At 40.4% G+C, this 48,183-nt stretch carries 43 protein-coding genes and 1 pseudogene; 34 read left to right on the forward strand and 10 right to left on the reverse strand.

Going from position 1 to position 48,183, the window contains the following annotated elements:
• The first annotated feature begins 500 nt into the window (after window positions 1-500).
• Window positions 501-1,190, forward strand: a complete 690-nt coding sequence (locus BP549_RS05225) for a hypothetical protein (RefSeq protein WP_292378712.1) — start codon at window positions 501-503, stop codon at window positions 1,188-1,190.
• Between the two features lie 371 nt (window positions 1,191-1,561).
• Here the strand turns inward: BP549_RS05225 and BP549_RS05230 are convergent, their stop codons facing one another.
• Both BP549_RS05230 and BP549_RS05235 read right to left on the reverse strand, forming a co-directional pair.
• Window positions 1,562-4,300, reverse strand: coding sequence for a DEAD/DEAH box helicase (locus BP549_RS05230; protein WP_292378714.1), 2,739 nt, complete (start codon window positions 4,298-4,300; stop codon window positions 1,562-1,564).
• Window positions 4,301-4,387: 87 nt separating this feature from the next.
• Window positions 4,388-6,178 carry a DUF2207 domain-containing protein gene (locus BP549_RS05235; RefSeq protein ID WP_292378716.1) on the reverse strand — a complete coding sequence of 597 codons (1,791 nt, stop codon included), beginning with the start codon at window positions 6,176-6,178 and terminating at the stop codon, window positions 4,388-4,390.
• Window positions 6,179-6,716: 538 nt separating this feature from the next.
• Here BP549_RS05235 and BP549_RS05240 point away from each other — a divergent pair.
• The 15 genes from BP549_RS05240 (at window position 6,717) to BP549_RS05310 (ending at window position 19,261) form a co-directional block, all read left to right on the forward strand.
• Window positions 6,717-7,208, forward strand: coding sequence for an NADH-quinone oxidoreductase subunit B family protein (locus tag BP549_RS05240; RefSeq protein WP_292378718.1), 492 nt, complete (start codon window positions 6,717-6,719; stop codon window positions 7,206-7,208).
• 1,369 nt (window positions 7,209-8,577) lie between these two features.
• The gene (locus tag BP549_RS15850) at window positions 8,578-9,618 is read left to right on the forward strand and encodes a hypothetical protein (protein ID WP_394339063.1); all 1,041 of its coding nucleotides are present in this window, start codon (window positions 8,578-8,580) and stop codon (window positions 9,616-9,618) included.
• 477 nt (window positions 9,619-10,095) lie between these two features.
• The gene (locus tag BP549_RS05250) at window positions 10,096-10,686 is read left to right on the forward strand and encodes a 50S ribosomal protein L15e (RefSeq protein ID WP_292371356.1); all 591 of its coding nucleotides are present in this window, start codon (window positions 10,096-10,098) and stop codon (window positions 10,684-10,686) included.
• Window positions 10,683-11,126, forward strand: coding sequence for an RNA-binding protein (locus BP549_RS05255; protein ID WP_292371357.1), 444 nt, complete (start codon window positions 10,683-10,685; stop codon window positions 11,124-11,126). Before BP549_RS05250 ends, BP549_RS05255 begins: the two co-directional genes overlap by 4 nt.
• The gene (gene rnp3 / locus BP549_RS05260) at window positions 11,119-11,838 is read left to right on the forward strand and encodes a ribonuclease P protein component 3 (RefSeq protein WP_292378725.1); all 720 of its coding nucleotides are present in this window, start codon (window positions 11,119-11,121) and stop codon (window positions 11,836-11,838) included. The genes BP549_RS05255 and rnp3 overlap by 8 nt, the downstream gene beginning before the upstream one ends.
• The gene (locus BP549_RS05265) at window positions 11,835-12,218 is read left to right on the forward strand and encodes an Rpp14/Pop5 family protein (protein ID WP_292371460.1); all 384 of its coding nucleotides are present in this window, start codon (window positions 11,835-11,837) and stop codon (window positions 12,216-12,218) included. Before rnp3 ends, BP549_RS05265 begins: the two co-directional genes overlap by 4 nt.
• Window positions 12,219-13,072: 854 nt before the next feature.
• Window positions 13,073-13,822, forward strand: a complete 750-nt coding sequence (gene psmA / locus BP549_RS05270; protein WP_292371361.1) for an archaeal proteasome endopeptidase complex subunit alpha — start codon at window positions 13,073-13,075, stop codon at window positions 13,820-13,822.
• An 81-nt stretch (window positions 13,823-13,903) separates the two neighbouring features.
• Entirely contained in the window at window positions 13,904-14,596 is a 693-nt protein-coding gene (locus BP549_RS05275; protein WP_292378846.1) for a ribosome assembly factor SBDS, read from the forward strand.
• An 11-nt stretch (window positions 14,597-14,607) separates the two neighbouring features.
• Window positions 14,608-15,390, forward strand: a complete 783-nt coding sequence (rrp4, locus tag BP549_RS05280; protein ID WP_292378728.1) for an exosome complex RNA-binding protein Rrp4 — start codon at window positions 14,608-14,610, stop codon at window positions 15,388-15,390.
• A gap of 73 nt (window positions 15,391-15,463) precedes the next feature.
• Window positions 15,464-16,990, forward strand: a complete 1,527-nt coding sequence (rrp41, locus tag BP549_RS05285) for an exosome complex exonuclease Rrp41 (RefSeq protein WP_292378731.1) — start codon at window positions 15,464-15,466, stop codon at window positions 16,988-16,990.
• A complete protein-coding gene (rrp42, locus tag BP549_RS05290; RefSeq protein WP_292378734.1) occupies window positions 16,974-17,774 on the forward strand; it encodes an exosome complex protein Rrp42 in 801 nt (266 codons plus the stop codon). Before rrp41 ends, rrp42 begins: the two co-directional genes overlap by 17 nt.
• Window positions 17,775-17,948: 174 nt before the next feature.
• Window positions 17,949-18,233 (forward strand): 50S ribosomal protein L37ae, encoded by a 285-nt coding sequence (locus BP549_RS05295; RefSeq protein WP_292371369.1) that lies wholly within the window; start codon window positions 17,949-17,951, stop codon window positions 18,231-18,233.
• A gap of 20 nt (window positions 18,234-18,253) precedes the next feature.
• Window positions 18,254-18,391: a DNA-directed RNA polymerase subunit P gene (locus tag BP549_RS05300; protein WP_011021777.1), complete on the forward strand. Its 138-nt coding sequence runs from the start codon at window positions 18,254-18,256 to the stop codon at window positions 18,389-18,391.
• A 5-nt stretch (window positions 18,392-18,396) separates the two neighbouring features.
• Window positions 18,397-18,870 carry an rRNA maturation protein gene (locus BP549_RS05305; RefSeq protein WP_292378736.1) on the forward strand — a complete coding sequence of 158 codons (474 nt, stop codon included), beginning with the start codon at window positions 18,397-18,399 and terminating at the stop codon, window positions 18,868-18,870.
• 139 nt (window positions 18,871-19,009) lie between these two features.
• Window positions 19,010-19,261: a KEOPS complex subunit Pcc1 gene (locus BP549_RS05310; RefSeq protein ID WP_292371387.1), complete on the forward strand. Its 252-nt coding sequence runs from the start codon at window positions 19,010-19,012 to the stop codon at window positions 19,259-19,261.
• Window positions 19,262-19,451: 190 nt separating this feature from the next.
• Here BP549_RS05310 and BP549_RS05315 read toward each other — a convergent pair whose 3' ends face one another.
• Window positions 19,452-20,339, reverse strand: coding sequence for a hypothetical protein (locus BP549_RS05315; protein WP_292371389.1), 888 nt, complete (start codon window positions 20,337-20,339; stop codon window positions 19,452-19,454).
• Between the two features lie 114 nt (window positions 20,340-20,453).
• Here BP549_RS05315 and BP549_RS05320 point away from each other — a divergent pair, with 114 nt between their 5' ends.
• On the forward strand, window positions 20,454-20,609 hold the full coding sequence (locus BP549_RS05320; protein WP_292378739.1) for a hypothetical protein: 156 nt from the start codon (window positions 20,454-20,456) through the stop codon (window positions 20,607-20,609).
• A gap of 60 nt (window positions 20,610-20,669) precedes the next feature.
• Here BP549_RS05320 and BP549_RS05325 read toward each other — a convergent pair whose 3' ends face one another.
• Window positions 20,670-20,843: a hypothetical protein gene (locus BP549_RS05325; RefSeq protein WP_292378742.1), complete on the reverse strand. Its 174-nt coding sequence runs from the start codon at window positions 20,841-20,843 to the stop codon at window positions 20,670-20,672.
• A gap of 587 nt (window positions 20,844-21,430) precedes the next feature.
• Complete coding sequence (locus BP549_RS05330) at window positions 21,431-21,826, reverse strand: Mov34/MPN/PAD-1 family protein (protein ID WP_292371391.1); 396 nt, start codon at window positions 21,824-21,826, stop codon at window positions 21,431-21,433.
• Between the two features lie 407 nt (window positions 21,827-22,233).
• Between BP549_RS05330 and BP549_RS05335 the strand changes: the two genes are divergently transcribed.
• The 5 genes from BP549_RS05335 to BP549_RS05355 all read left to right on the forward strand — a co-directional run bounded on the left by BP549_RS05335 (window position 22,234) and on the right by BP549_RS05355 (window position 26,292).
• A complete protein-coding gene (locus tag BP549_RS05335; RefSeq protein WP_349680980.1) occupies window positions 22,234-23,469 on the forward strand; it encodes an NADP-dependent malic enzyme in 1,236 nt (411 codons plus the stop codon).
• Window positions 23,470-23,638: 169 nt separating this feature from the next.
• Window positions 23,639-23,794 (forward strand): hypothetical protein, encoded by a 156-nt coding sequence (locus BP549_RS05340; RefSeq protein ID WP_292371394.1) that lies wholly within the window; start codon window positions 23,639-23,641, stop codon window positions 23,792-23,794.
• Between the two features lie 367 nt (window positions 23,795-24,161).
• On the forward strand, window positions 24,162-24,839 hold the full coding sequence (locus tag BP549_RS05345; RefSeq protein WP_292371396.1) for a class I SAM-dependent methyltransferase: 678 nt from the start codon (window positions 24,162-24,164) through the stop codon (window positions 24,837-24,839).
• A gap of 237 nt (window positions 24,840-25,076) precedes the next feature.
• Complete coding sequence (locus BP549_RS05350; RefSeq protein WP_292371398.1) at window positions 25,077-25,496, forward strand: pyridoxamine 5'-phosphate oxidase family protein; 420 nt, start codon at window positions 25,077-25,079, stop codon at window positions 25,494-25,496.
• Between the two features lie 574 nt (window positions 25,497-26,070).
• Entirely contained in the window at window positions 26,071-26,292 is a 222-nt protein-coding gene (locus tag BP549_RS05355) for a hypothetical protein (protein WP_292371400.1), read from the forward strand.
• Between the two features lie 124 nt (window positions 26,293-26,416).
• On the opposite strand, the gene BP549_RS05360 is transcribed toward BP549_RS05355, so the two are convergent.
• The gene (locus tag BP549_RS05360) at window positions 26,417-26,659 is read right to left on the reverse strand and encodes a hypothetical protein (protein WP_292371401.1); all 243 of its coding nucleotides are present in this window, start codon (window positions 26,657-26,659) and stop codon (window positions 26,417-26,419) included.
• Between the two features lie 1,592 nt (window positions 26,660-28,251).
• On the opposite strand from BP549_RS05360, the gene BP549_RS05365 reads away from it, so the two are divergent.
• The 4 genes from BP549_RS05365 to BP549_RS05380 all read left to right on the forward strand — a co-directional run bounded on the left by BP549_RS05365 (window position 28,252) and on the right by BP549_RS05380 (window position 33,014).
• Window positions 28,252-28,827: a DUF4013 domain-containing protein gene (locus BP549_RS05365; protein ID WP_292371403.1), complete on the forward strand. Its 576-nt coding sequence runs from the start codon at window positions 28,252-28,254 to the stop codon at window positions 28,825-28,827.
• A 579-nt stretch (window positions 28,828-29,406) separates the two neighbouring features.
• Window positions 29,407-30,120, forward strand: coding sequence for an ABC transporter ATP-binding protein (locus BP549_RS05370; protein ID WP_292371405.1), 714 nt, complete (start codon window positions 29,407-29,409; stop codon window positions 30,118-30,120).
• 21 nt (window positions 30,121-30,141) lie between these two features.
• Window positions 30,142-31,566 (forward strand): COG1361 S-layer family protein, encoded by a 1,425-nt coding sequence (locus BP549_RS05375; RefSeq protein ID WP_292378745.1) that lies wholly within the window; start codon window positions 30,142-30,144, stop codon window positions 31,564-31,566.
• Window positions 31,567-31,670: 104 nt separating this feature from the next.
• On the forward strand, window positions 31,671-33,014 hold the full coding sequence (locus BP549_RS05380) for an ABC transporter permease (protein WP_292378748.1): 1,344 nt from the start codon (window positions 31,671-31,673) through the stop codon (window positions 33,012-33,014).
• A 188-nt stretch (window positions 33,015-33,202) separates the two neighbouring features.
• On the opposite strand, the pseudogene BP549_RS05385 reads toward BP549_RS05380, so the two are convergent.
• Window positions 33,203-33,496: pseudogene (locus BP549_RS05385) on the reverse strand (IS4 family transposase); the annotation flags it as partial.
• Window positions 33,497-33,940: 444 nt separating this feature from the next.
• Here BP549_RS05385 and iorA point away from each other — a divergent pair.
• From iorA to BP549_RS05400, 3 genes are read left to right on the forward strand one after another with little or no spacing between them, the layout of a single operon-like run.
• A complete protein-coding gene (gene iorA / locus BP549_RS05390) occupies window positions 33,941-35,821 on the forward strand; it encodes an indolepyruvate ferredoxin oxidoreductase subunit alpha (RefSeq protein ID WP_292378749.1) in 1,881 nt (626 codons plus the stop codon).
• A complete protein-coding gene (locus BP549_RS05395; protein ID WP_292378751.1) occupies window positions 35,818-36,417 on the forward strand; it encodes an indolepyruvate oxidoreductase subunit beta in 600 nt (199 codons plus the stop codon). Before iorA ends, BP549_RS05395 begins: the two co-directional genes overlap by 4 nt.
• 25 nt (window positions 36,418-36,442) lie before the next feature.
• The gene (locus BP549_RS05400; RefSeq protein WP_292371414.1) at window positions 36,443-37,750 is read left to right on the forward strand and encodes a phenylacetate--CoA ligase family protein; all 1,308 of its coding nucleotides are present in this window, start codon (window positions 36,443-36,445) and stop codon (window positions 37,748-37,750) included.
• Between the two features lie 132 nt (window positions 37,751-37,882).
• On the opposite strand, the gene BP549_RS05405 is transcribed toward BP549_RS05400, so the two are convergent.
• Together BP549_RS05405 and BP549_RS05410 are read right to left on the reverse strand one after the other, a co-directional pair.
• Entirely contained in the window at window positions 37,883-38,956 is a 1,074-nt protein-coding gene (locus tag BP549_RS05405) for a mechanosensitive ion channel family protein (protein WP_292378847.1), read from the reverse strand.
• Window positions 38,957-39,183: 227 nt separating this feature from the next.
• Window positions 39,184-40,107 carry a mechanosensitive ion channel family protein gene (locus BP549_RS05410; protein WP_292378754.1) on the reverse strand — a complete coding sequence of 308 codons (924 nt, stop codon included), beginning with the start codon at window positions 40,105-40,107 and terminating at the stop codon, window positions 39,184-39,186.
• Between the two features lie 300 nt (window positions 40,108-40,407).
• Here BP549_RS05410 and corA point away from each other — a divergent pair, with 300 nt between their 5' ends.
• From corA to BP549_RS05435, 5 genes are all read left to right on the forward strand, one after another.
• Entirely contained in the window at window positions 40,408-41,472 is a 1,065-nt protein-coding gene (gene corA, locus BP549_RS05415; RefSeq protein ID WP_292378757.1) for a magnesium/cobalt transporter CorA, read from the forward strand.
• Window positions 41,473-41,720: 248 nt separating this feature from the next.
• Window positions 41,721-42,464 (forward strand): DUF432 domain-containing protein, encoded by a 744-nt coding sequence (locus BP549_RS05420; protein WP_292371419.1) that lies wholly within the window; start codon window positions 41,721-41,723, stop codon window positions 42,462-42,464.
• On the forward strand, window positions 42,452-43,357 hold the full coding sequence (locus tag BP549_RS05425) for a mechanosensitive ion channel family protein (protein WP_292378778.1): 906 nt from the start codon (window positions 42,452-42,454) through the stop codon (window positions 43,355-43,357). Before BP549_RS05420 ends, BP549_RS05425 begins: the two co-directional genes overlap by 13 nt.
• Window positions 43,358-43,749: 392 nt before the next feature.
• Complete coding sequence (locus BP549_RS05430) at window positions 43,750-45,729, forward strand: M3 family oligoendopeptidase (protein WP_292378780.1); 1,980 nt, start codon at window positions 43,750-43,752, stop codon at window positions 45,727-45,729.
• A gap of 46 nt (window positions 45,730-45,775) precedes the next feature.
• On the forward strand, window positions 45,776-46,027 hold the full coding sequence (locus tag BP549_RS05435; RefSeq protein WP_292378782.1) for a hypothetical protein: 252 nt from the start codon (window positions 45,776-45,778) through the stop codon (window positions 46,025-46,027).
• On the opposite strand, the gene BP549_RS05440 is transcribed toward BP549_RS05435, so the two are convergent.
• Window positions 46,001-47,329, reverse strand: coding sequence for a M6 family metalloprotease domain-containing protein (locus BP549_RS05440; protein ID WP_292378785.1), 1,329 nt, complete (start codon window positions 47,327-47,329; stop codon window positions 46,001-46,003). The genes BP549_RS05435 and BP549_RS05440 overlap by 27 nt on opposite strands.
• Window positions 47,330-48,183 lie beyond the last annotated feature (854 nt).

The following is a 48,183-nucleotide window of genomic DNA, read 5'->3' on the forward strand; positions in this document are numbered from 1 at the left end:
AAAAAGAATGAATATCTTCAAAAGAGAATGATTATTTTTATACTGGAATAACTGCTGAAATAACTGCTGGAATAATTGAAAAACACCAGAAATTGAAGGCGAAATGGTAATCGAGAGATATTAATTAAATTTTGCAATTAGATTAAGTAATGACTTTGATTACTTTGTAAGTTCAAAGGTTATTATTTATAAATATCTATGAATATGAGTCGGGGCATTATATTCTATAATTATTCTACATATTTTTTCTGTATAAATACTCGAACAATCAAAGATTAGTGAGTTATCTCAGATTCAAAATAATAAAAGTAGCATAATTTCATACTTTGTCCCAAAGATTTATAACAAACTAATTATAAGTAGTTTATGGGGTTCAAAAGTAATTTCCGAGATACCCCGAACTCCATAAAACATGCCCTAAGAGACACGATTAAGTTAGCTTTGCGCATATTTAAGCTTACCTGATTCTGTCTCCTGGGTGCTAAATAGGAGTATAAAATATGAAGTGTAATAAAAGTGGAACAGGCATATTTTTATTAGTAATGCTATTGGCTAGTATTGCATTGATACCAGCTGCAAGTGCACAAGAAAATGCGACTAAAAAGGATCTTTCCTTTGGTCCAGAAACTCTTAATGAACTGAAAAAGGATACGAATTTTATTGCTGCATATGGAAGTATACCAGCTTTCGAAACTTCGGAAGAGAGAGACCAATGGATTGATACTCTTGGCAAAATAATGGAAGAAATAAATGCAAATTTTGACCATGAAATGTCAAAGTATTCCTATCCAAATGGTCCAGTAACAGGATGTGGTGTAACCATTGATGGTGTTCTAAAGGTAGGGATCAACAAGAGTGAGAAAGTTGAAAAGCCTTTTATGGACGAAATATATAAGATCTTTGACTCAAAAGCAAGCCAGATGGGGCTTAAGGAAGTCCCTGTGGTATTCGTATATGAAGATAATCCTGTGCCAGTTGCTACTGAAACGCTAAATTTGTCTATATCTAGAGAAAAAAATACTGGAAGACTTAGTAATTCTAATGATGATTCTGAATATAACAATGGAAATATTTCAAACATAAATAGCTCAAGTGAAAACGATTCGAGCAAAAATAACTCTACTCCAGGCTTTAGTTTATTGGGAGGTTTGACCTGCCTATATGGAGGGTGGAAGTTCAGCAAGAAGTAACACAGGGCTTGGATTGCCAGACCGCTAAATGATAATCTGTTACCTACTATGTCTGGAACGCGAAGTAAAGATAACCTGATGTATCGAAACTCCGCACATGTTCTAAGGTACTAAAACACTTTATTTTTTTAGGCGATGGATTTTGAGCAAAATCAATGAGGAAGTCACTATTTTGTTGTACTAGGACTTACACGGTTGAACTGATAAATCGATATGTTTTTAACCTTCAACATTTTAAACTTGATAAAACAAACCCTCTCAACAAACTTTTTCGCCTTATTTAAGTAAATTCGGCAGGCAGTGCTGTTTTTTTCTTTTCTCAACTTATTTTCCTTATAGCCAGTTCTGTTTCCTTTTTTCAGTTCACTTTTTCAGTTCACTTTCCTGATAATCAGTTTCTTCACAAACTTTTTGTTATTTTTTTCTTCATTGGCTTCGCATCCTTCTTTTTCTGAAACTTCAATCCAAAGTCTGAAGTTATAATCATTGCCTGCTCCAAGGTCTCGAATGCAGATTCCAAGAGGCTTCTCCCTTGTAGGTTCTTTTTTTCCTCGTAGTTTCTGGTGAAAAGTTTTTGCGGCAGCCTTTTCGGGAACAGGAGCAGAGATTACTCCGATCATTCCGCCATTTTCGTCCGTGGCAATAAAGGTTCTTTCCTTTTTCTCCTGCGATACTGAGACTTCCTGTTTTATGGCTTCCCGCCTGAGCTGGCGTCTGACCCTGCTCAGCGCGTCTTCGGTATTTCTCTTTTCGGGAGCAGGTCTGGAAACCCGGACTTCGGAAAGGTGTTTTTCTTTTCTCTCAGGCGGAACATAAGGAGCTTTTCCAAGGAGTTCGTGCAGGAGCATGATTGCAGCATGCTTATCCAGGGGTTCGTTATTGTTTCCGCATTTTGGCGACTGAATACAACTTGGGCAGCCGTTTTCACATGGGCAGCTTTCAATTGCTTTTAAGGTGCCGTCAAGCACCTGTTCAATCAGATCATAACCTTTTTCAGCGTATCCGACTCCTCCCCTGTGCCCGTCATAAATGAAGATTCCGCTTTTGCCTCCGAGGTCAGGATGAGACGGAGTGGAAACTCCGCCTACGTCGCTCCTGTCCACAAGCAGGTGAAGAGGGTACATTGAAATCATCGCATGCTCGATTGCATGGATCCCGCCTGCAAAATCAAGTTTATGCTCTCCTACAAGTTCCTGAAGTTTATCCGGAAGCTTGAGCCACAGAGCCATTGTCTGAAGGCTGACAGGGGGCATCTCAAGGTTGTGAGCGCTCATTATATCATTGCTCTGAGTCTGGATTTTCCTGTAGCCTATAACCCTGTCCGTTACCTCAACTTCTCCAAGCCCAACTTCTACCTCCGGCGCGTGTAAAAGCGGCTTTATCGCATAGGTCTCCTGCACAAACACAGAAGAGTCGATCATAGGTTTCGTATAATAGGTATCATGCGTCTTTACAGCATGGATTTCCTTCTTTTCATGGTCGATCCTGTTTATGTAATAGGATTCTCCCCTGTGCATATAAACCGCACCAGGATGGCATTCCCTGAAGGCAAGCATTTCCTCAATGTCTTTTTCTATGGGGAAGCGTTTTTCCCCTTCAAAAGTAAGGAGCGAGTAAGTGTTATTATCGATTCCCCGAAGCGAAACGTGTTTGTAAGGAAACGGGTCAGTCGAATACTTCAGGTCTTTACCTGCAAGCAGGCCTTCAGCTTCCAGAAGTTCCACAACTCTTGGATACCCATTTCCGAAATATTTCTCATCGGACTCCCGCAGAGGAATCTCTTTTGCGGCACAGAGCAGGTGCCCTGCAAGGATATATGGATTTTTGGGGTTAAGCACCGCATTTTCACTGCTTCGTGTAAAAAAGTCTGCAGGGTTTCTCATGTAATATTGATCAAGGGCGTTTGTACCTGCAACAAGGACAACAAGGCTTTCATTTCCACTCCTGCCTGCCCTGCCTGCCTGTTGCCTGGCACTCATTACTGTACCTGGGTAGCCGTCCAGAATACAGGCATCAAGTCCTCCTATATCTATCCCGAGTTCAAGCGCATTTGTGGAAATAACCCCTCGAAGTTCTCCTGAATTCATTTTCTTTTCGATTTCTTCCCTTTCCCTGTCAAAATAGCCGCTCCTGTACGAACAGATGGCAGGGGAGAGGTTTCTACTCCTCAAAAGCTCCCTGCAGCTTTTATACATCCTCTCAACTCCCTGCCTGGACCGAGTAAAGGCCAGGGTCTGAAGTCCTGCCTGAACAGACTTTGCAAAAAGCGAAGAAGCCTCAGAAAAGCTGCTTCTCCGGAGTGTACATCCCTTATTATTCAGATAAAGTGGAGGATTCCAGAAAACGAATTGCTGGCTGCTCTGAAAAGAGCCATTATGCTCAATTATTGAGGCTTTTCGTCCGATAAGAGTTTCCGTATGGTCTTCCGGATTTCCTATGGTTGCAGAACAGCAGATAAATTGTGGAGACGCCCCGTAATACTCAGCCACACGTAAAAGCCGCCTGAGCAGGTTTGCCATATTGCTGCCTATAACTCCTCGATAATAATGGCTCTCATCAACAATTATGAACTTAAGGTTTGAGAAAAAGCGCCTCCATAGATGATGCCAGGCAAGAAAACTCATGTGAATCATTTCAGGGTTTGTCAAAACAACATTGGTTTGCCCTTCTCTGACCCTCCTCTTCTCTGCCTCTGAAAGAGCGCCTGTATAACGGGCTATGCCTGCACCTGATTCCAGCGCCTTTTCAAATTCCAGAAAGGATTTTAACTGGTCATTTACAAGTGCGTTTAAAGGAGAAATGTAAAGGGCAGTTGCTTTAGGTTCATTAAGAATAGTTTCAAAAACAGGAATCATATAAGTAAGGGACTTTCCGCTTGCAGTGGTCGTGCAGAGTACAATGTCTTTTCCTTCCCGGATATTTTCTATGGCCTCTACCTGATGAACGTAAAGATCTTCGATTCCGATGCCTGAAAGGGCTACTTTTACTTGAGGTTTAAGCTCCAAAGGAGAATACTGAGCTTCTCTTGCAGGAATTTTCTCATTATGAACGATCTGATTTTCATAGCGGCTGGAAGTTTTTATCTGATCTAGAAAGCGGGATATGTCCATTTTTTTTCGGCACCGTTTTATTTTATCCGGGGAATGTTATTTTTATAGTATTTTGCTTTTTTGTTCCTATTTTTGGTTATCTCTATCTTATTTTGAAGCGTCTCCACCTCCAGAGCTGCCATTAACGTTGTTCTCTCTATTTAGATCTCCAGAACGATTTATATTATCTTCTAGATTTATATCTACAGAATAGGATGAAGACGAGACGTTCCCACAACTGTAGCTAGAAGAATCATAGCCAGATCTATTAGATCTATTATAATTGTAACTTATGGGATAGAAGTGACTTTCTTCTAGCTGGTCAGATGGGACAACCAGAGCCATATTTTGAAGATTTTCCTTTGCGACTCCCAGAGAGGCTGCATACACTACATAAGAATCCCAGATCTTTATTGACTCAGGAGAATATTCTTTGAGAGCAGAAAGATCTGTAAGATATTTTTTAAAATTGTCCCATTGTTTATAGTAAAGGTTTCCTTCAGGGGTCCAGCGCCCAAATATCGTTATGAATGTGCCTGAGCACCTTATCATGACAAAACCGAAAATCCCGATTAAACTGGTCAGTACATTTATCTTTGAGGCCAGAGGAAACACGTTTGAAGGGAAAATTCCCGAAATTAGAATATAATAAACAATTGCGGCTAATAGAATTGATCGGGAAAAGAAATTCATATATTTGTTTCCTGTTGATTGGAATAATTTATCAAACTCAATGTGTGCTTCAACTTTTCTATTCCACGCATTTATAAATCGATAAAAATCCGTTCCGTTTTCAAGATCTTTTTTAAATTTTTCCCAAGAAACATTTCTTTCAAAAGCATGGGCTTTTAATAAATAAAGCACATCTTTTTCAAAATCTTCAAGCTCAACTAAGTTTTCATTAGGTTCCGAATATATCTCGTCGTTGACAAGTTCGATCATAAAGTTTTTGGATTCGGGCTCTGGAGTGCTTAATGAATCTGTGTCTTCGGGTTTTAAATTTCGCAAAGAGATGTAATTGCGGTTAGCAAGATCCATAAATGTAGCAGTAAATCCTTCTATTTTAGAAATTCCCATTCTTCCACTGATAATAGCATTAACGATTGCGGGTTTGGCATCTGAAGGAGGTTTTCTTTCATACGTCTCTTTGTAATCTATTTTCTCTTCTCTTCCATATCTAAGGTATATAAGAAAAGGAAATGCCAGGACAAAAAATGCAAATAAAACGGTCTTCCTATAAAGGTCGTCTAAGATCAAGGTTTTCTGTTGATATACTTTTTCAACAGCTAATGTTTCTTTGAGTCCCTTGGTATTGTCTATCTGGACAAAATTGGGATTGGGGGATTCAATTCTTGAGAAAATCGCTTTGATTTCATACCATTGGGTGGAAGGGATCGTGCCTGTCCTTAAACTAATTACATTATCTTCTATATGCACTTCTTGAGTATAAGCAGCCGGATGAATCCAGTATTTGAGTTCACTTTCGTTTTTCATCGGAAGCTTAACATTTCCTTTAAAGCTCTTCAGAGGTTTCTCCCATTTTCCTCCCCACAGCTTATAACTAAATTCAGAGACATCCCTGTAAACTTTTACTACACCATAACAATCGTATGAAACAAAAAGAGTAACCTTTTCTGGAGTAGGATCTGGAAGCTTGCCTATTACTATATATCCTTCTGGAATTCTTTCGACTTTGAGTGTACACGCTTTATCTGAACATTGTGCCTCAACATTCCGAATAGATTCTCCAGGTAACGCCTTGAGTTCTCTATGAATATCAATGTAATGTCCATCAAATGCATATGAAACCGATTCTTCAACATGGGCTATACCCTTTGCATTAACAGTTATATTTGTCTCAGCTTCTTCAAGTGAGTATTTTGCACTTGCTAAGGACACTAGGCAAAGACAAAGCAGCAAAAGAATTATTGATTTAAATAACAACGAATTAATATTTGCCTCTCTGGCAGCTTTACAAGAGCCATTCGAAAGCCCCAATCAAGTTTCCCCCAACCCTATATTATTTCCCAGATTATTATATTATCCAGAATCTTTTTAATACTTAGGTTCAAACTGGTTCGCAGATTCCTGTTTTTTGTAAAGTTTAGGTTGGGCAAATATTCTTTTCAAGTATATGAAACATATAATCATACAATCTTCTCAAGTAGATTGTTATATATTATTTTGTATTTATAATAATTATATATAAAACGTTTTTATCATGGCTCTGTAGAAAACTTATCTAAATCAGCTACAATAGGCTGAAAATAAAGGAGTGAAAACAGGTCAAGCTATTCAGTTCAAATTAATGAAAATTCTTTATTTCAGAGGATTTCTACAGAGCCTGGAATCTCACTTTTCATAATCAAATTTATATATATAAACTCAGTATAAAATTAATAGCACTAAATTTTATTGCGTTCCAAGAGAAATGTTTATGTCATTATCAAAATCTCCATGGATTATACACGTAAATTGTAACAGTTGTAATGGCTGTGATATTGAAGTAATAGCTTGTCTTACTCCTATATATGATGCTGAAAGATTTGGTGTTTTAAACATCGGTACTCCCAAGCAAGCAGATATTATGGTAGTTACAGGCGCGGTGAATTACAAAAATGTGAACGTTCTTAAAAACATCTATAATCAGATTCCAGATCCAAAAGTTGTTTTGGCAGTCGGTTCCTGTGCATCCACAGGTGGAATTTTCCACGGCTGCTATAACGTAATAGGCGGAGTGGATCAGGTTATACCCGTAGACGTATATGTCCCCGGATGTTGCCCAAGACCTGAAGCCATACTTGATGGAATCGCGGCAGCTCTTCCGATTCTAGAAGATAAGAAGAAAAGGAATATCAAAGGAGAAGAGGTAAAACTTAAAGGAAATGAGATGCCAGCATCCAGTGATTCCTTAGGCACGCCACGCTGAAGTAAAAGTGGTGTAGTCTTTTTCTTAGTAATATAAAAGCCGTTTATTTGTGTTTTTTTCTTTTTGTTCGGTCTCTCTCATTTTATGATTTTCTGTATCTTTTTTGCTTCATCTGTTAGTGTTTTTAGTTTTTTCTGTTCCTTCCTGTTTCCTTTTATTCCGTCTTATTTTGTAAAATCAAACTTGTTGATTATGCGTATAAAGCAGTCCGAAGTACTAATCATCGCATGCATTTATTCGCCAGTAGACTATAATTAGGGAATATATTATTCTAAATTCCATATGGATTAACTGAAATATGAGCTTAATATACTGCAGATTTGTGCTAGTCCTTTTTATATATTCAAGTTTTTATATATTAAAATTTGAGTTAAGACAGTTTGCTTATATATATATACTTTCTAGCAAGATCATCAAACAATCAAACCCAGGGAAATAATTGAGAATTCAAAATAAGTGTGAAAATCACATAATTTGAAAATTTCCACAGAAAATTTATAAGGAATCAACAGAGAGGAGTTTATGGAGTTCAAAAGTACTTTACAGGACAACCCAAATTTCGCAGAATACCCTACGTGGCATTATGCATGTTAGCTTTGTGTATATATTTTAAGCCTACCTGATTCTGCCTCCTAGGGAAAAACAACTACAACTGGGAGTCAGACTAATGATTAAAGAACAATTTGGAATGGGAACACTAATTTTAGCAATACTGCTGGTTGTTGTGGGATTGGTACCAGCTGTTAGCGCAGAGGAAGAGGATAATTATTCTGTAACTGCGGAGAAAGCCTTTGAACACGCAAATGCGCACATAATAGATTTCATGTCATCCGATGCTCCCGGTTTTGAAAACTGGACAGGGGCATCTATTGATCCTGAACCACTTGAGCTTTATGATATAAACGGTCAAAAATTATTTTATGAATTTTCAGCATATAAAAATAATAAATTAGTAGGTAAAATTTACATTAGTGCCAATAAAACACTAGGACCCTCAGTCCAGGTTATCGAACTAACTCCAAATTTGTATAATACAACTGAAGCCTTGAACAAATCAATTGAAGTTGCCAAAAACGAATATCCGGGTGGGGAAATAAAATCAACTAAGGTGGTTGAATATAGCTATCCCCGTATTGGTGCAATGACCGTAATAAAAGACAAGACTTCAGGAGATGAACATCGAATATTTGTAGATGTATACAGTCTTGAGGTGGTACCAGATAAACCTGCAACTGAAACACAACTTGGCGTCTGGTCAATGTACGAACACAAAGTGAAGAATAGAGTAGGTGGAAATTTAATAGAGTGGAATAAAAGTGAGAAATATACTGAATCTATAGAAAAAGACTTGGTTAATAAGGGAATTTGTATTAGTGTGCCAGTCACATTAGACAATTATTCAAATTATGAAATCAGCAATGTATACTATGGGTATTATCACTACTTTTTTGGTCTTAATTCATATGGAAATACTGTAATTGCCAGGTATGGAAAACTTCCTGTGCTAAAAACTGATGAACAAAAAGAAAACTGGAACTCTACTCTTGAAGAGCTTGGCAATAATATAAAAGATACAGTTACCTCCAAATACATGTATCCTCATGGAGAAGTAGTAACATGTGGAACTAATTCCAAAGGGTATTTTGTGATTTTATTCAAGTACGGTAATGTAAGTGAATCGCTTATAAACGATATCTACTCTCTAGTTGATAATTCTGCAAAGCAGATGGGTATACAGGATATTCCGGTAGAATTCGGGTATGGTATATATAGAGAAGAAATCCCACTGGATTCGGAACGGGGCATTTATCATTGGTTTGGGGAAAGTACAGAGAATCTGTCCGAATCAGACATACATGTTATTGAAGAATATATGAAGAGAAAGCCTGAGCAGCTTACAAATGGGAGTATTGCTACTTATGGAAAAATTCCTCTATTGAGAGACAAGATAGAGTTTGACTCATGGATGAATAAGCGGATGTTGATTGTAAACAGTATCCGTGAAAAAATGGCTCCGTATATGAAAAAAGAACAGGTAATATCATATGGGGTCGGGTTCACCAGGATAGAAGTCGGAATTTATGAAAACTTATCCTCTGAAGAAAAGACCGCTCTCGCTAAAGAAATTTATCAAATTATTGATGAAGAAGCAAGAAAACAAAATATTACTAACGTCCCAGTTGCTTTTAACTATTCTGGAAAAGTGGGGTTAGACGAAGGAGTTGAAGAAACTAATTTATCTGCGTCTGAAGAAAGTAGCCGGGAGCCTAATAATTCAAAAAACACTGGTTTTGACAATAATAATAACTCAAGTGGGGATAAACCGAGTAAAAATAACTCTACTCCAGGTTTCAGTTTATTGGGAAGCTTGACCTGTCTATATGGAGGATGGAAGCTCAGGAAAAAGTAATGCGGGACTTGGACTAATCTGATCGCTGGAGATTTTTTATGATCCATTATATACCTGGTGTAGAACACGAATAGAACATGATTTTTGAAGCTCTCTATATTTTAAGAGCTAAAATTTTCCTTCTCTTTGCGGTGGTTGGTATGAGCAAAATCAATAAGGAACTCGCTATTTTGATTGTTTTTCTAATTCTCATAGTATTTGCGGGAACATTTATGAAAACACCAGTTGATACGAAAACGTCAGTAAAGAGCTAAAGGTAGCTGGCTTCTTTATTGGGTTTGAAGATGGTGTTTCCGAATCGGAAGTTCAAACCTCTTTTTGCGTAGATTTTTCACTTAATTGAGTTGTGCACAGGCAAAGATTTAAATCAGATGGTTCAGTTTATCGCATGTTTCATTTTCGGGATTAGGTCCCGTTGGAATGTAGTCCTGCAGGCAGGGCTGAACCGTGAAACAAAAGTGAAACTTGGTGTTTAAATTGGTAAAATCTTTTTATACATACGTACGTGATGCATGGAAAACCCCTGGTGAGACTTACGTGAACGAGCTACGCTGGGAGCGCATGCAGGTCTGGAGAAAGCAGGGATCCGTGACCAGAATCGAAAGACCCACAAGAATCGACAAGGCACGCTCCCTTGGATACAAAGCCAAGCAGGGTATTGTCGTTGCCAGGGTAAAGGTACGCCGCGGAGGACTTGGTAAAACAAGGTTCAACCGTGGAAGAAGGACCCAGAAAATGGGAGTAAACAAGATCACAGGCGGCATGAGCATTCAGAGAATTGCTGAAGCACGTGCAGACCGCAAATACCCGAACCTCGAAGTCCTGAACTCCTATTGGGTAGGGGAGGACGGAAAGAACAAGTGGTATGAAGTCATTCTTGTAGACCCCCACCACCCTGTAATAAAGAGCGACAAGAACCTGAACTGGGTATGCGACCCGTCTATCAGGGACAGAGCCGCAAGGGGTAAGACCAGTGCCGGCCGGAAGGGCAGAGGCATGTCTACACGCGGAAAAGGTACTGAAAAGACCAGACCGAGTATCCGTGCACATCAGAGTCGAGGCAAGTGATTCATCACATAATACTGCGTGTGATCGCCCACGCAACCGAAGACGTATCCAGAGTCCGTGCGGCTCTGGACTTTTTTTTATCCGGTGCCGGCGTCCGGGAAGGAAGCAAACTGATTGAAGAGATCCAGGCTGAAGGGCACCATGGAAATCCCATTACCATCTTGAGCGTGCAGCTTAAAAAAAAGGCAGACTGTCTGAGTTTTGCCCATTTTGTTCGGGAAAGATTTTCTGAAAAAGACGTAGTAAGGCTCAGGGAAGAAATGCCTGAAAGGCTGGACGACAACCAGGTCTTCCATCTCCGCTTTGACAAGCAGGCTGCATACCTGCAGCAGGTAAAGCTGACTAATTCTTCGGATGCGATCACTGCAAAAGTCAAAATCGAGACCTATCCGAAGAACCGGGAAAAAGCCGGAGCTATTGTGGAGGAATTGTTTGGGTAAACCGAAATTCTACGATTTTTGCGTTCATGCAGTGCCTGATGGGGAGAACACGATTGAGCAACTTTCTACCCTTGCCAGACATTTAGGGTACAGCGGGATTGCGCTTGCAAATCATTCTGATAAACTTCCTCAATCACAGCCTGTATTACCCACCACTAATGAATTTGAGGTTTTTAGGGGTATCGAACTTGTGGAGGAAAACCCTTCGAAACTTCATGGGCTTATAGGAAAATTCCGGAAATCCGTGGATGTCTTAATAGTGCACGGAGGTTCCGAAACTATCAACAGGGCTGCACTGGAAAATCCGAGGGTAGATATCCTGAACCATCCAGCTTTTGATAAGAGTAACGGATTAAACCAAGTGCTTGCAAAGGCTGCGGCTGAAAATGATGTTGCAATCGGCCTGACCCTGAGACCACTCCTTCATTCAAGAGGCCCAAGACGAGTTCGTCTGTTGTCGGATCTAAGAGCAAACCTTGACCTTGCCAGAAAGTACGATGTTTCCCTTCTTCTTTCGAGCGATGCAATGTCCTGTTTTGATCTTCGCTCTCCTATGGAGACTCTTGCTCTGGCTGAGATTTGCGGGCTTGAAGAAGACGAAGCCCTTGAAGCCATCACTACTGTGCCCGAAAAAATTATTTCAAGAAGCCGCCCTGATCCAGGCTATATTAGAGAAGGTATTGAAGTGCTTGAGGAGGGAGATTGCTTTTGAAACGCCTGCTTCCTTCGCTTCGTGCGAAAAAGCGTTATTTGGCCTTTGAGTTGATTTCCGAGGCACCAGTCAGCAGGAGTGATCTGATCAAAGAGGTCATGTACACGGCTTCTTCCTTGCTTGGAGATATCACTACCAGTGAATGTGATATCAAAGTGCTTGGGTTCGAAGACTCAAAAGGTATTATCCAGTGTTCTCATACAAAAGTAAAAGAAACGAGAGCTTCTCTGGCAACTCTCACAAGGATCAACGGAAAAAGGGCAACTTTGCATATACTTGGAATTTCAGGCACTGTTAAAAGGGCAACCGAGAAATTTCTTCAAAATCGTACTACCTTTGAGTCCGAAATCAATATAAAATCCAAAACGGCTGAAGAATAACAAGCTGAGCAGGATTCAGGAAAGTTAAATTCTGAGTTTGGGATAATTATATAGTTTTTCTGGTTACTGGCTTTTGTGCCAGGGTTGAAAATTTTCAACTTTTAGGCTGTCAGAAAACCATTTAGTAAACTGTCAGGACGCTGTCTAATATATACTATGATGAATGAGTATATTAATGAGTATATTAGTGTAACAAGCATAATATTTATTGGCAAAGGATTATTGACAGAAATATAGCTGGTCCAGAAATTAAATCAGGACTATTGCAGGTCTGAATAAAAAGCAGATCGAACCCTGGTAGGGTGAATCGGTGTAAACTAAAATCTTTCTATAAAGATCTCAAAATCTGGCTTTAAGTACCGGAAAATTCCGGGTCTCACAAGCGTTATAACTGAGTAAATACACTTTATTAACGACTTAGTTAACATTGGAACTAAACCTTAAGAACATTAAAAGGGTTCTCGTGTACGAGAATCCAGATCCTTGAAAAGTACTTTACAGGGTAGAAATGCCTTTGAATTCCCTGTAATGAAGTATTTTCAGCAGGTTTCGTTCGAAAAAATCTCTCAGGATTGAAAGCTCCGAATAAAAGGTTAAAAACTCTAATAAGGAAGAAATACGTTATAAGAAATCAAAAGTCGGTTTCCTTGCCTGAGTGCTGGGTCGGGGACTTTAAGCTCCTGAATCTTCGGGATAGACGCGCATCAGTTCATATTTACTGACCAAAGCCTTTTTGGGTAAGGCAGTGATTTAGCTGACGAGCCTGCGGATAGAGATCCTTAAAGGAAGAAAGACCGGTTTCTTGCCGGGAAAATGAAAACAAAATAAGATAGAAATTAAGGGAGATACGGAATATGCAGATGGCACCACAGATGGGCTATGATAGGGCAATTACGGTTTTCAGCCCTGATGGAAGACTTTTTCAGGTAGAATATGCCCGCGAAGCGGTCAAGAGGGGAACAACAGCCGTAGGAATTAAGGCAGCTGATGGGGTAGTGCTGCTCGTTGACAAGCGAATAACCAGCAGGCTTGTAGAAGCCGAATCAATCGAAAAAATTTTCCAGATTGACGACCACATAGGAGCTGCAACTTCAGGGCTTGTGGCAGATGCCCGCTCTCTTGTTGACAGAGCCCGTGTAGAAGCGCAAGTCAATAGAGTTTCTTATGATGAACCCATAGGTGTGGAGGTTATCTCCAAGAAAATCTGCGACCACAAGCAAACTTACACTCAGTACGGCGGAGTTCGGCCATACGGGACTGCACTTCTGATTGCAGGCGTGGACGACAATCTTCCCAGGCTCTTTGAGACTGACCCGAGCGGTGCTCTTCTGGAATACAAGGCAACAGCCATAGGCGCAGGCAGAAGCGCGGTCGTTGAGGTCTTTGAAGCTGAATACAAGGAAGATATGAATATTGATGCAGCTATCCTTCTAGGTATGGACGCACTCTATAGAGCTGCCGAAGGCAAGTTCGATGCCTCTACTCTTGAGGTGGGTGTTGTGTCGCTTCAGGATAAGAAATTCAGGAAATTAGTTCCTGAAGAAGTTGAAAATTATGTTCAGAAGATCCTTGAGAAACACAGGGAACCTGAACACAAAGAATAAAATCTATATATATTTGAAAGTGAGTACTCAGAGAATCTTTGGATTCTCAAAATTATTATATTTTGGAGAAGGTATTTGAAAATGGTGTCCCTGGACGAGGCAGTGACTGCTCGGCTTAAAAGAGGCAGCAAACACTTCGAAGTCCTGGTCGAGCCCGAAGGAGCTCTGGCCTACAAGCGAGGAGAAGACGTAAGCCTTGAAGATATTCTGGCGGTTGAAACTATCTTCGAAGACGCAAACCGAGGGGACCGAGCAGCAGAATCCGATATTCTCAACACTTTTGAGACAACGGATCCCTTCAAGATTGCTGCCGTGATCCTGAAAAGCGGGGAGCTTCAGCTCACTGCTGAACAGAGAAAACGCATGCTTGAGGAAAAAAAGAAAAAAGTTATCTATACCATTTCCAGGAATGCAATAAACCCCCAGACAAAAGCACCTCATCCTCCCGCAAGGATAGAAAAGGCGATGGAAGAGGCAAAGGTGCATATAGACCCCTTAAAAAGCGTGGATCAGCTGGTCAATATCACAATGAAAGCCATTCGCCCGCTTATACCTATACGCTTTGAAGAGATCAGTATTGCTGTGAAAATCCCTCCCGAATATGCTCCCAAAGCATACGGAGATATTTCCAAGATAGGAAGCATTACAAAAGAAGAATGGCAGCGTGATGGCTCCTGGATTGCAGTTGTCAGAATTCCGGCAGGAGTCCAGACTGATTTTTACGCTCTTATAAATCATCTTACGAAGGGAGAGGCTCAAACTAAACTTTTATAAGAGGATGTTGGATGGATAAAAAAATAGTGATCCCTGGTGACCTGCTATCCGAGAATTCGAAAAAAGCCGGATACGGGACTTATGTCAAGAACGACAAGATCTATTCTTTATTTTGTGGTATTGAAAATCTCAAAGAAGACAAAGTTGGAGTGATCCCTCTTGCGGGAGCTTATATCCCTTCCGCAAATGATGTGGTGATCGGGATCGTTATTGTGGTTACGCCATCCAACTGGATAATGGATATTGCTTCTCCTTATGAAGGCCTTTTCCATGTATCCGAGTATCCTAAAAGAATAGAGTCCCGGGAGATGCGTGAAGTTCTGGACGTAGGCGACTCTATAATCCTTAGAGTAAAAGATGTAGATCATTCCATGAAAGTCGAGCTTGCCCTCAGAGATTCGAGCTTCCACAAGCTGAAAACAGGCCAGATTGTCGAAGTTGAGCCTGTGAAAGTCCCACGTGTGATAGGACACGGCGGTTCCATGATCTCAATGCTAAAGAAAGAAACAAACTGCAGCATTTTCGTTGGTCAGAACGGCAGAATATGGATCGATGGAAAAGACGACGATGTGGAGCTTTTAAGTAAGGCTCTCCGGAAGATTGAAGCCGAAGCCCAGCGTTCCGGATTGACAGATAGGATCTATAACTTTTTGAAACGTGAGCGGAGCAAGCAGAAAGAGCCAAAGCCCGCCAAGTTTTTTAAAAGCGGTAAGAAAGAGATAAAGTTACCAAAAGAAGATCATTCTGAAGAAATTTACAGGAAGATCGATGTGTTGCTGGACCCGGATAACTAAATTCCGGATAGTTCTAAGGGACTTTAGGGAAGCTCTGTAAAGTAGTTGTTAGGAGTTTTTTGGAGATTAAAGTATGAGTGATAAACCTGATAAATTAATCGCTGACGATGGGCTGCGCCTTGACGGGAGGCATGCGGATGAAATCAGGCCCATGAAAATTGAGATCGGCGTACTTTCGCGAGCCGACGGTTCATGTTATCTTGAATGGGGACGGAACAAAATCCTCGTAGGCGTATTTGGCCCGAGAGAAGCTCATCCCCGCCGTTCACAGCGTGCAGATACTGCAGTTATTCGTTACAGATATAATATGGCTTCTTTTTCAGTGGAAGACCGTGCCAGGCCCGGACCCAGCAGGCGGAGTATTGAAATTTCAAAAGTTTCCAGGGAAGCTTTTGAGCCGGTGATTATGGCAGAGCTCTACCCGAAAACTGCAATTGACATTTTTGTGGAAGTTCTTCAGGCCGATGCAGGAACAAGGACAGCAGCAATTAATGCCTCAAGTATAGCGCTTGCCGATGCAGGTATTCCTATGAAAGGCCTTGTTACTGCATGTGCTTTTGGAAAAGTCGATGGCCAGATAGTGCTTGACCTCAATAAGGAAGAGGATAATTATGGTGAGGCTGATTTTCCAGTTGCAATGACCCAGGACGGAGAAATTACCCTGCTCCAGATGGACGGAAATCTTACTCCGGAAGAAATACGAAAAGGCTTCGAGCTTATAAAGAAAGGCTGCAAAGAGATCCTTGAAATTCAGCAGGAAGTCCTGAGAAAGAAGTTTGAAACGCCTGTTGAAGAACCTGAAACCGAGACTGCGGAAGAGACTGTAGAGAGTGAGCTTGAAGTTGTAGAAACTGAACCTTCTCTTGAATATGCTCCCGAAGCAGCGGTTGTAGAGGAGACTATTGAGGAAGCTGAAGAGCTTGAGGAAGAAGGGCTCTCCGAAGAAACCGCTGAGGCCTGTGCTGTTAATGAAGAGGCTCCTGAGTGCGAGGAGCTTGAAGAGATCATTAGAGATGCTAAGGCTGAAGTAGTAGAAGGAGAAGCTATAGAAGAAGTAATTGAAGCCGAAATCGAAGAAGAGGCTGAAGAAGAAGCATTTGAAGACGAAGCTGATTTTGAATCTGCTTTCGAGGCTTCTTTTGGGGAAGTTTCCGAATCTGAGGAGATTGAAGAATCTGAACTTGAAGAAACGGTCTCCGAAGAAGAAGCAGAACTCGAGCCTGAAACCGAGAAATGTGCGGAAGAAGTCCAGCCTGAAGCAGAAACTCAGCTTGAAGAAGAGGCAGGTGTTGAAGAAGAGCCTCAGCTTGAACAGGAAGAGGCCCAGCTTGAAGAAGAACCTAAACTTGAAGAGGAAGTGCAGCCTGAAGAAGAAGCCGGGATTGAAGAAACTGCCTCAGAAGAAACTTTTGAATCCGAGGTAGAGATTGAGTCTGAAGCTGAGTCCAGGAAAGAGACTCCTGCTGAACAAACAGTAGAAGTTGAAGAAGAGCCTGAAGAAGAGCCTGAAGAAGAGCTTGAAGAAGAAGCATCCAAAGGGCCCTGGAAGGTAGTAAAAGACCCCTCTGAATCCGGAAACAGAGGTGAAAACAATGAGTGAAGTTATTGCAACGCTTAAGAAGGATTATATTTACAACCTTATGATTAAGGGAAAGCGCCAGGATGGCCGCGGCTTTAAAGATTTCAGGGATATAAAGCTCGAAACAAATGTTATCTCGAAAGCCGAAGGTTCGGCAAAGGTAACTCTGGGAGATACCCAGGTTCTTGTAGGAGTCAAGCTTCAGACAGGAACTCCTTTTCCGGATTCTCAGGACGAAGGCGTAATTATTACCAACCTGGAACTCAATCCTATTGCTTCCCCGGAGTTTGAGCCAGGTCCACCCAGAGAAGAAGCAATCGAAATGGCAAGAGTTGTGGACAGGGGAATCCGGGAATCGGGCGCAATTGATATAAAGAAGCTCTGCATAACCGTTGGAGAATCTGTCTGGATCGTCTTCATAGATGTCCATGTCCTCAATGATGATGGAAATGTCATTGATGCATCCTGTCTCGCTGCTATTGCGGCCCTTATGACTACAACTGTTCCGAACGAGCAGCAGGGAATCGGTGCGAATGTACCCCTTGCGATGAAAGAAATACCTGTTGGCGTGACTCTTGCCAAGATCGGATCAAAGCTTATGGTGGATCCTTCACTGGATGAGGAAGCCGTTTGTGAGACAAAATTAACTGTGGTCTCAAGTTCGGACGGATCTATTGCTGGCATGCAGAAAATGGGCTCTGCTTCTTTCACCGAGGCCGAGGTGTTGGAAGCAATAGATATGGCACGTGAAAAGGCAGCTGAACTCAGGGAACTTTACCTGGAAGAACTGGTAAAGCAGGAATAAACCAGGCAGGACTAATTAAATATAAATATTAAATGCCAGTATTTACGGTCTAGTATACATGCAATTGGTAATTATAGAACCTGAAAATCTGGGTCTCAGGGACCTGACTCGTGAGCCAGCAGGTTCTGAGTTCAATCACTTAGATTAGTATTTACATTTTAAGGAGTTTTAACGATGGCAAAAAAGTTCACTAAGAAAGGAAGGATTTCCAGATCAGCAGGCAGATTTGGTCCCAGATATGGAAGAAAGGACAGAAAGCTTGTTGCAGACCTGGAAGAACGCATGCGGGCTCCACACGTATGTACAAAATGTGCCAGGCCTACCGTGAAAAGAATTGGAACTGGTATCTGGAAATGCAGCAAATGTGGACATACCTTCGCTGGCGGAACTTATATTCCCTTTACCAGTGTTGGGCAGACTCTGTTGCGTACGATAAAGAATGCTACTGAGGCAAAGTAAAATCTTTAGGTTGTGGTTGTATGGGTTATAAGTGCACTCGATGTAAACAGAAAGTGGAAATCGATTACGAGTACACAGGTATAAGGTGTCCGTACTGCGGACACAGAATCCTGGTAAAAGAGCGTCCTACAACCATTAAACGCATTAAGGCCGAGTAAGGAGTATGCTGGTTACTTCTTCTCGTAAACCTTCTGCAAGGACCAGGGCACTTTGCAAGTTGCTTTCGCGGTTTATAGCCAGCAAGTGCATAACACGCGGAAAAATGAGCATGCAGGAACTCCTTGAGTTTGCAGAGGGTGGGCCTCTCATAGTCGTAGGAGAGTACCACGGAAATCCCGGGGAACTCAGCTTTTATGATGAAGTCGGAAAGCTCCTTTTCTCGCTCAGGTTTACGGACTGGTATTCTAAGGAACTTGATTCCTACTGGTTTTCCGAAATAGAGCCAGTGCTCGCAGGCCAGGGAGAGATTGCGAGCGCCTTTGAGGCTTTCTTCCATTTTCAAAGGGTTGAAAGTGATAAAATTGATCAACTTCCTTCCAGTTCCACCTTAATAGTGATTGAGGAAAAGGATATTGATTTTATGGGTGGTGGAAAGTCCCTTTTTAAACTTAATATCCGAGGTTTTAAAAAATACTGACCTCCAAAACCCTTATATTTAAAGTCGAATTTTATAAGTCGATTTCATAGATTAGCAGCTTAATAATGTTTTCCAAAAAATGAGAACTCAATTTTTTTCTTATCCGCTTCAAAAACAGGTTTTTTTCAGGAGGAATTCCTTGAAACTTTTCGCAGAGTTCATTTTTGAAACCGAAACTGCAGAAACGACATACAGGGCTCTCCTGCCCGAACTCGATGATAGCTTCTCACAAAGATCTGCAATAGACCTGTCCCTTGAGAATGCAAACAAGCTGGTACTGGGTGTAAAAGCTGAAGATGCGGTTTCCCTGCGTTCAGCCTTAAATACCTGGTTCAGACTTATCCAGATTGCCCAGGAAGTTCTTGAGGTTACAACGGAAGCTCGTTGTTAATCGCCCGACTTTTGCTTCAGGAGTACATGGTTCTTATAGCTACTCAGGTTCTTTTTTCTGCGCTCAAGAGGACTAATTTAGGGACAAGAAAGTCTACTTTCTCAACTTGCTCAGGAGGGCTAATTTAAAAATCGGGGGACAGATATTGGGACAGATATTTTCGTGTTTTCTGTGGGGTTATAATACCTAGTCATATTTTCTTCGCTTCATTAATCATATAAATGCAAAACTTTTTAGTTTCTAATGCCAATCCAAGGCTAAAGACTTCTGGGTTCAATATCAAATCATTTTTAACGTTAATTATTTTATTAAAAACCGATAGCCAAGGAACATCATCTCTAATTGTTGGAGCTTTCGTGTGTAAATTATGGATATGGCATCCTTTTATAGATTCGTCAGGTATCATTTCAATGTTATTGATAAAATGACTATTTATATTATTAGAATAACCTTTGGATACTTGTGTGTACATAGTCCTAAAGTCTATAACAAAGCCAATATACTTCTGATATAAAGGATAATTCTGAATTAAAAACTCCCAGAATTCTTTCATCTGTGTACCGTTTGATATTACATGTCCGGTTCTATTTTCAATAAGAATTGTTGGCTTTACTTTAAATTCGTCTTTAAAGTTATTAAATAATTTAATAGCAGATTCAGCAATGAATTGGTTTGTATTAGGCTTTTTTCCGGGATGGATTTCTATCACGGAAGGAGGTAATCCCATATGTCTAGCAATATCGATGTTCATCTCTATAAACCGATTTACCCATGGTTCACTATACCATTTTAAATAGCATTTAGGGGCTAAAGCAGGTTCTGTGTGAAAGATGTATCTAATGTCTCTTGGAAGTTTATCATCTTTCAAATACAATTTATTTATAGCTTCTTTAGTTAAAAATTCACCCACACTTAATCCTAAAAATTCAGTTTCGGTTTTTCTGACAAAATTAGCAGGGAACTCTACAAAATTAAAGCTATATTGCTTTGCTTTTTCCCATCGATTAAGTAATCCCCCTCTACAATTTTTAGAATTAACTCCACCCACATTAGGAAATACAAACCATGTTTCACCCATACACATCAAGGTAATTTATACTGTTTAAAGGCTTTTAAATTTTTGCTGCCTTTAGGGTTCATCGTGATTATTAAAATAATTACAAAAGTATACCTATTTTTCATAGGTGGTGAGATGGAAAATGAGAGTAAAACCAGATCTAAAATAAAAAAATTAATTAGATTTCTTTTAAGCTCGTTTGATTCCGGCAAGCAAAAAGAAAAGTTATTCAAGCATTGCGGAATTTTTGTCAGGGCTGGAGGTTTGCTTCAATTCATTTTAACACTTTAAACCTCTTTTTTGAGCTCTTTCGTCATTCTGAGCTTTTTTTGCCTTTTGTTTTTCACATTTTTAATAACTATTCGCTCCGGATTTTTTAGATTTGGAACCTTTGTTTGGCCTGAAAGCCCGTTCCGGGCACTTCTTGGAATCGGTTTTCCCGCGCACTTCAAAACCCAGGCTGAAACATTCGCCTTTTAGCTCATCAATAGCCGTATAAAATCTACAATCTTGGCATGTAGGCATTCGAATTACTACCTCCATATATGAAGGCCATCTGGTCTTAGTCCCAGAATGTTTGCCCGGATACAATCTCTGAAGCAAAAGATTGTTTTCTTCAGACATCTTAAGTACAGGAATGTATCCTCTAAATAATATGTATCTGTAAATAAAACATTTTTGGTATACTACCAGAATGAAGGTAGGGATTTTGTATCTGGTCAACAGCTGAAAAATTACAATAACTACTTAAAGTTATTTATACAAATGTCCAGAAAGCTTTTGCCGGTCATTTGTTGTTTGCTTGCTGACTATGAGGTTATTTAATGGTTACGCCGATTATTTCAGTGGAATACCCATAGCTTGCTGTGGGATGCGCCAGCGCAACTTTGATAGCATTTTATTGGTTATTTGATGACTATCTATTAATATTTGCCAGCTATTTGTCGATTACTTTATGCTGCTTCTCGGATCTTCGATACTGCGGTTTTTGCTAACTGCATGATTATTTTTTGTTAATAGGATTTGCAGAAAACTGTTCTGGATGGATTAACTTTTTCCGGCAGCGATGAACTCTTTCTGGGCAAATGAATTTTTCAGAGCTGTTTCTTAAGTCATATTTCTTCATAGTCCTCAAATTCAACATCAAGCACGGAGAGTTCGATTATTTTTCCTTCCCTATTATAGCATGTCCAGCTTTGACTATCATAGGGGCGGCCAACTATGATATGGTAGTTTCCTGTTTTTGAAAAGAGGCGCAGGTCAGCCTTTGAAGGACTGCGATTTGGGCCCGGATGGCTGTGGACTGAGCCTGCGGCTTTAATGTTCGGCATCATAGAAAGTCTGAGAACCGCATTTGAATCACTGGATTCTGTTCCAGGCAATATGAGAACTTCAGTGATGATACCATCTTTTTCCTGCAAAAGTCCGGCAAATTCCTGAGGAGCCATGGATTTGCTCGCCTCCAGGATGAAATTAAGGGTATCACGGGCTATTCCTTTAACTTGCATAGAAGATTATTCTCCTGATAAGGTATATCTTTTCTGGGTAATGGATGAGAATGGATTGATTCGCACAGTGGGGTTTTCTGCAGTTATAACACTAATCGGGTTCTAGGGACTGTAAATTTTATTATTAATCATAGAATCAAGGTAGTTAGTTCAGATCAGTTGGTTTAGGTCGTTAATAGTTTGGGTTGACCAGTTTCAGAATTATAGCCAGTGAGTTTATCTACGGTTTGAACAGACTATTACACAGGAAATTTTATTTCTTTGAAATTAATCGGTTTAAGGTTTTATTCTCAAACTAAGTATTGTAAGGGGGTATTGGGATCAAAAATAAGCACTCAGTTTCAGGGTTGGCTACGAATTTGAAAACGGATTCAGGAAAAAACTTGAAAAAAGATTCTGTAGAGGATCTGAAAAAATACCAGGAAAAAAACAGTGATCCACACACATCCTTATATCAGGAATCACTTGCCGTGCACAGAAGACTTGGAGGCGTACTCGAGGTTGCGAGTAAAGTCCGCCTTCAAACGATACATGACCTCAGCATTGCCTATACGCCAGGAGTGGCCGAGCCGTGCAGGAAAATAATCGAGGATCCAGAGCTTGTCTATCTCTATACCTTGAAGAGAAATACTATTGCTGTTGTCACTGACGGGTCGGCAGTGCTGGGGCTGGGAAATATAGGACCTTATGCCGCACTGCCTGTGATGGAGGGAAAAGCAATAATTTTCAAAGAATTTGCAGGCATTGACGCCTTTCCGGTCTGCCTGGACACGCAGGAAACCGAAGAAGTAATTAAAACGGTAAAGCATCTGGCTCCTGCTTTTGGGGGCATTAATCTTGAAGACATCAGTGCACCGCGTTGCTTTGAAATCGAAGACAGATTACGTGAAGAACTCGATCTGCCAGTTATGCATGACGACCAGCACGGGACAGCCATCGTAGTTTTTGCCGGGCTTCTCAATGCCCTTAAAATTGTGAATAAAAAGTTAAATGAGCTCCAGATAGTGATTTCAGGCCTTGGAGCTGCAGGAGTTGCAATTTTTCGGTTTTTGATTCGGGCAGGGGCAGATCCAGCAAGAATTCTTGCCTGTGACAGTAAAGGGCTTTTGTATGAAGGCCGGGAAAGTGACATGAACCCTGTAAAAGAGGAAATTGCCAGGCTCACAAACCCTGGAAAATTGAAAGGAGGACTTGAAAATGCCTTCCTTAATGCTGACGTTTTTATAGGGGTCTCTGTGGGAGACATAGTCAGTGAGGAAATGATTAGATCCATGGCAAAAGATGCAATAGTAATGGCCATGGCAAACCCTGTGCCTGAGATAATGCCTGATGCTGCAAAACGAGCAGGTGCGAGAATTGTTGCTACGGGAAGGTCGGACTTTCCAAACCAGCTTAATAACTGCCTGAGCTTCCCGGGAGTTTTCAAAGGAGCTTTAAACACCTGTGCAAGGAAAATAACGCCTGAAATGGAAATGGCCGCAGCCTATGCCCTTGCGGAGGTTGTAACGATCAGTGAACTTTCTGAAGATAACATAATTCCTGACCCTCTTGACAGGCGTGTCGTGCCTGCGGTTGCGAAAGCCGTTGCAAGTGCATCACTTGAAAGCTGTGTTGCAAGGAAGAGCCACGAAGACAATGCCTGAGAGGTCCGAACTTCGGTTAATGGTTCATTTACGGACAAGGTTTTCATCTATTTTGTCCATCACGATCAGTACGATTAATCTTCAAGACCAATCTTCAGAACTATTGTTTCACAAAGAACTTGAACCTAAATTACATACTTTTTCTGTTAAGTATTGTGGGTGATATGGAATGAACTGCAATGAACTGAGAGATGGTCAAACTCTTGTTTGTGAGAAATGCGGGCTTGAGCTTAAAGTGATAAATGAGTGCACAGATGATAGCTGCGCCACAGGCTGTGTCGGCGATATAGATTGCTGCGGAGAGCCAATGAAACTGAAGGAGTAAGCAGAAGAGTAATATGAGAAAGTAAAAAAGCAAACAAATGAACTGCCAGAATATGTAAAAGGTAATATTATCTAGGTAATATTATCTAAAAAATCGTGTGTATCCTTAATTTTTATGGTTTTTTCTTAATAATCTTTCATCTGATAATTCTTTCTTTTAACCTAATTATTACTCTTTTCTTTTCTGTATATTCTTCTTTCTGCCTTCCTTAATAATCTTTCATCTGATAATTCTTTCTTTTAACCTAATTATTACTCTTTTCTTTTCTGTATATTCTTCTTTCTGCCGTAAATAAAAAAGTTTTAATGTTTCTGGCAAGATGATGTTATCTAAAGTTAAATGAGGACGCAGAATCTTGGAGAGAAAGATGAGCGAAATTCAAAAAAAATTCGATGATATTTCTAAAAAGTATGATGAGCAGAGAAGGAAGTTCATACCTTGTTTCGACGATTTCTATGGAATGTTAGTCTCCGTAGCGTCCATAAATACGGAAAATCCAAAAATACTGGATATAGGGGCTGGAACAGGACTTCTGTCTGCGTTTCTAATGAAAAGGTATCCTAATGCTTCATTCACTCTTATTGATATTTCGGAAAAGATGTTGGATATAGCAAAAGATCGGTTTCGAGGTAATTCAAATGTAGAATTTATTGTAGCCGATTATTCGAAATGTTCTTTCATTAAAAAGTATGATATGGTAGTATCGGCTTTATCTATCCATCATCTGGAAAACAAAGAGAAAAAGGAGATTTACAAAAAAAGTTACTCTCTACTCAGACAAAATGGGATTATCATTAATGCTGATCAGGTATATGGAGAAACTCCTTTCATAGAAAACCTGAATAAAAGAGTCTGGAGACATTATATCGAGAACAGTGGCTTGTCCAAAGAAGAAATCCTCGCTGGCTATGAAAGAATTAAGCTTGATAAGGAATCAACATTAGATCAACAAATCAACTGGCTTAAAGAAGTAGGTTTTTGTGATGTTAGTTGTATATACAAGTACTATCATTTTGCAGTGATGTTTGGGAGAAAAGTTGTATAAATAAGTGCCTAGTAAACTTTTAATTAAACATGTCTTTTCTTTTCTGTTTGCAAAGGTTATAGTCTCGGGTTTATCTCGATTGTGACTCCTATTCTACTCCTCACTTACGGGCGGCTTTGTAAGGAAGTATAAAAACTGATCCCTAAGAGTAAGATTTGAAATAGGTGTGAATATCTGGAATTTTCGGCTTTTCTTTTTAAGGGATAAGTGATAATATTAATGCAAAGGGGATAGAATATGCCATCAAACTTAATTGATTATTTCAACAAATCGCCCAGGCTTGGCGTTCTCAGCACATCCAGCACCGACGGACGGGTCAATACGGCTGTCTTTGGCTCGCCTCAAATGACCGATGAAAAGACTGTAATAGCAGCAACGGCCGATAACCGAACCTTCGCAAATCTTCGGGAAAATCCATATGCTATGTATACGATCATGGAGACCGGAGAGTCAATCACAGAGTGGAAGGGCATCAGGGTTTATATGAAGCTTAAAGAATATGCAACATCCGGGGAACTGCTCGACATGATCCGAAATGAGGCTGCTAAATTCGTAGGTGAGGAAGGCGCGAAGATGATATATGCTTGCCTTACTTTCGAAATCTATGAAGTCAGACCCCTGGTAGATCTCGGGCAGGGTTGGGAGAAATCTATCTGAATTTTCATAATTTGCAAAATTGAATAGTGGAAGGATCGCAGATTAGAAGTTTACATACTTCATTGTGTTGTATAGTTAATTAACTCAATCTATATCGCTGTCCGATATCTCTATTGATCTAGGGAAGACTGGAAGTCCACATATGAGATATCTACCTGTCTTATTGGGTTGAGTTAATTTTTCTCTATCCAGTCTATTATTTTTTATCTTTTTGAACTTATTTTATCCAAATTGAATAAACAATTAGATACATTTATTTTGATAAGCAGGACAAAATAATCTTTGAGAGCAGGAAAAAGCTGTAGCTTACATTAAACTCCCAGATACTCTGGTAAGTTAAAAATAAAATATAGGATTGCTAGTAAATACTTTGCCATCCTTTCCTTTTCAAACTCTATTTTTAATTTTTATTGGTTTCTAAATTATATTTCCTCAGTTATTATATGTCAGTAATAATAATCTCTTTGTGATACTCAGTTGTGATACTCAGATACTTTTTCCTGGTTTCTGGGTTTTTGCTTGGTAATAGCAACTGTCAGTGTGATCAGTGTTAGAGAAATGGGGGTAATTAAGCATGCATGAAGGAATGATGGAAAAAGCTCAAATGCATCATGGATCAATGCCTGAAATTTGGGAAATGCTGACTGACGAACAGAAAAAAGAAGTTGCCTTAATGAAGATGGATATGAAAATTCAATGGATGGAAATGAAAATAAGCGAAATGGAAAAGATGATTGAGTTAAAGAAAAAAGCCATAGAAAATATTAAAAAATTCAGGGAAACCTTAAGTAAATAAATTTATGGGAAATCGAGAGCCTCAAGCAGCGCAACGTATGATACTGCCATTGCTAACGTTTTCGATCAAACCTTTTTTGAAATGATTTGCGATCAAACCCTTTCTCAAAAGGCTTGTGTTTTAGTTATTTATTCTTTTTAATCTCTTCCAGTATGCGCTTCTGAGTCTCTGCGATCTCTTTTAATGTCGCATTTATTTCTTCCATTAGTTCTGTTATGTTTTTTGCGGTCTTGCCTTCCTGAATTTCTGCGGGGGAGCTTTCGTTTTGCTCAAGCTCTTCCCTCTGGAGCTCCCGTAAGAGTTCTCCCATTGCTCCAAACTCACGGCTCTGGTCCGCTATGGCTATTCGTTTATCACCTTGATTCATGAAGTTAACAATGATGCAAAACGTAGAAATATTTTCCGGTAAGCGGCGATATTTATTTTTCGGATAAACCATAATAGATTCCCCGTATGTGCCTTGAAACCGGGAGCAGATTTCAGAATTTTCTATAGAAAAAATCGAGTTAAATTACTCATAAATGTCTAAAAAAAGTCCTTTTTTATTTTTTATATGTCAGGTATAAATAGAACCGTAGCATCATATTGTATGGGTAGTGGGGGAAATATCGTATGTAACGGGATCTCTCTAAGTTGAATAAAACCTCTTTCATGATCCCCACTCCCTACAAGCTATAAAAAAGATACTTTCTGGAATTTTCCTATTCTTGTTCTAATTTTCGATATTTTTCTACGGCAGCTTACGCTTCAAAGGGAGGCAATTGGTCAGGAGGCAAGGCCGCTGAGAACAATAAGAATCACAAAGACCATTGTAAGAAAGATGAACAGAAATATCGCCATTACTGCCTTGATTCCAAAACTAATTCCTTATTATAAAGGGAGTGCAGAGGGTCACGAATACCCTGCCCTTCAGGTAGGGATGAAGTGAACCCTCACCTCTTTTTGAATTCTTTTAAACCTTTGTGCCATTGCTTCTTTATAAAATAAGGTTTCTTGGTGTCTTGGTTACAGAAGTTGGCAATGCAACTCTGCATTAAGAGAGTCTTGTAAATGTATACTCAACTATTCCTAGAAACCGGCCGAGCGGCCCGAAGCATACCCCCATCCTTTAGGTGGGGTGACCGCCCGCAATTTGATTTTGTGCTTTGTATTGACTTATGATACTTCTGGCAAGCTCACACATCTGTTATATAGCGAATAAATACAAAGAAGAATTGAGACCAGCATAATAAGCCAATTTTTAGGTATCGGAAAGTACAATTTAATCGACCATCTATTTTTCGGTTCTATAGAAAACCTCTTGCACGAAGTTTATCAAAAACTTACAATTGGGTCTTATCACATCAAATATCAGTATTCAAATTTAGCTTGATGGTGTCAGTTAAGATAGGATTAAATACAGAGCCTATTTTTCTCAGTTAACCGGGCGCACTTTCAAAGGGTTGAAACTTCTATAATAAACGTAGGCTTATTCTTGGGTTCACTTTTCTATAGGTTTCTCAAAGAAACTAAGTTTTTGTACAACCAAATGAAAGTTTACTGCCCTGATTTTAACTTTTGAAGGCATGACAGAGGATTAAAGAAACGGAAATATAGATTCAAGAAAAAGACACCTTCACAAGAATCTTGAATTGCGAAAAATAAATGGACATTAAATGAATTACTAAATTATAGGAATAAATGTCAACTAATTAATTGGGATGTATCGAAAAATAGTATTCGGGAGAAAATAGAACCTGGATTCTTCACTTAAAGTTGCATTGAATAAGCCAGCAGTCATCCAGAACCTTCAACAGTCCTGGATTATATATAATTTTTGAAAAAATGGAGGTCAACTATACTTTTCAACTAGCGTTAATTTTTATATACGTATCTATTATAGAAGGCTGTGTTAATCTAGTCTGTTTAACAGATTAAGAGCTTCAAAGTTAAAAGAGTAATCACATTTCGGATGATCAGATGGAAACAATTAGTTTTATTACTGCTTTAAAATACCCATTCAACAAGCCTAAAAGGCTTCTATACGCTCTATTACTGCTTGTCCCTGTAATTGGGTGGCTTGCACTTTTTGGTTATGTTATAAGAATTGTCAATGAGTTTATCGAAGGTAAATATGAGGAACTTCCCAAGCTTCACTTCACAGATGATTTGATACTCGGGTTTTCAATGTTCCTGAAATCACTGCCTTTCTATATTGTATATATCGCTCTGCTGGCTGGTATAATGATGATTGATGAAGATATAGCCAATATCCTGAGCATTCTTCTCGGGTTCTTTGTGCTTCCGATCCTCAATGTAAACTTCTACAGAAAACAAACTGTAGGGTCATACTTTGATTTCGGAAAACTCGGTTATGTCATGGATAACATCGGCGACTATATTGTTACGATGCTAAAACAGTATGCAACTTACATTATATTCTTAGTACTTTCAATTGTTCTTGTAGGCATACCTGCCCTGTATTTCACAAGCCTAATATTTGCTGCAAACTTTTATGGCCGGTTTGTTAAGGAACAGGCAGAGCAGGTTCTGTGAAGATTTCCAGTTTTGTGCCAGAATTTAGGCTAAGGGATGATTCAAATATAATATCATTTGAAACTGTATGATAAACGATAATTGAAATCGTTGTAAGGTAAGTGATTGTATGTCTAAGTCTACAGATAATATATTAGGGTTTATGCTTAATGGTTTTGATGTTATACCTAATGTTGCAAAATTCATTATTTTTGCGATTATACTAGCAGCAGGATATATTTATTTCATGTAATTATAATAAACCTGCCTTTGGCAGGTAACTTATATTTTTCAAAATTTTTTACTGATGGCGTTTTGTTTTGGCTATTTACATGAAATCGATAACCTGTTCTAACCTATATCAAAATAAAAATATTTTATAACCGTACTAAATATACTTTCAATGGAGGCTCTGCCACAAAACCTTTATTTCTTGATTATATTACCAGTGCTGTGCTCCTGTTATGCAATAATTACTTTTGAGTTACATATCCACGTCAGGAAAAATTCTGACCTTCTGCATGTGAGAAGAAAAATAGAGGTAAAATACATTTTTCAACTGCTGCATGTTTTTATATAAGTGATACTTAAGGTGAACATATGGATAAAACGCTGATTGCCTTCAGGAATGTCTGGAAAACTTACCAGATGGGAGAAGTCCAGGTCAATGCCCTGAAAGACGTGAACGCAGAGTTTGAGAAAGGCGAGTTTACCGCAATCATTGGCCCATCAGGCAGTGGAAAGTCCACTATGATGAACCTTGTGGGCTGCCTTGACGTCCCTTCAAAGGGAGAAATCTTTCTGAAATCTGAAAACATTGCCAGATTAGAAGAATCAGATCTTGCCGCATTGAGAGGAAAAACTATCGGATTTATCTTTCAGCAATATAACCTGATTCCGGGAATGACAGCCCTTGAAAATGTGCTTTTGCCCCTGGAGATCCAGGAAATTGATGACAATATCGCAGAAAAAAGGGCAAAGGAGCTGCTGACTCTTGTTGGGCTTTCTGATAAAATGCAGAACAAACCCACCCAGCTCTCGGGAGGGCAGCAACAAAGAGTCTCGATTGCAAGGGCTCTTGCTAGCAATCCTGAAATTATTCTTGCCGACGAACCAACCGGTGCCCTGGACAGTGTTACCGGAAAAGAAGTAATGACTATGCTTTACAGGTTCTGGAAAGAAAATGGCAAAACCGTAATCATGGTTACCCATGATATGCACTTGGCAAAGTATGCTCAAAGGCATATCGAACTAAAAGACGGAAAAATTGTTCGAGACGAAACTAACCAGGACCAGCTCTGCCCTGAGTACTGAGGGCATTACAGAGGAAAAACAATGTTTCTTGAAAAAATAAAACTTGGATCAATCAACAGTAAAAAAATAATAGGGAAAAACCTAACTCATAGAGGACTTATTAATAAAAAAAGTGTTCGCAGACAGTTTTTTGGATTACTACTAGTGTTTCTGATAATTACAGCTTTGTTTAGCTCTCCTTCCCTTGCTCTAAGCACTGATGAGGAAGATTCATCATCGAGTACTCCTGAGGATAAAGATTCTCATGCCTCTTCTCTGAGTATTCAGCAAGAAGGGATGACTGTTGACCTACTTAACCAAGATCCGGATCCCGTAAAACCTGGAGATATTCTGGAAGTCAGGATTTCGGTCCAGAATACGGGAGATAAAGCAAAAGATAACTGTGTTGTTGAAATCGAACCCAAATATCCCTTCAAACCCCTGCCTGGAGAGGAACTATCAAAGAATATTGGCACTCTGGGAAAAAGATATGCAAGTGACCGTGAGAAGGTAGTGAAGTTTAAGGTGGGAGTAGAAGATGATGTCAATAAAGGGAAATATCCCTTGACTGCACACCTGTATTCAAAAGAAGGAGATAATGACATCTCCATTACTAGCGATCTCATGATTGAGACTGAAAGCGAGTCAAATGCCGAAATTGAGTCGATCAGCCTGGAGAAACTGGTTCCAGGAGAAAAGACAAAAATTACTTTCGGGATAAAAAATGCAGGCAATTCTCCCCTAAAAAATGCGATTTTTTCCTGGGACTGTGCAAACGATGTTATCCTTCCCGTGGGTTCGAGCAATGTAAAGCATATTAACCTTATCGATGTGGGGAAAACTGCAAACGTCACCTTTGATGTTCTTACTAACGTTAACACGGTTCCAGGTCTCTACAAGCTGGATATGACTCTTATCTATGATGATGTTGAAGAACTTAAGACAATCACAGAGGCCGGTACACTTGAAAATGAGAAAAAGAAACAGATAAATAGCAAGGCCGGAATCTACATCGGAGGCACCACTGATTTTGATATTGCTTACACTGAAAGAAGTCCTACAGGCTCTTACACCTTTTCGGTCTCGAACATAGGAAACAATGCTGCAAATTCCGTAAAAGTTTCCATCCCCCAGCAGACAAACTGGACTGTCACGGACGGCAGCAATTCGGTAATTCTCGGCAACTTGAAAAAAGGTGACTATACGGTTGCAGACTTTAACCTCGAGCCAAAAGTATATGGAGAAGAGCTGCCCCTCAAATTTGAAATCAGTTACACCTCAAGTGACGGTCAGAGACAGACCGAAAAACAGGAGCTTACACTTTACACAGCCCAATCCTCAACAAATGGAAGTTCAGAATCGGAAGAAGGCTCAATCGCTTCATTTTCATATAAATTAGTGCTCGTAGTTTTTGTGGGAATCGCAGGGATCCTGGTATACCAAAAAGTCTCCAAAAAGAGAAAATGAATGAGTGAATCCGCAAAATGTGAACACACAAATATAATGAGTAATTTAGTGATCAGATTCGCGAAGAGAAGACCTTAAGCTTAATATCCGAAGGCTGTAATGCAATGAAACCTGTAAAGATACTTAGAATCGCTTTTAACATGGTCAAAGCCAACAAATTGCGGAGCTGGCTAACCATTATAGGGGTGATCATAGGCATTGCCTCGGTAATGACCATTGTCACAACCGGGGAATTTTTCCAGGATCAGGTAACCAAAACCCTGGAAGAGCTGGGAGGAGATACGATCACCATCGTTGCCTCGGTCCCATTTAATTTTATGGAGGAAAACGCCTCCCAGGTAATCGTGGAAAGTGAAAACGGAAGTGAAAATGGAAACATAAGCGGGGGTGGAGATGATTTAAGTAACTCCATGGATTTTGGAGACGTGGAAACCCCGAAACTTACAAAAATGGATGTGTTCACACTCCGCCGTGTTCATGGTATCCAGTATATCAACGTTAACATTGAAACAAGCGCCGAACTGGAATTCGGAGGAAAGAAGACCTCAGTCTATGTCGAGGGTGTGGACCCGCGTGCCTGGCCTAACATCACTAAGAAAAAAGTTGGAGAAGGCAGGATGTTGCAGCCCGGAGACCGTACCTCGGTGGTCATATCCAATGAACTGGCTAACGATGAAGCCCTGGGAAGGCAAATCCGGGTTAATCAGATGATTCTTCTCAACGGTAAGTCCTACAGGGTAATTGGTATTCTGGCAAAGGACGGAGGGTTATTGGGAGGCCTTGGAGGTCTTTTTGGAAGTAGCATCTACATGCCTTATGAAGAAGTCAATTCTCTTTCAACCACTGAAGAAGGTGTTGATGAAAAAGAGACAGATGTTTATGACTCCATTGAGGTAAAACTCTACAAAAATGTAGACTACGAAGCCACAATAAAAGAAATGGAGAACATGCTGAGACTTTCACACAGGGTTGATGAAAAAAACCAGGACTTCTATGTGAGCTCCGGGAAAGAGGAAATGGAAAACACCAAAAAGCTGATTAACGGCCTTACAGCTTTCCTCGCGTTTATTGCAGGTATTTCTCTGCTTGTAGGTTCTACAGGGATTGCAAATACAATGTTTACATCTGTCCTTGAAAAAACTAAAGAAATTGGAATTATGAAAGCTATCGGAGCAAAGAACAGAGACATCATGCTTATCTTCCTCTGCAATTCTGCAATGATCAGTCTTGTTGGAGGAATAATAGGAATTCTCCTCGGCACAGCCGCTGTCCAAGTGATCCTTTTCCTGATCTCAATTTCAATGAAGGTCCCCTTTGAATTTGCTCTCAGCCTTAAAGGAACCATTATTGCAACTCTGGTCTCTATAATTGTGGGACTGATCGCGGGAATAGTACCTGCAAAGAGTGCTGCTGAATTGAAGCCTGTAGATGCATTGAGATATGAGTAAGCAAGTTTAGAGGGTAGGAGATATTTTTCAGATCCCTTTTGATGAAAGAGTCTCTCAAGGAGTTATAAAGTGACAGATAATTAGAGGAAAGTACCAATCAAGAAATATACAGAGAGCAATTCATTCGTCATTAGTGAAGGATTCATTTCTTTCTTCTCTTCCTCTTTTTTTTGAATATAATTCATTTCTTAATCAAACAATTCCTCTCTAAATTTTTCTCTGTTTACATGCGGATCCAATGCTTGACTTTCATATACTCTCATTATAATTTCAAAAGTTCTTTGAATTCTCCTTCTATGCAGAATTACTGTCAACAAATCTGACGCATTCTCTGCAAATATTATACTCCAAAGCAACTATATCTAGCCATTTTTCTCAGAATGAGCTGTTGAGTTTCTTACAAGAGAATAAATCCTTCTGTTAATGATTAATATCAACATTGTGATCTGGATTAGAGTTTCAATCACCTGCACATTCGAGCAAAAAAGTATATTGAAGACCTTAAATCTACTTAATCAAATTTTTGCATATTTTTTCCTTTTTTGAATGTGTAAACTAGATTTTGTATTCCTAACCGTTGTCAAAATAGATTATTTGTGTCTAACCCAATAACCACACAGACTCATAAAACAAAAACTTTATATGCAAACTTTACGTACTTCTTCCAGACAGCATTGTACATAGATGGTCATCGAATTTCCCGTAGCGTAAAACATCGGCGAAATACTTTAAAATGGATTTTCAAGTTCCCAATATAATTTTGATAACTTGTTTGAGAATCCAATTCTTTTCAACTTCTCTTTATTCCTTCGAGATTTATCAAAGTTTGTTAAATTATCAAATTTGTTAAAATATTACCCTAAATTCGAGATTGTTAAAGTTTTACCCTAAATTCGAGATTGTTAAAGTTTTACCCTAAATTCGAGATGAGTTTATTGACTGATAAAAAGTTGTTAATGGGTAATGAAGCCATTGCACTTGGAGCGATAGAAGCCGGCGTTCAGGTAGTTACAGGGTATCCCGGAACTCCCTCAACCGAGGCTCTGGAAACGATTGCCCGGTATGCAAACAGGTGCGGTATCTATACCGAGTGGTCCAGCAACGAGAAGGTTGCACTTGAAACGGCGGTCGGGGCAGCTTATTCCGGAGGAAAGGCGCTTGTAACCATGAAGCAGGTAGGATTGAATGTCGCATCTGATCCTCTTATGAGCCTGAGCTACATCGGGGTAAAAGGAGCCCTTGTCCTGCTCGTTGCCGACGACCCTGGGCCTCATTCTTCCCAGACTGAACAGGATACAAGAGCTTTCGGGCACTTCGCAAACATTCCTGTCCTTGATCCTGCAACCCCTCAGGAAGCATATGAGCTGACAAAACTGGCTTTTGAGCTTTCGCATGAATTTGAAATTCCTGTCATCCTTAGAACCACCACGCGAGTTTCCCACAGCTGCGGGGATGTCGAGGTCGAGGTTGCAGAACCTGCGCCGGTTGAAGCCGTTAGCGAGGGTTTTGTAAAGGATAAACGCTGGACGATCTTCCCGAAACTGACGGCCGAGAGACACCCCTGGCTTGAAAATACACAGGTACAGCTTTCCGAGCGTTTTTCCGAGCTTTCCTTCAATTCGGTTTCTGGATCTGGAAAAATCGGGATTATTGCTTCAGGAGTTTCAGCCCTTTATGTAAAAGAGGCTGTAAAAACTGTCAGTAATTTTGAAGATTTGTTTACACTCTTCAGGGTAGGGACAGTGTATCCTTTTCCTGAAAAGGCGGCTCTTTCTTTCCTGAAAGGAATTGACCGGTTGATCGTGGTTGAAGAGCTTGACCCTTACCTTGAAGAACAGATACTCCAGCTTATAGGTAAAGCCCATCTGCCTATTGATGTTTATGGAAAGAAGAACGGCTTTTTCCCTGTAAGCGGGGAGTATAATGTGGATATTGTCATTGACAGTATCAACCGCACACTTGCAGCGTGTGGGGAGAGTTTGCGCCTTTCTCATGCTTCTCCTGCCGTCTCAAGAGATAAACTTCCTCCCCTTCCGATCCGGGCTCCTACCCTCTGTGCTGGCTGCATGCACAGGACCGTCTTTTATGCTTTCAAGCAGGCTGCAAAACAGCTTAAAAAAGAGTCCCAAACTGATACGATTTTCTCAGGAGATATTGGCTGTTATACCCTCGGAAATGCCTACCCTCTTAACATGGTCGATACTTGCCTCTGCATGGGAGCTGGGATAAGCATTGCAGGAGGGCTCTCGCGTACGAATCCCAAAGCAAAACAGGTAGCGTTTATCGGGGATTCGACCTTTTTCCATTCAGGCATTCCTGCAGTGATAAATGCTGTCTATAACGGAGCTGACATCACCCTCGCAGTCCTTGATAATCGCACAACTGCAATGACAGGGCATCAGCCTCATCCTGGCATAGGCTTAACTGTCCTTGGAAATACCTCGAAAGCCATTGAAATTGCAGACGTGGTTCGGAGCTGTGGGGTTGAATTTGTAAGGACAGTAAATACTGTAGAGCCGGATTGCCTGGAGAGTTGCGTAAAAGCCGCAAAGGAAGCCATGAATTTTAATGGGCCGTCGGTTCTGGTCTTCAAAGGCAAGTGTGTAGGGATAACAAAACCCGACAAATATTACGAAATAAAACCCGAAGCCTGCACAGGCTGTGGCTTCTGTATAAAAGAACTCGGCTGCCCTGCGCTTAACCTTGCTGGAGATAAGCCTGTTATACAGGATAGCTGCAGCGGCTGTGGGCTCTGTGCGCAAATATGCTCCTCGGAAGCCATCTTCATAGGAGGCGAAAAGCTGTGAAATATGATATTCTGATTGCAGGCGTTGGTGGGCAGGGAGTTGTGCTTGCTTCCCGCATTCTTGCCCTTGCAGCAATGAAAGCCGGATTTCACGTAAGCACTGCCGAAACCATAGGCATGTCTCAGAGAGAAGGTTCGGTCAGCAGTCATATAAGGATAGGAGACGATGTTTCAGGGTCACTTATTCCCATCGGGCAGGCAGACCTGCTTTTAGGCCTTGAACCCGCAGAAACCGTGCGAAACCTGCCTTTTCTTAAGGAAGGCGGAAAGGTACTGGTAAATACCCATGCTATCCCTCCGGCATCGAGGCCGCCTGGGAGCCCTGAATATAACCCTGCAGCTTTACTTTCGTTTTTATGTTCATATTACCCTGACATTCTTTGCTCTGATTTCACGGAGCTTGCAGGCGATGTAGGGACATACAAGGCTGCAAACGTTGCAATGCTTGGAGCGGCTGCAGGTGCACGAGTATTACCTTTTCATGAAGATATTCTAAAGGCAGTACTGGATGCCGAAATCCCTGAAAAATACAGGGCTGTAAACGATGCCGCATTCGAACGCGCAAGAAAATGTATTAGATTTATCTCCGGCATCTGAACTGGGGAGCAGAAGGTGAAATTATATGTATGAAGTATCCACTAAGGCTGAACTTGATCCCAATGCACAGCTTTACCATCCCAATATCTCGGAAGAAGATACCTTTGCAAAACTGAAGGCATTGCTGAAGCGCGTAGCTGAAAACAGTCCTTTTTACCAGAAAAAGTTCAAGGAAGCAAATATCGATATCGAAGATATAAGGTCGCTTGAAGACCTGAAGCTTCTTCCCTTTACACATAAAGAAGAACTCAGGGATGCCTACCCTCTTGGGTTGCAGTCAGTACCTGATTCAGAAGTCGTAAGGATCCATTCCTCGTCTGGAACCACCGGAAAACCCGTAATTATTCCTTACACCCGAAAGGATGTAGATGTCTGGGCCGAGATGGTGATGCGCTGTTACATGCTGGCAGGCCTTAACAACCAGGACAGAATTCAGATTACTCCAGGGTACGGGCTCTGGACTGCAGGGATAGGATTCCAGCTTGGAGCTGAACGCCTGGGAGCAATGGCTATACCTACAGGCCCGGGAAATACCGAAAAACAGCTTGAAATGCTTGTTGACCTGAAGTCCACAACTTTAGCAAGTACCTCTTCTTATGCGATTTTGCTTGCTGAAGAAATTGAAAAACGCGGGCTTAAATCCCAGATCCATCTAAGAAAAGGTATTATAGGTTCGGAACGCTGGAGTGAAAAAATGCGCAGTCGAATCGAGACCGAGCTGGGAATAGAAACTTTTGATATTTACGGGCTGACCGAAATCTACGGGCCAGGAATTGGCCTTGATTGTTCATTCCATGAAGGTATGCATTACTGGTCCGACTACCTGCTCTTTGAGATTATCGATCCTATTACGGGCGAGCAGCTTCCTGACGGCACGCTTGGAGAACTTGTAATAACAACCCTCACAAAGGAAGGAGCTCCTCTTATCCGCTACAGGACAAGAGACCTTACCCGGATCATTCCTGGCGTCTGTAAATGCGGCTGTCCTTTTCCGAGAATTGACAGGATCCTGGGACGGTCGGATGACCGTATAAAGTTCAAGGCTGTGAATATCTATCCTGGCCAGATTGAAGATATTATTCACAGGGTTCCGGGCGTAAGCAGCGAATACCAGATCCTGCTTACCCGTAAGGACGGCCGGGACAGCATGATCTTCAGAATCGAGATAGAAAATGCAGAAGACTCCAAAAGGAAAGAGAAAACTGAAAAAGCTCTCAGAAAAGCTTTTAAGGACTTTATAGGCGTAACCGTGGATGTTGTGGGCATGAAGATAGGGGAACTTCCCCGCAGCACGAAAAAAACAAAAAGAGTGATTGATGAAAGGGAGCTGTGAGATCCCCTTTTAACCTTTCATCTCCAATTTCTTCTTTTATTTAATCCATTTTTCACTTGTTTTCTTGTTTATTCTTAATCCGTCTTCCACTTACTTTCTATCAATCGATTAATTACTTAATTATCAATCTCTTTAATCGACTTTTACGGCGCACTCAATTTTATCTCCTTCTGTATTGGATAATTTTCCAGTAGCCTTCTTTTCGTTTTCAAGATCTTTTTTATATACAATAGTCCTGTAAGGGTACGGAATTTCTATGCCTTCCTTATCAAAGCGCTTTTTAATAGCTTCCCTTATTTCGCATCCTGAACTGTGCGCAATGTTTCTGTCTTTGAACCAGACGTTCATGCGGAGGTTTACGGAATACTCACCCAGTTCGACAACACTTACTTTAACTCCTCCTCTCTCTCTAAAATCCGGGTCTACGGGATGTAGCACAGGGGAGTCAAAAAGTCCTACTCCAAAGGTTTCGGACTTAAGTAAGCTGGGCTTTACAACATTATATTTAACCTCCTGCGGAGGCATGACATTGGGATGTTTTCTGGCTTCTTCGATCATGATTCTTCTTGCCTGGTCAATATCGGCATCATAGCTTATTCCAACGTCAATTGGCCAAATTACTGCGGGGTCTTCTATAGTCCAGTTAATTATCGCTTCATTGCTGATTTTGGAATTGGGGATTATAAGACGCCTGTTATCCCAGGTTATGATAACTGTATGCCTGAGGTTGAGATCCGTAACTTTTCCATATTCGTTCATAATATTCAGTCTGTCTCCGACCCTGAAAGGTTGAAAGATGGCAAGAGAAACCCCTGCGATTATGTTGCTCAGTGTGTTCTGAGCTGCAAGACTTATAGCAATACCGGCAATTCCTGCCCCTGTAAAGAGGGCAACTGAGAGGCTCCGAAGACTAGGAATGCTGAATATAACAACAAGAATTCCCATAAAATAGATTAATGCTACCACAATATGCCTGAACATCCGGAAAGACGTTGGGTCCATATGCAGCCTGGTACTTGCACTTTTAAAATGGCGTTCTAGAAGACGGTTTACGTTCCGTGCGACAAGGACAGTGAGCAGGCCAATAAAAATTATGAATAAAAATGTACCGAAGTTATCTGAAAACCATGTAAATGCCTGCTCTAGGCCTCGGTCAAAATAAGACATATTCTCTACAAAAGAAGATTGATTGTCGGGGGTTTCCATGCCCTGTTTGTTTGACAAGAAGCTTTAAATAAATATTGATTTAAAAAAATATAAACTGAAAGAAATATAAACTGTGTAGAAACTAAGTTTGGAATAAACTATCTTAGGACAATTTAATCAAGGCTGATGAAGAAGCATTTAAAATAAATGAAAGGAAGATTTACTTCCTTTCCTGGCATACGTAACAAAAACTTCTTTAATCGAAGTTTAGGGATTTATGTGACTACTTACTTGCCTCTTTCTCTGGCATATGCAACAAGAGCATCTTTTATCCCGTATTTGAACGCGACCACAATTGCAATTCCCCATGCCAGCGGCCCAAAGAACAGGTAAAGGATACTGGTGTTAACGAGCATCGTGTCCAGTGCCACCAGAATTACGATAAGGAATAGAAAACCTCTCAGTAGAGGAAGGATAATATCTGCACCCTCTACATTCATACCTCTGATCGTACTTGTAAGGTAATCCATCACTATATCGATAGAAAGAATCCCTATTATCAGAATCAAAATACCTGTAAAAAGCCTGGGTAAATACTCAGTAATACTTATTAGCAACTGGGTAAGCATGGTCAACTGCAAAATATTCGATGCAGTTGTAAGAAATATCAGATACCCAAACAGTCTTACCAATCCGGAAATGATTCCTGAGGCTGTTAGTCCTCCTGATCTGACTGACGCTCCGAAAGGTGTCCCTTCAAATTTCTCGTCTACTCCAATCGAAATAAGCAGATTTTTAATCAGATCACCAATGAAGTCTACAATCAGGAAGCCTATTAAGAGTACAATGAATGCAGAGATCACAAGTGGGATGTAGTATATTACCAGGTTGATGAAATTATTCACTGCCTGGATGTTTAGAATATTAAGGATAATCAAGGCAAAGATGATATAAACGAGCCATCGGATGACTGCATCAAAAAAGCCAACCGTACTCATCTGTCCTCTTCTTATCATTCTACCTATCACGGTTCTATCAACAAGATCATCGAGTCCTATCTTATCCAGTATGCTTGCACCAACTCTTCCAAGAAATGTCCCAAGGATTTTTCCTATAATAATGAGAACAATTATTGCTACTAATGTCGGAATAAATGCTATAAACTGGTCAAGCATACTATATACGCTATTCATAATTTGGTCTTCAGCCATATTAGTCACCCCTATATCCTAGTTCTAAAACTGACGAAATTTCCAAATTCCCCGATTTTTGGAAAAAGCTAATTATATGTTTATCATATTATCCTATTAAATATATAATACATATATTTATCTGCAAGCATATAAAAAGCTTATTTTGCATTGAGAAGTAGATCGCGTTAAGAGTAAACCAAACTTACTCAGAAAATTGACAAAAATATTTGGACTAAATGTTGTACACAGGCTTAAATCAATGGAGCTTTAATTACTGAGTAGTCTATTTTTATTAGAAGGTGAGGCAGAGAAGCAAGTATGGGGACTTTTGGAAGAAGAGGATCTAAATCCGGGCTTGCACCCGGAACGCTTGTCCATGTGGGGGAAAAGAAGGTCGAAAAGGTAGTAATTCGAGTTCTGGCCTATAACAGTGAAAAAATTATAGAAAAAGAGTTGGATTCAGTTGAAGAGTGTTTGGAGTTTAAGGGCCAGTCAGACATCAATTTCTGGATAAATGTAGATGGGCTTGATAGGGTAGACGTTATAGAAAAGCTTGGAAATTATTTCAATATCCATCCTCTTACTCTTGAAGATGTGCTCAATACAGGACAGCGGCCCAAAACTGAAGATTATGATTCATATATTTATACAGTTTTAAAAATGATGCTTCTTGATGCGGAAAAGGAAGAAATTATTATAGACCAGGTAAGCATCATCATTGGCCCGAATTATATTCTCTCTTTTCAGGAAAGGCAGGGGGACGTTTTTGATCCGGTGCGGGAAAGGTTTGAAAACCCGGCTTCTCGCCTGCGGAAAAGCGGGGTGGATTATCTTGCCTACAGCCTTATTGATGCTGTAGTCGATAATTACTTTTTAATTCTTGAGCACTTTGGGGATGAAATCGAATACCTTGAAGAAGGGCTGGTAATACAGCCAAGGCCTGAGACCCTCAAGACTATTCAAAAGTACAAACGGGATATGATTACCCTTCGTAAGTCTGTCTGGCCTCTCCGGGAGCTGATAAGTGGTTTACAGAGGGTCGAGTCCAATCTTATTAAAGAGAATACCAGGTTTTACCTTAGAGATGTTTATGACCATACCATTCAGGTAATTGATTCAGTAGAAGATTTCCGGGATATTTTGTCTTCAATGGTTGATATATATCTCTCCAGCATAAGCTACAGGATGAACGACGTTATGAAGGTTCTGACAGTCATAGCAACGATTTTCATTCCACTTACTTTCATAGCAGGCGTTTATGGAATGAATTTCGAATACATGCCTGAGCTCAAATGGCGCTGGGGCTATCCGGCAGTAATATTTGGAATGACCCTGTTAGCAGTCACTATGTTCGTCTATTTTAAGAAAATGAAATGGGTTTGACTTTCTTTTAGCTGGAGACTTCTTTGCTTCTTTTTTGCTCCTCTTCAATTAGCTTTTTTGTTGCTTTTTCTATCAGCTCTGTTTTTATTAGCTTTTCCATTGGGCCTTTTTGTCTTCTGTGCTGATTTCATATCTATTTTTTCTTTAGATTATAGAAACACCTTTAAAAGAAAAAATTTTTATAATGTGTGATATCTATATTAAGGAATTCAGAGAATTATTTGTAAAGTGTTAGTTCCCAGGATATTATGTACGGCCATTATAATCCCCCTTTTTCAGTAGAACAGGAAGGAATTGTTATTTCCGTGACAAAAATCGGAGAGCAATGGATATACAGAAGGACACTCGGAACGGATAATGTAGAGAAAATTATTCTCGGAGATGAAAAGCGCCTGATTATAAATCCAGTAGAGCCCTTAAACACTCCAAAAGAAATCACTCCCAACCTACTGATAGAGTTTGAGAAAATCCTGCTGCTTGCGGCAGGAGCTAAAAGGAAGATTTTTCTGACCTTTCCGATAGAAATAGGCGTTTTTATCGCGGATAAGGGAGACAAAAATCTCCAGCTTCTTGATGTGCTAAGCCTGGTAAGGCAGAAATTTACCCTTTATGGGGAGGTTTCAAACGGAGTCATCTGCAAGCATTGGAAAAGTCAGATATATTCAATTTCTCCTTCCCCTAACCCTCTGCAGGAGGGAGTTATTGAACTGACCCTTCGAAATGCTTCCTCGGATTGGGCGTCGATCTCAAAAGTAGTTTTCAGTGCATACGGTATGAAACTTTATTATGCAGGTGACGTTTTTACGCGAGCGCGTATGGATATCCTTAACAAGAACACGGCTGAAACAGGTTTTGAGTTACAGTATCTCAGCGGGGAGTTAAAAAGTAGTCCTCTGAAGGATTTTAAAACCCGGAAAGAAGCTTTCGGAGTCTATAGCCTTCAGAAGCTTGGTTTTGCACCCCTTAAATTTTACATGGGGTGGGGATTTTGATTACTAATCTCGATCTTCTTGACATAGGCTTGCCTACCTTAGATGGTACCGTAACTCTGGGATCTGTGTTAAAGTTTATACTAATTCTTTCTTTTTCAATCCTCCTTGCCAAAATTCTCTCGCTTTACCTGCGCAGGTCTCTTAAAGACAGAGTCAGTAAAGATATGGCTGAGACTATCATCAAAGTTTTTTACTATGGCATGCTTACTATCGTATTTCTTTCTAATGTATCTCTAATAGGAATTGATCCTTCAGCGTTCCTAGTGGCAGGAGGAGTTACAGGTATTATTCTTGGTTTTGCAAGCCAGAATATTGTGGGGAATCTGGTTTCGGGTTTTTTCCTTATGGTCGAAAGGCCTATAAAAATAGGGGATCAAGTTCAAATTAGCGATGTGTCGGGTTATGTCACAGATATCCGCATAATTTCTACCCATATAAGAACCTTTGAGGGGCTTCTTGTTCGCATCCCAAATCAGCAGGTTTTTACGACAAATATCACGAACATTGTAGGGCATCCTGTCCGAAGGTTTGAATATACAATCAGGATCCGTTACAGTGACGATGCCAATGCCGCAATCTGGCTTATCAAGGACATTATCGACAAAGAACCCTTTGCTCTCCTTAATCCCTCCCCTTCGGTTTTCGTAAGCGATCTCGGAGAAAGTTCCGTAAATATTTCTGTCAGGATCTGGGCACCTGTGAACGAATGGTTCGGAATAAAAACCAGAATCCTGTGGAATATAAAACAGGCTTTGGAAGAGAATGGCATAGAGATTCCGTTACCACAGCGTATAATTCGCATTCAGACCGATTTTCAGAAAGTCCCTGAAGAACTGAAGCCGGTAAAAGAAATCGAAAGTATACTAAATTACGAAGAAAGAGTTTTATCCTGAGTAAACCTGTTACGCAGACAGATTTGTCTCAAATATTTTGATTTTTATTGTTTATTTACTTATTTACTTATTTACTTATTTACTTATTTACTTATTTACTTATTTACTTATTTTATTATGTTATTTAAGTTACTATGCAAAATCTTCTTGTTGATAGGAAACTATTATAGTAAATATTTTCCTTTCTCATTTTGAACAATATTCGTTAGTAATTTATATGAAGCAAATGACATTTTTGCATGAAGTTTATGAAATTCTGAAGTCAATGGAAGTTAATGAAATTATGAAATCATGTAATTGCAAAATATCATAAGATTATGAGATCAATGAAATAAGAACTAATTAAATGGATTTAATATAGGTGTTTTGATAAATACAAGGGGAAATGGTATATGAAATCAAAATCTGTTAAAGAATTCATAGCTTCAGGGATGTTTAAGGGATCCCTCGCGCTCGGAGCATTACTGTCTCTTGCAGTTTTTCCTGAAGGCAGGACTTCTGGAAAGCCGGATAAATTCTTTGAAAGCACAGGCAATGAATATAATTTTGAAGAGCTTAATTCCGAGAAGGTTACTACGGAGTGGAATGATTCATATCTTTTCAGCAGCAGGGAAAATGCTTCAGAAGAGCTTGAAAGATTAAAGAAGAAATCACAGGACATAAACGAAACTTTCCGCCCTAAGTTTGAAATGTTGTCAGGGACTACTTTACTTGAGTACCTTGAAGCTGAAAAGGCTTATTCAAAATCGCTTGATGTCCTGTATACTTATGCATATACTCAGCTAAGTAAAAACGTTAATGACTCGATCCTTATCTCTCTGCTTGGAAGTGCTCAGGATTTGCTTACCGAATATAAGAAAGCCCAAGCCTTTGCAACCGTAAAGTTGACCTCACTGGGAAAGGAGGAGTGGAACAGGCTCTTTTCTGAAGAACCTGAACTTGAGGTTTACAGGGCTTATCTTGAAGCTAATTATATGAGGTTCGCAGAGCACAGGCCAGTGAATGAGTCCCAGGCTGCGTATATTGCAGAGCTCGAAAACCAGCGTATGAAACTGGAGACCGAGGCACTTTCCGAAATCACGAATAAAGTCACAAAGGCAGGAGAGATAACGCTTGAGAACGGAGAGAAATTTTCCATCAATTCCCAGTCCTACAGTACTTTACTATCAACAGACCCAAGTCGGGAAAACAGGAAAAAATGTTATGACAAGAGGTTCTACCATCTTATTGATGAATCCGATTCCATGGCATCTCTCTATTCCAGAAAAGCCCAACTTGATGACCTTGTCGCCAGAGAGTTGAACTACACGGATTTCTACGACTACAGTCTCTATAACCTCTATCTCACTCATGATCAGATTGAGAACATGAATACGGTCTTCAAGCAAAGAAAAGATATATTTGAAAACTACAACGAGTTCAGAAGGAAAAAACTCGGGCTTGACGTGCTTAAACCATATGACCTTATGCTGCAACTGACAGACCAGCCTGGCAAAAAATATGCTTACATAGAGGCCTTGCGAGAAATTCTGAAATCCTATTCTAGGATGAACCCTAATTTCAAAGAAATTTTTTTAAAAATGATAACTGGCAGTTTCATAGATGTGTACCCAGATCCTGAACATGGAAAACAGCCAGGAGGATATTGTACTGATATCTGTGCTCTGAAAGAGCCGTCTCTGATCTTTATGAACTATGACGGCCTTATCAGGGATCAGAAAACTTTAACCCATGAACTGGGACACGCCATTAATTTCTACTTGATGGGTAATTCTGTGGATTATCTTTACTGCTCAGGTACAATTTATGAAATGGAAATTCCTTCCACTTTCAACGAAGAGCTCCTTGTTGATTATATTGTCGAAAATTCTGACAGGAATACTGCGGTTGCCGTACTCTCTCAGCAGATTGACGATTACCAGAATTTTTTTACCAGGCAGCCCTTAATTACGGAATTTGAATATAAAGCTCACAGGCTCTGTGCAGAGAACGAAACTGTAAGCGGAGATGAACTTAATGCTATCTGGACCGACCTTTCTAAAGAATACAGAAGCCGCTCAGTTGAGTATTACCCTGAAGATTCCGCGGAATGGACTTACATCAATCATATCTATCTGACAAGCAACTACTACACATTCAATTACGCGGTTTCCAAGGCAATAACCCTCGCCCTCTTCAAACAGTACAGGGAAGACCTCGAAGCTTTCAACAAAAATTACGTTGCTTACCTCTCGGCAGGCTCGACAATGCCTCCTGAAGAAAAACTCAAGGAATATTTCGGGATCAAAATCGACAGACAGCTCTTTGAAGACGCGATGAATGTTGTGGAGTCAAGGATTCAGGAATTGTATAAACTGGCAAAGGACGAATAATTCTTAAAAATGTTCTGGGAGAGGGAATCCTCTAAAAAAGGATAACTTGGGGATCTATTCTGCTACTGAAGGCCAGGAGTTAGCTCATTACCTCGTAAAAACTAAAATTTTAGAGTTTGTTAACTTTGGTAATGGGATTTGGAGAATAGATCCCCAAGAAACGAACATGAAATTCTTAGAATTACAGGCACAAAAATATGAAAGTATTTTTAAGTACTTTCATGCCAAAAAAGAAGATAAAAGGCTAAAAAGTTACCTTAAAAGATTATTTTCAGGCAATTGCCCTCAACTTTTCTAACCCTTCATCAATCTTAACCTGAGCGTCTTCAATGATCTTTATAAGCTCTGCATGCTTTGGAATTCCCTTCTCTTCAATACTCGGGGTAACCGCTTGTATGGCGGGGCTAACTCCATATGTGCCCACCTGGAATGTTACTATATGGCCGGGTGTTGAGATGTTGGAGATGGTAAGGCCGGACTCCGAGCCATCCCATAAGTTGGAGGAAGGCTGGGTGGAATGGCTTATGGCCGTTGCCGCTGTCTCTTTGAATAGATCCATTTCATCTCCCATATTCCGGTTGGTTTCAAGGTCCAGATGTCCGTCGGCCTGAAGCAATCCGCACTGATAATGATTGGTGGGAGTTCCTCCCTGCCACTCGTTGGATCCCAGTATATCACAATGATATATGGCCAGGCCGCTGGAAGGTATATCTTTGTCAAGGTCCAACTGAGAGCGGTTCTCAATCAAGAAGTATTCATTGGGTTTCCTGCTCTCAAAGATCAGGACTTTGTTGTATTCTCCATGCACTGCCTGGTACTCGCCGGGTTTATCCAGGCACACCACATTGTCGCACCAGTCCACAAGATAACGCAAATAAGCACATACCGGAGATGGTGTCCTTCCTCTATCGTTATGGTTGCCCGCGCTCATGAGGCAATAATAGCCGAGACCTGAGCTCTTTTCAAAATCGCCATCTCTGGTGCCGTAGTCATAGAGATCTGGCCAGCGACAGAGCATATGGCCATTCTCATGGCAGAATGTGCCTATGCTCAAGTCCTCTTTGCTCCGGCCAAGGCTGGAAAGCATATAGAAATGGGTCTTCATGCTGTCGCGCCTGAGCTCCAGGAAGTAATTATGGGGCCAGAGTTCTCCTATGTATTGAGTCTGACCTGCATAGAGTATATTGATAGCATCCACTATTCCCTCATCCTGTGAGTCGAACTTCTTGAGATCCACGCCGCTGGCTATTGCAAGGTCCAGGGCTTCCTCGACCAGGAGATGGTTCATATAGTATCGCCGGTTCTTGCTCAAGGTTACCGGCCCGACCACTTCATTGGTGTAATTCAGCTTTCCTCCGGACATGAACCGGAAGTACTCTTGGGCGGAGCAGAAATTACCGTTCTCGGTGTAATTTTCTCCGTTGAGCATATTATCCACATCTTCCCGGGTGACAGTGCTTTTCACATCTTTGAACTGGACCAGAATGGTCAATCCTTTAATGTTTCCCTCGCTTAACCTACGACCTTCAAGAAGGCCTTTATTGGGCCCATAGGTCCTGATGGTAGCAATGGGCTGGTATGGTGGGACTGGAGGATTCATCTTGGCATACCTGGTCTCGAACTTGGCATTTCTTACCTGTTCGGACTCTTTGAGATGCCGCCAAATCTTCTCGGGTGGAGCATGGCTTAAGTCTACTCCACTAGAGACGAATTCGCCTTTGAACAGATATGCGTAGCAGAACCGCCCTAAATCGACATCATAGACCACGGTATACCCGTCAAGGTTCTCGTAGCGGGAATAAAATTCATCACCAAAAACTCTAAGCTTTACATCAGGTCCCTTCTCCTGAGAGAAGGTGAGTATCTCCCCAGTTATTGCACTCATCTTCAACCATCTCCTCGAATTAGTTTTAAGGCCTTTTAATGCCTTTTGATAAAATATTCTCTAAACTGTTAAAATTTATATCACAGGAGGTAATTTGGCTCTGTAGAAATCCTCTGAAATAACGGATCTACATTAATTTGGATTGAATAACCCGACAAATTGTGTTCATTTCTTTTCGGCTTCTTTAGCTGATTTAGAGAGTTTTTCTACAGATATGTTTACTAAAGGAGCCGTTTTGACGATGATTTTTTATTCCGTTGGTTGACATAAAACCAACATTAGCTCTTCGCTGTTTCGAGTGGGCAACTTCCTTCACTCCCTGAATGTTAAAGTAGCATATAGTAGCATATATAATATTAGAAACGTTTATTACTGAAAATCACACTCAAGCTTGATGTTTCTCTTTTTGGTCTTGCCACTTTCTAATAAGCAATTATTTTCAACCCACATGAAATATCGAATAACCCCATATTTTTATTAATCTACCAATATAAAATAGCCTATGAAATTACACTTAGAATTTGTTGTTTGTATCAGGAATTCCTTCTTTTGACTGCTGTAAGTGAGTA

It is taken from the genome of Methanosarcina sp. UBA289 (assembly GCA_002496565.1).
Taxonomy (GTDB): domain Archaea; phylum Halobacteriota; class Methanosarcinia; order Methanosarcinales; family Methanosarcinaceae; genus Methanosarcina.

Excerpts from the sequence above, each read along its gene's own strand:
- BP549_RS05225 (WP_292378712.1), top strand. The coding sequence starts at position 501 with ATGAAGTGTAATAAAAGTGGAACAGGCATATTTTTATTAGTAATGCTA.
- BP549_RS05230 (WP_292378714.1), bottom strand. The coding sequence starts at position 4,300 with ATGGACATATCCCGCTTTCTAGATCAGATAAAAACTTCCAGCCGCTAT.
- BP549_RS05240 (WP_292378718.1), top strand. The coding sequence starts at position 6,717 with ATGTCATTATCAAAATCTCCATGGATTATACACGTAAATTGTAACAGT.
- psmA (WP_292371361.1), top strand. The coding sequence starts at position 13,073 with ATGCAGATGGCACCACAGATGGGCTATGATAGGGCAATTACGGTTTTC.
- BP549_RS05275 (WP_292378846.1), top strand. The coding sequence starts at position 13,904 with ATGGTGTCCCTGGACGAGGCAGTGACTGCTCGGCTTAAAAGAGGCAGC.
- rrp4 (WP_292378728.1), top strand. The coding sequence starts at position 14,608 with ATGGATAAAAAAATAGTGATCCCTGGTGACCTGCTATCCGAGAATTCG.
- rrp41 (WP_292378731.1), top strand. The coding sequence starts at position 15,464 with ATGAGTGATAAACCTGATAAATTAATCGCTGACGATGGGCTGCGCCTT.
- BP549_RS05295 (WP_292371369.1), top strand. The coding sequence starts at position 17,949 with ATGGCAAAAAAGTTCACTAAGAAAGGAAGGATTTCCAGATCAGCAGGC.
- BP549_RS05300 (WP_011021777.1), top strand. The coding sequence starts at position 18,254 with ATGGGTTATAAGTGCACTCGATGTAAACAGAAAGTGGAAATCGATTAC.
- BP549_RS05305 (WP_292378736.1), top strand. The coding sequence starts at position 18,397 with ATGCTGGTTACTTCTTCTCGTAAACCTTCTGCAAGGACCAGGGCACTT.
- BP549_RS05315 (WP_292371389.1), bottom strand. The coding sequence starts at position 20,339 with ATGGGTGAAACATGGTTTGTATTTCCTAATGTGGGTGGAGTTAATTCT.
- BP549_RS05320 (WP_292378739.1), top strand. The coding sequence starts at position 20,454 with ATGGAAAATGAGAGTAAAACCAGATCTAAAATAAAAAAATTAATTAGA.
- BP549_RS05325 (WP_292378742.1), bottom strand. The coding sequence starts at position 20,843 with ATGCCTACATGCCAAGATTGTAGATTTTATACGGCTATTGATGAGCTA.
- BP549_RS05330 (WP_292371391.1), bottom strand. The coding sequence starts at position 21,826 with ATGCAAGTTAAAGGAATAGCCCGTGATACCCTTAATTTCATCCTGGAG.
- BP549_RS05340 (WP_292371394.1), top strand. The coding sequence starts at position 23,639 with ATGAACTGCAATGAACTGAGAGATGGTCAAACTCTTGTTTGTGAGAAA.
- BP549_RS05345 (WP_292371396.1), top strand. The coding sequence starts at position 24,162 with ATGAGCGAAATTCAAAAAAAATTCGATGATATTTCTAAAAAGTATGAT.
- BP549_RS05350 (WP_292371398.1), top strand. The coding sequence starts at position 25,077 with ATGCCATCAAACTTAATTGATTATTTCAACAAATCGCCCAGGCTTGGC.
- BP549_RS05355 (WP_292371400.1), top strand. The coding sequence starts at position 26,071 with ATGCATGAAGGAATGATGGAAAAAGCTCAAATGCATCATGGATCAATG.
- BP549_RS05360 (WP_292371401.1), bottom strand. The coding sequence starts at position 26,659 with ATGAATCAAGGTGATAAACGAATAGCCATAGCGGACCAGAGCCGTGAG.
- BP549_RS05365 (WP_292371403.1), top strand. The coding sequence starts at position 28,252 with ATGGAAACAATTAGTTTTATTACTGCTTTAAAATACCCATTCAACAAG.
- BP549_RS05370 (WP_292371405.1), top strand. The coding sequence starts at position 29,407 with ATGGATAAAACGCTGATTGCCTTCAGGAATGTCTGGAAAACTTACCAG.
- BP549_RS05375 (WP_292378745.1), top strand. The coding sequence starts at position 30,142 with ATGTTTCTTGAAAAAATAAAACTTGGATCAATCAACAGTAAAAAAATA.
- BP549_RS05380 (WP_292378748.1), top strand. The coding sequence starts at position 31,671 with ATGAAACCTGTAAAGATACTTAGAATCGCTTTTAACATGGTCAAAGCC.
- iorA (WP_292378749.1), top strand. The coding sequence starts at position 33,941 with ATGAGTTTATTGACTGATAAAAAGTTGTTAATGGGTAATGAAGCCATT.
- BP549_RS05400 (WP_292371414.1), top strand. The coding sequence starts at position 36,443 with ATGTATGAAGTATCCACTAAGGCTGAACTTGATCCCAATGCACAGCTT.
- BP549_RS05405 (WP_292378847.1), bottom strand. The coding sequence starts at position 38,956 with ATGGAAACCCCCGACAATCAATCTTCTTTTGTAGAGAATATGTCTTAT.
- BP549_RS05410 (WP_292378754.1), bottom strand. The coding sequence starts at position 40,107 with ATGGCTGAAGACCAAATTATGAATAGCGTATATAGTATGCTTGACCAG.
- corA (WP_292378757.1), top strand. The coding sequence starts at position 40,408 with ATGGGGACTTTTGGAAGAAGAGGATCTAAATCCGGGCTTGCACCCGGA.
- BP549_RS05420 (WP_292371419.1), top strand. The coding sequence starts at position 41,721 with ATGTACGGCCATTATAATCCCCCTTTTTCAGTAGAACAGGAAGGAATT.
- BP549_RS05430 (WP_292378780.1), top strand. The coding sequence starts at position 43,750 with ATGAAATCAAAATCTGTTAAAGAATTCATAGCTTCAGGGATGTTTAAG.
- BP549_RS05440 (WP_292378785.1), bottom strand. The coding sequence starts at position 47,329 with ATGAATCCTCCAGTCCCACCATACCAGCCCATTGCTACCATCAGGACC.